Below are 57,469 nucleotides of genomic sequence, written 5' to 3'. Positions count from 1 at the left end.
CTCGATGCAGTCCTCTCGTGTGTGGTGCCGCCGCTTACCGAGGCGTGGTCGGCAGCGCTTGCCACGGCCTGTCATACGCGCCCCATTGTGGTGGGGCCGGGCCTCAAGACCGGCCTACGCATGCGCTACCGAGACCCCGCCGAGATTGGCCCCGACCGCATAGCCGACGTTGTGGCAGCCAAATCCGCATATGGCTCGCCCGTTGTTGTAGTGGACTTTGGGACAACCGTGAACATCGAGGTAATCGATGCCGAAGGTGTCTTTCTCGGTGGCATCATTGCGCCGGGCCTCGCACTTGGGGCACGGGCGCTCTCCCATGCGGCCGCCCGGCTGCCCGTCATCGAGCTGCAGGCGCCGAAGGAGGCTATCGGGCGCTCCACGCGCGAGGCCATGCAGTCTGGCGTGGTCTTTGGCGAGACTGCCCGCGTGGACGGCCTTCTCAGCCGCGTATTCGAAGAGCTTGGTGGAGAGGCCCGCATCGTTCTTACAGGCAGCAGCGCCAGTCGCGTGGCACCACTCATGGCCCATGCCGCCGAGGTGGACGAGACGCTCACGTTGCGCGGGCTTCACCAGCTGCGGCTTGGAGCGAACCGGCGCGGCTAGCGCCGCGCAGCGCAAGCCTTTCGGCTGCGCCATACACAACGACGGCCCGGGCGGGGTTTCCGCCCAGGCCGTCGCGAGCCTCCCATGCGCTTGGTGCCAGCGCTCTCGCCTGCGCTTCTCGCCGGCGCCTAGAAGTGCGGATAGAGCATGGTTGGGTAGGTGGTCACATTCTCCTGCGGGCCACGCTGGCCACGAACCTTGTTCACGATTGCCTGCGCCGTTGCCGCTGCGAGCACGGTACCAAAGAGCAGCGCAAGCATGATGAGGAACACGGTTAGGATGATGAGCGGGCTGGATGTGGAAATGATGGGCATATGCCGTCACCTGCGACTTTCTTGAGCGGCCTTCAACTTTGCACCTCTTTTGTAACACGTCGGCAATATTGTTTCAAGTATGTTACGAGAAGTACGGGCAATGGTCTCTCCTGCCGGCTTGCCGGTGGCTCTGGCCGATGCAAAGACCACGTGAACCGCGCGCATAATGCTAGTCGGGTGAGCGAATGGGGTACGATTTGGCTGCGGCGCATCTGCGCGCCCGAAGGGAAGGTTCTCATGATCATGATTATGTTGCTTCTCGCATCAGCCCTTGCCGTTGTCTTGGCGCCGGTCATGCTCGCCGTGCTGGCGGTCTGGCTGGTCTTTGCCCTTGTTGTGGGCATCTTCCGTGCCCTGGGATGGGTGATTGGCGCGGGGCTTCGGGCGTTTTGGTGGCTCTTCGCCGCGTCGCTCGTTCTTGGGCTCATTGGATTTGCGCCTGCCATTCTCCTGGCAATTGTTGTCGCCGTTGCGGCTTGCGCGCACCCCACGCGTGTAGGATGAGGGCATGATTATCATTTGGATTTTGATGGGGGCGTGCGCGTGAACGGTACGATGCTCCAAGGCTTCTCCTGGTACCTAGACGCAGATGGCAGGCACTGGCGTCGGCTGGCAGAAGACGCCCGGCTCTTTGCCGACAACGGAATAACTGCCGTATGGCTGCCGCCTGCCTACAAGGGGATGGCTGGGGTAGACGATGTTGGCTATGGCGTGTATGACACGTACGATCTAGGAGAGTTTGACCAGAAGGGCTCCGTGCGCACGAAGTATGGTACGAAGGAAGAGTACCTTGCCGCGATAGACGCCCTGCACGCGGCGGGCATGGAGGTTCTCGCCGACGTGGTTCTCGACCACCGCATGGGCGCCGATGGCACTGAGCGCGTGCGCGCAACAGAGATGGCATCGTACAACCGCGAGCAGCCCACATCGGCCCCGCGTGACATTACCGCTTGGACGCGCTTTGACTTTCCGGGGCGCGGTGACACGTATTCTGGCTTCAAGTGGAACTGGACCTGCTTTCACGGGGTCGACTATGACGAGGCCACCCACACAAATGCGATTTACCTCTTTGACGGCAAACACTGGAGCGAGCAGGTCGATCATCACGACAACGGCAACTATGACTATCTCATGGGCTGCGATGTGGACGAGATGTACCAGCCTGTCTATGACGAGCTCCTGCGCTGGGGCGAATGGTACCTCTCAACCTGCAACCTTGACGGCTTCAGGCTCGACGCGCTCAAGCATATGGGCCGGCAGTTCTTTCTCCGCTGGCTTCCTGCGCTTAGGCAGGAGTTTGGCAAGGAGCTTTTCACGGTGGGGGAGTACTGGTCGCCCGACCTGGGAGAACTCAAGGCCTACCTAGGTGCTGAGCGTGCCATGAGCCTCTTTGACGTGCCCCTTCACTACCACCTCTACGAGGCGTCCTGCTCCTTTGGTAACGTTGACCTGCGCCATCTCTTCGATGGGACCCTTGTGGGGTCAGACCCAATGCGCGCCGTTACCTTTGTTGAAAATCATGACACCCAGCCTGGCCAGGCGCTTCAGTCCTTTGTCCAGAGCTGGTTTAAGCCCTCGGCGTACGCGCTCATCCTGCTGCGCGAGGCGGGCTACCCTTGCGTCTTTTACGGTGACCTCTTTGGCATGCCTAATGACGGCAACATCCCCGCCGTTCGCGAGCTGCCTCTCCTCATGGAGCTTCGCCGTCGCTTTGCCTACGGCCCACAGCACGACTACCTGGACGACCCGGACGTTATTGGTTGGGCACGCGAGGGTGACGGGCGCCATGGCGGCTCTGGTGTTGCCTGCGTGCTTACCGATCGCGAGGGCGGCTCAAAGCGCATGTACGTGGGCGCTCGCCATGCCGGCGAGCGGTGGGTTTCCGTTCTTGGCGGAGAGTCTGATACCTGCGTGGGCGACGATGGCTGCGCAGAGTTCGTCTGCAACGGGGGGAGCCTCTCGGCATATCTGCCCGAGGATACGGCTGGCGTTCTCGAGAACGACATCGTGCGGTACGGCCAGGATGCCCCCACAGACTTGAGCTCGCATCTGCCGGTTCCGAGTGCAGGGGAGAAGCGCGAGGCAGACCGCATCAAGCGGGATGCCGATCGCTACGCGTCCAACCAGGCAAGCAGGTAGTCCACCACCAGGCCGTATGAGCGAGCCCCATCCTTTCCGCCAAAGCTTCTGAGGTAGGTGTCGTTGGCCGTGGTGCCCACGTCTTCAAAGGGGCCCTTGTAGGCCTGGTAGTGCTGCCGTGCGGCTGTTCGGTCTTGCAGTACAAGCTCAACGCCTGAGCCGTCCTCGCCCGCGGGAGCCTCTGAGACCACCCGCTGGGCACGCTTGGGGTTCTCTGCCAGCAGGGCGTTTACGCAGTGGTTGAAAGCGGAGTAGCAGCCAGAGTACGAGAGGCGCACGTCATCGCTACAAGAGCAGGCGAGAAAGGCCGAGAGGTTCGCCTCCCCTTCGCCGGCAGTGCCCAGGCGGTGGGCTGCCTCGTGGCACATCGTGAAGGGCAGCTCGGCGGTCGCGGTTTTGAGCGGCACGCTGGATTCTGCAGTGTCAAGAAGATACCCGTGTGGCCGCTGTAGAGCAGGGGCTCGTCAAAAAGCAGGTGCGACTTTATGGGTGCAGTGCTTCCCGAGAAGACCTCATAGCGCTGGGCGAGCGGGATATACGACACTCCGGCAATGCTTGCGAGCTCGTAGAAGTCCTGTTGGGGGAGCACCGTCCTCCTCGCGCGGAACCAGTGACGCGCGGCTGGCGGCTTGGCCCAGATAGTACGCGGTGACGCTTGCCAGCTGGCCCTCGCTGTGCTGAGCTTTCAAGGCCAAGGTCTCGGGAGAGTTCCGGCGCGTAGTGGTTGAGCGCCCATCCGGCGGTGCCGAGAAACGCGGTTGCTGCTATGGTCAGAGCTACCATCGAGAGCCAGGGGAGAAAGCGCTTGCGGTGGCGTATGCGATGAACCAGCGTGGCGATTGCCGCCACCACGAGGCCAACGGTGTCCAGTCCCATATGGCGAAGGGGGCTATGCTTGCGGCCGTTGCCAGGGCAGCCATGAGAGACTTTGAGAACTGGCAGTAGCCGGGGAAGAGCGTTGCCTGCAAGTCTGGTCGAGAGAAAAGCGAGGCGAGTGCTGGGCTGGAAGACACCGGCGGAGGCCATCGCCGAGGTGCTCGCCGAGGCGAACGGAAATCCGCAATGGCCGCGTTAATCCGCTGCCGGTTGTTGTCATTTTGCCAGCTCCGGCGTCGGCTTGACGCCGGAGCCTGCGTTTGCGCAGCCATCACAAGACCCCTTCGACGCCGAAATGACGTTGCGGAGTTCGTTCCCGCAGCAACTACGTACAAAAGCGCCCCTCCGTCATCAACGGTGCGCATCGCGCAGCTCTACCTGCAGCCGAACTCAATATCCAAGCGTAGTAAACTTAGAAAACCTTAGATTGCTTGTATAAAGAAACCATAGTGGGGAACATACAAGAATGGACCCAAAGAAGCCCAAAGAAGGGGCTTCCACCACATAGAAGGAGTGGTAACGATGGCTGGCATGATTCCTTATAGTGATTACGAGAAGGCACTTCGCAGGGCATGGCCGTTTGGAGCCTTCGACGACTTCTTCGCTCCTCTCGCAGCGATTAACGCCGATGATGCCTTCAAGATGAACGTCGAGGACGCGGGTGACAAGTACGTTGTGACTGCGGAGCTCCCGGGTGTTAAGAAGGATGAGGTAGACGTCGAGCTCAACGAGGGCAGGCTTTCCATTAGCGTGGACAAGAAAGAGTCCGACGAGGAGGAGAACAAGAACTACCTGCAGAAGGAAACCTCTGAGTGGCAGGCAAGCCGTGGCGTGTATCTGAAGGATGCCGCGACTGAGGGTCTCACGGCCAAGATGGATGGCGGCGTCCTCACCATCAATGTTCCCAAGCAGGCCGAGAAGGCCAACGTCACGAAGGTTGCCATCGACTAACAGCGATGCGTTTGCCCCTTACAACACGCAACGTGTAAGGTGCCCCGGTTTCGGCCGGGACACCTCCTTTTGTGCATCGCTGTGCCATCGCGGCTGCCACTCACCTACTAGATTTGAACGTATTTCAAAAAGCGGACTCATCTCGCACGGCTTAGGGGATGATACTCTCTATGCGATGGGAACCACGGCTTCATGCGGCGTCAGACATTCCGATAGTTGCCTTGAGGTGGTTGCCCGTAGAACCCGCAGGAGAAGGAGAGGCCCATGTCCGCGTTCACCTCCATCAAGGCCAAGGCCATCGGTGTTGCCGTCGACCAGGGAGTCAACATGCTCTACGATGACTTCGACGGCAACCTACCCAAGGTAGAGTCTCTCATCAACAAGTTTGCCGGCTCTGGTGACTCCATCAACGATGCCCAGCTCAAGCTCTTCAACATGGTCATGGGTTACATGAAAGATCCCACTAACAACTGGCGTCATCTGGTCGACAACATCATCAACAATGTTGACAGGGACGTTGTCAAAACCTTTGCGCATAACTTCTTCGTGAACTCCGTGACCATTGGCGGCGCACGCCAGCGCGAGGTCAACGACACCGAGGGCTGCAACTGCCCGTGGGCCATCCTCATGGACCCCACTACCCGCTGCAACCTGCACTGCAATGGCTGCTGGGCAGCCAACTACACTAGCGCCAACCACAAGGACCTCACGTTTGAGGAGCTCGACTCCATCATCACGCAGGGCAAAGCGCTGGGCACCTACATCTACCTCTTCACTGGCGGCGAGCCCATGGTGCGCAAGCACGACCTCATCCGCCTGTGCGAGAACCATCCGGATTGCTTCTTCTCGGCGTTTACCAACGGAACGCTCGTGGATGAGGCGTTTGCCGACGAGATGCTGCGCGTAAAGAACTTCATGCCCGCGTTTTCCATCGAGGGCTTTGAGGAGGCCACCGACTCCCGGCGCGGCAAAGGTACGTTCGAGAAGGTCACGCGTGCCATGGACATTCTCCGCGAGCGCAAGCTCCCCTTTGGCGCCTCCATGTGCTACACCAGCGAGAACTACGACTCCATTACCAGCGACGAGTACATCCAGCTCCTTGTCGACAAGGGCGTGCTGTTCGCATGGATCTTCACGTACATGCCTGTGGGCCTGGGCGCTCCGGTGGAGCTTCTCGCCACGGCGGAACAGCGCGCGGGGATGTATGACAAGGTGCGCAAGAACTGGCGCAACAATGTGCCCATCTTCTTCGCCGACTTCTGGAACGACGGCGAGTACACGGGCGGCTGCATCGCGGGCGCCCGCCGCTACATGCACATCAACGCTGCGGGTGACGTTGAGCCCTGCGCGTTCATCCACTACTCCGACTCCAACATCCGCGAGAAGAGCCTGCTCGAGTGCTACAAGAGCCCGCTCTTCAAGAGTTACCAGGCGCACCAGCCGTTTAGCTCCAACATGCTGAGGCCGTGTCCTCTGCTGGACAACCCCGGCAAGCTCTCCGAGATGGTGCACGAGACCGGAGCCAAGTCCACGGATTACGTGCATCCCGAGGACGTGGAAGAACTCGAGAGCAAGACGCAGGCGGCAGCTGCGGCATGGGCTGAGAAGTCCGCGCCCATGTGGGCCAACAGCCCTAAGGGCCGCCTGTCCGACCGCCTGGCCAAGGAAACCGGCGACCCAAACGCCTGGGTCAAGTACTGAGACAAGGGGGCAGTCCCTTTGTCTCATCCACGCGCGGCGCTAAGATATGGTCTGCTTGAAAACAGCGCCCTGCAAACGGGTGGCCCTTCCGAAAGGAACGTACATGATTCGCGAGCTCTGCAAGGACAACGCCATTCTCTCCAAGAAGTGCCAGCGCGCCACACCCGAGGACGCATCCCTGGCGCAGGATCTCATCGACACGCTGCACTCCATTGAGGATGGTGCCTGCTTGGCGGCCAATCAGATTGGCGTCACGAAGGCCGTCGCAGTCTACCTTGACGACAGCGGCGAGGCGCACGTGCTCTACAACCCGCGCGTCATGATGGGCCTCAACGCCACGCGTACGGCCGAGGGCTGCCTCTCGCATGACGAGCCTGCCAAGGTCACGCGCTACGGCAAGGTCAAGGTCTCCTACGACGAGCTTGTCGACGGCCAGTTCGTGCAGCGCCGCCGCGACCTCACGGGCTGGGAGGCCCAGATGGTGCAGCACATGGTTGACCATTGCAACGGCAAGCTGGTCTAGGGGGTGCCCGTGGCTAACGAGGACGAGAAGGTCATCGATCTTGATCTTGCGGCAGGAGAGCTCTTCTCGAGCTATCCCGACCTCCCCGCGCTTCTTGAGGAGATGGGAATCGAGAACGTCGACACGGGCAAGACCATCCCCCAGATTGCCTCTGAGCTGGGCGTGGAGACAAGCGTTATCGCCTTGGCGCTCGAGGCGTCTGGTTTTGTCGTGCATGGCTTGAAGCCCTCGGCGGATGGCTACAAGAGCCCGCTTGACGATGTGGTGAGCGTGCTCTTCGACAATTCCTATCACGGCGAGCCGCTGCCAGACACCCCATCGTCCGGCCCCATGCTGGCTCACATGGAGATGGCCATTCGCCGCGCGCAGGACGAGGGCAAGCTTCCCAAGTGAGACAGAGGAACCCCCCTTGTCTCACTTCGTAAAGAGGGCGGTGAGGCGGTCGAGGAACGACTGGCTCTGCTGGCTGTCATCGGTTGCCTGCGAGGTTTGGCCGTCTGTGCTAGAGGAGTCAGACGAGCTGCTCACACCGTCTACCACGTAGACAAACTGCACCTCACGAACATTGGTGTTGGCGGGGTCGACAAAGGAGTGCAGCTGATAGCCACGCCCGAGCTCCTCGTCAATCGTGTCCTGAAGCTCGTCGAGGACCCTCTCGTCCATGCCGTCAACAGATCCTTGTAGTTCGTCGAGACCGTCGGACAAAGTGTGGCTGCCGCCTGCTGCCTGAGAGGTGCCATCGGCAAGCGTGCCTAGACCGTCGTCCAGCTCGTGGGCGCCCGCGGCAAGGCCCTTCGCCCCTGCGTCGAGCTTGGTGGAGCCGCTGCTCAGCGTGTCGAGTCCCGCGGCCAGCCGCCCAGCCCCATCCTTTGCCGAGGAGGCCCCGGCAGCAAGCGTGCCGAGCCCGGCGTCAAGGCCAGATGCGCCGGAAGCAAGCACATCAACCCCGCCCTTGAGCCCGCCGCCCGTCTGCATCGACCCGGCCAGCGCGTCTACACCGGCAGACACCTGGTGCGCACCGTCGTTGAGCCTCTGGAGGCTCGTGACGTCGATACTGCCGAGCTGCTGCTGAGCGGCACCCACTATCTCCTGCGAGTTCTTTACGAGCTCGTCAGACTGCGTGAGTACGGCCTGAGACTGCGCGAGCATGCCCTGGATGCCCGTGCCATCGCCGGCACTGCCCTCAAGGGAGGAAAGCGTGCTGCTCAGTGCCTGCGAGTCTGTCTGGAGCTGTTGCGCTGCTGTGCTTACGCCCTGTATGCCCTGCGCAAGTGCTCGGATGGTGTCCGCCGCACTCTTTGCATCGCCGCTAGCGCTACCTGCAGCGCTGGCTGAGGTGGTGCCGGCGTCAGCTGCATTCTTCGCGGATGCCATGGTGCTCTCGACGGCGGACCTCTGGTCGTCAGTGAGCGTTGTGTCTTTATCGAGTGCAGCAAGCGTGCCGTAGGCATCCGAAGCGCTGCTCGCCGCCTGAGTTGCTGCGTCCTGCGCTGCTGCAGCCTCGCCGGCGGCGGCGCCTGCCTTCGTGGCTGCAGAGCCAAGCGCCTCTCCCATGCCTGAGGTGGCCTCCGAAAGATCCTCAAGGTCAGCCTTCACAGCCTCAGCCTGGGTCACGGCGGCCTGCCCCTCCTCGTCCATGCCCTGGGCGGAGGTCTGTATTGTCGCAAGCTCCTTCTGGATGCCATCTACAGATGTCTTAGCGGTGTTGAGCTTGGCGTTCATGCCTGCAAGCTGCTGTGGGAGCGTGCTAGATAGTGCGTCATAGAGCTGCTGCGTACCATCGGCAACCTGCGATGCCCCATCTTTCAGCGCCGTTAGCGAGCCGTCTTTCGCCTCGAGTGCTGCCCTGAGCTGTTCGGCACCGCTCGCAAGCTGAGAAGACCCCGCCTTCGCGCTCTGGGCTCCGGCGTCAAGCTGTGCGGTGCCGCCTGCGAGTTCGTGCCCGCCATCTGCAAGCTGCGACGTCCCGCTTGCGGCCTCCGCAGCTCCCGCCGCAAGCCCATCCGCACCACTTGCCAGCGAGCCAGACCCACTCGCTGCACTTCCGGCCCCGGCATTGATGAGGTCCAGCGTGCCTGCAAGCTCGCGCCCGCCAGAGTCAAGCTGGTCCACACCGTCTGTGAGCCTTGACGTGGCATCTGTGAGCTTTGACGTGTCGGCATCTCGTACGCTCACGTCCATGGAAAGCGGCATGGCGCTTATCTGCCAACCGGAGTACGTGAAGTCTTTGGCGTCACCCGTGATGTGCCAGTCTCCATTGGTACCAGGCAATAGCAGGTAAGTGACAAGGGTGTTGCTGCCTACCACGGCCACGGTGCCATCGTCGGAGTCGTCGAGGTCAAAGTTGTCGTTGGGGAAGGTGCCTTGCGCCTGCAGCATGAAGCTCTTGGCAAAGTCCGACTCCGGCGAGTTGCCATCCACGCCTGTGACCTTGAGCTCGATGTCGAGCTTGCCGCTCTTTCCAGAAAGCTCGTCAGGCGAGACAGGCTTCCCATCAAGGTGATACGTTACCTGTATGTCCCAGGGCAACTGCGTGGAGGCGTCAAGGTCTCCCTGGTAGTAGGTGGGCTCACCCGCCTGTGTGGTAAGGCTTACCGAGCCGTTCGCGTTGTCAAGCGCCTCCGTGGTCGAGAGGTTCTGCACCTTGGTATAGGTGCCTGGGTCTTTTATGGTCTCTGCGGTGGCCGTCTGGAAATCGTTCACCACGTAGATGCCGCTCTTCTTTCCCGTTGCGTCCGTGCGTGCGTAGACAATCTCCGTCTTCGCGCTTTGGGGCTCGCCACTCTGGGTGTTGGTGTCGGGCTCGCTCGGCTGGTCGTTCATTTCGTCGGCAATCGCTTGGGTAGCGCCAAACGGAATGCTCATCGAGACGCCCATCAGCGCGCCCATGGTACCCGCAAGCGCCTTGCGACCAAGGGAGGCTACGCCCTTCTTGCTGCTGTATTTCATGGTCCTGCTCATTGTCCTCACTCCAAACGTGTGTGGTGGATGCTAGGCTGCCGTTGAGTCCGGTAGCGTCTGGTTCGAACCCTTGCCGGACTCCTGGTAGAAGCCAATCTTGTAGCTGGTGTGGCACACAAAGCCATCGAGCAGCTGGAAGAGGAGCGGCAGTATGAAGAAGATTTCGATGACGGAGATGAGCGCACCACGGGCGATAAGCTCGCCCACCTGCTGAATCATGGGGCTTGAGACGGCAACCGTGATGCCCGCGCACGCAAGGATCAAGATGGAGCTCGACGTGATGATGGGCTGGGCGGTCTTCTCGACAGACTGGGACGCTGCATCCTTCTTGACCATGCGCTTGCGCCGTGCGAGATACTCCTCGGTGAAGATGATTGCGTAGTCCACGGCTGCGCCAAGCTGGACAGCGTCTATCACAAGGAATGCCACAAAGTTGATTGTGTCGCCCGCAAAGTAGGGTACGGCTTCGTTGATCCAGATGGAGACCTCAATGGCGCTCACCAGGATGATGGGAATCGAGATGCTCCTGAACATGACGAGCAGCACGGCACTAATGGCGAGAATGGAAGCCATCTTGACGGTGGTGCTGTCTGTTGTGGTGACAGACTTGATGTCTGCGTAACTCACGGCGTTGCCCACGAGCCTGTAGTTGTCGCCATAGTGGCTCTGGCAAAGACTGCGCACGGTATCCACCAGGTTAAAGGCGCCCTTGGACTCGTCGGGGATATTCGAGGTGAGCACGATGCGGCTCCAACCATTGTTGAGGAGCTGCTTAACCTGGCTCTCATCGGCAAGCTCGGAGGGGAGGGCAGAACCCGCAACGGTGGAGTACGAGAGCACGCTCTTGGTGGTTGGCAGTGTCTTTAGGTCATCGACCAGGCTATCCTCTTCTGCCCAGTTGCCCTCGGGTATCATGATGGCCCACGTCTGGGACTCGCCAAACGCATTGTTGATGATGTCGCCATCGATCTTGATTTGGGAGCTTTGGGCAATGTTTGCGGCCGAGCCATACGTGAAACTAACGGCGCTTGACGCCTTGAACGCAGGGACGGCAATCACCAAAGCGATGATGAGTGCAGGTACGGCTCCGGCACGGCATACCCTGGCCAAGCGGTTGAAAGATGAGAAGAACGGCTTGTGCGAGGTCTTCTCGACGGCTTTCCTCATGTTGTAGAGGATGCAAGGCATGAGTAGCGTAATTGAGAAGAACGAGCACACGATTCCCTTTGCCAGCGCGATGCCCATGTCGGCGCCAATGAGGAACTGCATGGCAGCAAGCGAGAGGAACCCAAAGAACGTGACGGCTGCCGAGGAGAGAATTACGGGGAAGGATTTGGTCATGGCCTTCACCATGGCCTCGAATTGGTCATCGGTATGCTGGCTGTAGCGACCAAAGTTCGTGAGTAGCACAATCGAGTAGTCCATCGAGACTGCCAGCTGCAGCACGCTTGCCACAAGCTGCGTGATCGAGGAGATGGTGCCGCGAAAGATGTTGGTGCCCATGTTGAGGGCGATGGCCACGCCAATGGTGAGAAGCATCACAATGGGGTGCAGGTAGCTCGTGGTGTTGAGCATGACCATCACGAAGACCACTATCACGGCGATGGTCAAAATCTTGGCCATGTCGGTATTGATGGTAGCGAGGTTTGCCGCATCGCTTACGGCCGAGCCATCGATTGCCACGGTCTGCGCGCCGGGGATTGCCTGCGCCATGGAGCGGATGGAACCTATCTCAGACTGGTCCACGCTACTGGTGAAGACGCACTGATAGAGGTACCCCTTGCCGTCGTACCACTCTTTGACGGTGTCTGCGCCAGCAACTTCGAGCGGCTCGTCTAGGTCGACCTCGTCGCCGAGCCAGGTAACGGAGGTAACGCCAGGCTGGCCCTTGAGCTGCTCGTCAAACGAGGCCGCATCCACTTGGGAGATTCCCGTCACATAGACTCGTGCGTTTGTGATGTCGTTGCCGTAGATCTGCTTCATGGCATCGAGGTCTTGCGATGACTTTGCATTGAGTGGCAGGTAGTCACTCATGTTGGCATCGATTTTCACCTGGGGGATGCACGCCAGGCACAGGCAGGTGAGTATCACAAAGACCGTGATGACCAGTCTCCTGTGGCGAAGCACTCCGCGAAACAGCCGCTCCATCTCATTTCTTCTCTCTTTTATATTGGCCATCTGTATGTTGTAAAACACATGGCTGTTTTCTACCCAGGTTCAATTATCATGAATGTTACAGAGAGACTTCGGGTCACCGCAGCATTCACTTCGTCCGGACTTGTACACTAGCTTCGTCATCTGTTGTACTTTGGAGGGGGCACGAATGGCAGAGAGGGCCATGAACAGAAATGCGCAACGCTCCATACGCCTGCTCAAGGAGGCGTTCATGGAACTGCTCGCCGAGAAGTCCTACCAAAGCATCACGGTCTCCGACGTGGCTCGCAAGGCAGACCTTAACCGTGGCACGTTCTATGCGCACTTTGACAACGTGGATGACCTCATGAGGTCTGTAATGGCAGACGCAGCAGACAGGATCTCGGAGTTTCTCTCGAAGGCGGTGGAGACCGGTTTTCTCGAGGACCCCATGCCCGTGCTCACGCAGGTGGGCGACTACCTCGACCAGAACAGGGAGCTCACGCGCAAGCTCGTAGAGTCGAGAAGCGTAGAGCCATTTGTCTTTGCGCTTGAGGCCCGCTTTCGCGAGTGGGTGCAGCGGCGCATCCCCGTGCGTACGCCGCAGGAGAAGAGCGCCAGCGCCGTGCTCACCGACTACGTGGCCGGAGGCGTGCTGCAGACCTACCGGTCATGGATCGTGGGAGACTGCCCTGGCGTAGAGATTGGGGAGATAAACAAGTACCTCTGCGAGTTTGTGCGCTCGACAGGCGCGGGGCTTCAGGGGCTGCGCCTGGGATGAAGCTCTAATCTTGCTGCCCGCTTGCGAGGTCTTCTCGCACGCTCTTCGCTCGGCTGTACCGATGCGGGTTGCAATGGCGCACAATAGACGCATTGGGCACACGAGACGGAGGCAACATGGAGACCAAGGACTTCACCCTGCATCACGACGGTGTGGACGGGGACTTTGATGTGACGCTGTACGGCACCGCTGGGCGGCCGATCATTGTGTTCCCCGAGGGGGACTCCTCATGTGCAAGCTGGGAGGAAGGCGGCATGGTCGATGCCTTGGCCAGTCTCATCGACGCTGGCCGCGTGCGTCTCTTCTGCGTCGATTCGGCCGATGGCTCCAGCTGGTATGCAGGTTGTGCTCCCGTGGACTACCGCCTGGCGAGCCTTGGTGGGTACTTCGACCTTGTCGAGAACGAGCTTCGCAGGCTGGTGCGCGACGAGGCGCCCAACACCGAGGCGCCCATCGTTACTGGCGCGGGCATAGGTGCGCTCAACGCGACCATAGCCATGCTGCGTCGGCCGGATCTTTACGGCGGGCTGCTTGCGCTCTCGGGCACCTACGATGCCGCATGGGTCGTGGGAGATGCCATGAGCGATGGCTGGCGTGCCTTCTCGCCCGTTGATGTTGTGCGCGGCCTGGGAGACAATCCGCTGCTGGTGGAGGCTCTGTCTGAGAAGCTGCTGACGTTTGTGTGCGGTACGGGCGCTGGCGAGGAGGGCGGAGAGACCCAGCGCACGCTCCAGGGCGAGCTTGCCTCCGCGGGCGTGGACGCGACCTTCGAGTACTGGGGCACAGATGTCGACCACAGCTGGGGCTGGTGGCAGGAAGAGGCCCGGCAGCTTCTCCCATGCCTGCTCGACGAGGGCGGGTTGCAGCGCAGGCATGCAGCTTCGGTTGTGGGAGATGCTCGTGCGGCTGCAAAGGCTGCGGGCGTGGACCTTGCCGGTGCCGGTGAGAGGCTTGAGCAGGCAAGGCATCACCTCGACGAGACGCGTGGCGCGCTGACCGCGGCAGAGGAGCGCAGCAAGGTAGAGCGGCAGTCTGTCTTGGGGCGCAAGAAGGAGGCGGAGCGCCTCGCCACTGTTGCGCGTGATGCGTGGGCTGAGAAGGACCGTCTTGCCGCACTGCTCGAGGATGCCATTAGGAAGGGAAACGAAGCCCAGGCAGAGGCCGATAGGGCCGCGGCAGAGCTCTCTTCTGCGGAGTGGATTGCGGGCGAGGCCGAGGCTGCCGTCGCGGGCGCGAAGTCCGGACTTGCTGCGGCGAGCGGCGAGGCCGAGCGGGCCAAGGAAGCCGTCAAGGCAGCGCGTGCGCGCGAGGCCGAGGCAAAGGCCAAGCTGCAGGCCGTGCTCGACGAGGCGGGCGCGGCGAAGCCGGCCACGGTGCCAGCCGAGAAGAAGCCTGCCGCCAAGCCGGCCGCCGCGCCGGCAAAGAAGCCCGCTACGAGGAAGAGGCCTGCCGCCGAGAAGAAGCCTGCGACCAGCACCAGGCGGTCCTCTCGCACGCGCAAGGCCCCTGGCAGCGAGGGCAAGGCCAACTAGGTCGCGCGCAATACACACGAGCAAGGCCATCCGCCGTCACACATTCGTGTGCGAATGTGTGACGCACGCAGGTCGTCACAGAAACGTCGACGATTGTGTTGCGGTCTGCAACACAATCGTCGAGTCACGGCCGGCCAGGACACTCCCTAGAGCAGCGGGTCAAACGCACGCGCGTACTGTGCGAACAGTCGGTCGAAGAAGTACGTGACCCCAAAGGTCGCATAGATCCGGTGGAGCGACGAACCCTCGCTTGCGTCTCTGCCTATCGCCAGCACGTCGTCGAAGATGGCGTGCAGCTTTGGGTCCTCGCTTGCCGTAACGATGACCTTGTAGGCGCGACAGCGCTCGATTGCCGCACGCTGCCTGCGGGCAAAGCCATTCGAGGTTGTCACAACAATGAGCAGGTCACTGGGAGTGAGCGTGTCGATGAGGCCCACGCTTGGCGAGTCTTCGGACACAAGGTGGACGATTTTGTCCTCAACGAGCATGGCCTGCTGGAACTCGCGCAGCGCCAGTGTCGACGACTCCGTTGAGAAGACCACGATGCGCTCGCACGTGTTGAGCGAGTTCACGATGGGCAGAAGGCCGCCTCGAGTGACGAGCCCGTCTATCTCGGTGTATATGGTGTCAAGGTCTTTGTGCAGGTTGCGGTGCTCATCCCTCTCGGCCCAGGCATAGACAAGGTAGTGGCGGCGCAAGGCGTTGAACTCATCATCGGAAAGTTTGCCCGCCTCCCTGATGTGGAAGCCAATCTCGCTCATGCTGCCTCCTGGGTCACTGGGTCGACAATCTGTGCAGACAAGAACAGTTTACGCATCGCGTGCGATGTTCGTGCCCGCTTGCCCGAACGACCCCGCAAACGTGATATAGACCGGCAGGCGTAGGTGCTAACAGGGCCTTGGTTTCGTTGATTCCCAAGCCGCCCGCAACAAATCATTGCGCGTTCTCTTACCATACCTACGATATCATGCCAGTTGGCTCTTAATAGCTGAGAATGAGCGCGCAATACTTGTCGGCGGAGAGGCCCTATCGGCACCACGGGCACAGCCGGTGTCGCGGGCCTTCTCGCGCGGCTGCAGGCACTGCCTGCCGCCACTTCCCACGGCGCACCTGCCTCCCTACAGGACCATCTCCGCCTCGATAACCGTTGGGTTCTTGAGCCTTTGGAACTCTGCCTGCTCTCGTCCAGGACCTCGTTCAAGCAGTCCGCGCGCGTAGCGGCGTCCCTTCTCCCAGGCGAGAAGGGACCAGATAAGAGCCTGCCTCCTTCTGCAAACGGTTCGCGAGGCAAGTGCGAGGCGGCTCTCAGACATGCCCCATCCAGAGAAAGGCTCGATCGCTCGGAACACCTCGGGTATCAGAGCGTCGAGGCCGTGCCTCTCGTAGAGGTCTTCGCTTGTTGCCGGGGGCACCGCAAGCCCCTGAGCAGTCAGTTCCCGGTTGCGACGCAGGTCACTATGACCTTCTCGCGCACCGAGCCCTGCGTCTCCCTGAGGGCTTCAGCCGCCCTGGCATCCCCTGGCGCCAGCGCGTAGGACATGGCTGTCTTGGCCACACCATCCAGGCCAAGGTGGCGGAGGCTGTCGTAATTGATGCCAACGCAGGTCTCGGGAACGAGAATGTCTGGCACGCGAGATGCCCGCGCTCCGGCGCGTGCAGGCTCGTCTGGCGCCACCTGCCTCTCGTTGAGAATGAGCCGTCCCATTCCGTATCCAAGGTACTCAAACGGAAGGGTCATGAGAGCTGCGGCCACCGCTTCTGCGGGAGACCAGGCGTTGTCGGCAACGTACTGGAGCATGCGTTTTGATTGCGCAATGCCGGGAAGGCCCTCGCATTGCGAGAGGGACCGCTCGATCTCCTCGACGGTCGTTGCTGGTGGCGTGCCAAAGGCTGCGGCTCCACCACGAGGATCCAGGGGGTTTCTCGAAAAACTGCCCGTGAGCTCGTAGCCGAGAAGTACCTGCACCTCCGGCTGCATGACGGCGCCCATCTCAACAAAGACGAGCTTGGGGGAGGCAATGCGAAAACCATTCCCCACGTCGAGGAATGCCTGTGCAGGGAGAGGGGCTTGGTGGATGACAGACGAGAAGGCCTTGGACCGGATGCGCTCACCTGCGCTTCTGTGCTTGCCACGGCAACACTAGACGAGCGCTTGCCCCACGCCTCGCGCGAAAGCCCCAGGCTAGAAAGGTCGACGCAGCTTGCGCTCCAGCGGCACCGTTTCTCTGGTGGCTTTGGCGCGGCGGTGCTCGTCCTTTTTAGTGAGGAAAGACCGTGTGCACGTCAGGTACCGTGCCACTTCTGATTGACCTGATTACAGCAAGCACACTGAGGCAATCAGGCGTGAGGTTCATGGGACCTCCCAAGCGTGCTCCGAGCTTCCCCAAAAACTATTGCGCACTATTTTACGGTAACGGTGATGTCTCACCAGTTGAGATCGAGAACTGTGAATCAGCGCACAATAACTGCCGTCAGCGGGACCCGGAGTCGGCTGGGCGACCAAGAATCTGCTGCCGAGACGCGCTACCATAGGGCCATCGCGGGCGCCTGCGGACTGGCGCACACAGGTACGAGAAGGGAAGCAGCATGTACGACTTCACGTTCCACGTTCCCACCACCATCCACTTTGGCAAGGGCCAGATCTCTCACCTCTCCGAACTTGCCCAGTACGGCAAGAAGGCCCTGCTCTGCTATGGCGGCGGCTCCATCAAGCGCAACGGCATCTACGACGAGGCCCTGCGCATCCTCGGCCAGGCGGGCGTCGAGGTCGAGGAACTCTCCGGCGTAGAGCCCAACCCCCGCATCGAGACCGTCCGTCGTGGCGTCGAGACGTGCAAGGCCAAGGGCGTTGACATGGTGCTGGCCATTGGCGGCGGCTCCACAATCGATTGCGCCAAGGTGGTCGCGGCAGGTGCCCGCTACGACGGTGACCCTTGGGACCTGGTGATTCATCCTGATAAGATCGCCGCCGCGCTCCCCATCTTCTCGGTGCTCACGCTCTCTGCCACCGGCTCCGAGATGGACGCGTTCGCCGTGATTTCGGACATGAGCAAAAACGAGAAGTGGGGCACTGCTGCCGAGTGCCTCAAGCCCACGATGTCCGTGCTTGACCCCACCTACACCTTTACCGTCTCGCGCCGCCAGACGGCAGCGGGCACGGCGGACATGATGAGCCACACGTTCGAGAACTACTTCACCATGGAGCTAGGTGCCTATGTCCAGCAGCGCATGGCCGAGGGGCTTCTTCGCACGATGGTTCACTACGGCCCTGTGGCGCTTGAGGAGCCGGACAACTACGAGGCCCGCGCCAACCTCATGTGGGCGGCCTCGCATGCCATTAACGGCCTGGTAAACGCTGGCGCGGCCAACGCATGGTGCGTGCACCCCATGGAGCACGAACTCTCCGCGTTCTACGACATCACCCACGGCGAGGGCCTGGCCATCCTCACACCCGCGTGGATGGAGCACGTGCTCTCCGTCAAGACCGCGCCCATGTTTGCGACGTACGGTCGCAACGTCTGGGGCCTTCAGGGCACAGATGACATGTCCGTCGCACGTGATGCCATCGCAAAGACCCGCGAGTTCTTCTTTGCCACTATGGGCATGCCGGCCGACCTGCGTGCTGTTGGCATTGATGACGAGAAGAACTTCCGCGTGATGGCCGAGAAGGCCGCCGCTGGCAGCAAGGGTAGCTTCGTTCCCCTCACGGCCGATGACATCGTGGAGATCTATCGCGCGGCGCTCTAACATCAGCGCGGAAGGCGTTCGCAGCAAGCGCCCCTCCCGGCACTGGCCGAGAGGGGCGCGTTGCATTGGGCGGACTAAGGCAGACCAGGGCCCTGCAGCACTGCTCCCTACAGTACGGCGCCCTTGTAGTTGGCCTCGTAGGCGCCAGAGAACCCCAGCTCGAAGGCAGCTCCGTCGTAGGTCTGGAGGTTGGGGTTTCTCCCCGCGCCCCAGCACCCAAAGGCCCAGGTGCCGTACTCGTCTATGGTGCGCTGCGAGTAGGACATGAGTTCTGCCCTCAGGCGAGACTCGTACGATGGCGAGCCAGGCCGGTCCTCCTCGGATATGAGGGCCCCCAGGCGAGAGGTGAAGCGTGGGACGGTCTCCCGCGCGCGAACCTCCCAGATGAGCGAGAGCTTGGCGACGAGGTCGACCCGCTCGCAGAACTCGTAGGGCTTGGGCGGCAGCATGAGATGGGCGTCGGGACGGTATGAGGTGCCAAAGAGATAGGCAGCCCGCTCCAGCACGATGGACTTCTCGCATGCACGGGCGTTCTCGAGGTCCTGTAGGTATGCCTCTAGGAGAGGCTCCGGCCACAAGGCAAGCTGAGACGAGCGAAAGCGGTTGAGCACCAGTCCCAGCGACTCGGCATTGCACGGTGGGCTAGGCTCCTGGAGCGCGCGCTCGAAATCCTCGTCCTCCCGGCTGAGCACGGTCTCGACAAGCTCGGAAACAGACATGAGCCTCGCCTCCTTAAAGGGTGACGTGTTCGCAGTGAGAGAAAGGGGCGCCAGCCGAGCTGGCGCCCCGTGGGGGAGTGTCACGTTTTGTGCGGGGTGGCCCCTACTCGCCCTCGACCTTGCCGGGGAGCAGCAGTGCCGAGATGGTCGATACCACGTACGCGCCGATGCCAAAGTAGAGCGCGGGCACGTAGGACTGGAAGGTGTCGAACAGGAAGGCGCCCATGAAGGTGCCGAACGACGGGCCGATGCCCATGATGATGAGCGTGGCGAGGCCCCAGATCTTGCCGAGGGAGGCGCCACCGAAGACGGTGCCGGCGTAGCCCGCAGCGCCGCCGGGCTCGATGCCCCAGTACACGGCGAGAAGGACCATGCCGATGACGACGACGGGCAGGCTGCCAGAGAGGGCGAGGAGCACGCCCGCGATGCCGAAGAGCGGGGAGATGACGAGCATCATGCGGCGGGCCGGGCGCTCGACGCCCATCTTCTTGACGAGCGCATCGGACGCCTTGCCGGTGAGCGGCATGGTGAAGATGCCCGCGAGACCGATGACCATGTAGATTACGTTGGCGAGGGGCATCCCCAGGAGCGACGGCTGCGTCCAGCCGAGGTCCACGGTGAAGTAGCGCACGATCTGCGACCAGATGAGGAACTCGCCCATCACGGCGAACATGAAAGCGAAGATGTCGCACCAGAGGGCGCGGGTCCTGAAGGCCTCGCCGAGAGTCCAGACCTTGGCGGGCTTGGCCTTGGTGCCCTTCTTGGGGAGGGAGTCCAGGCCGAAGGGCTTCGCGCCGACCTTGTCCGGCATGGGCTTGGCGACGGAGGCGGCGATGAGGAGCATGACCGCCATGATCACGGAGAGGACCTTCATGCCCATCGACCAGCCGGCGGTCTTGAGGACCGGGGAGACAACGATGGTGAGTAGCAGCTGCGCCATCGGGGCGCCCATGAAGGCGAGGCCCCACTTGGTACCGTACTCGGTTCCCACGTACCACTTGCGGCAGGAGATTGTGGACGAGACCCACAGCATGCCCGTGCCCACGCCGGCGAAGATGCCATAGGTCACGAGGTACACCGGGAACGACCAGCTCGCGCCCTCGGGGATGAAGGACGTGAGGAAGAAGCCGAGGAAGCAGCAGGCCGCGCCTATCGTGTAGGCGGGCTTGGTGCCCCTCTTGTCGATGAGGCCGCCCGAGAAGTAGGCGGTGATGGCGTAGAAGGTCATCATGAAGCAGTAGCCGAGCGAGGCCTGCGTCGAGGTCCAGCTCATGCCCTCCATGAGGGAGGACTGCATGATCGAGAACGAGGAGCGGTAGCCGAAGAGGCAGAAGACCGCGAGCCAGGCGGCGATGACGGTGCAGGTGCCGTACTTCTTCGCCGTCTCCTTGGTGATTTGCTCGGTCGTTGGCTCCTTGCCGGTCTCGCCGGACGTCACTGTTTGAGCAGCAGACATGGAAGCCACCAATCTGTTGAGAGGTATTGAGTCCGAGAAAAAACGTCCCGGGGAGCCATGGTTCCCCGGGACAAGATCCAATCCCTAGGGTTGGAGCATATGGGTGGTGCAGGTGAAGCTACGCTTCGACCTTCTCGGCCGCACCGCACTCGAACTTCTCGCAGTTCTTGGCGCCGTTGTCGGCAAATGCCCAGAACTTGTCCTCAAAGCCCGTGCAGGTTCCCATGTTCTGTTCGCCGGCCTGGTAGTGGCTGCAGAACTTGCACTTGAAGCCGGGGGTGAACTTGGGGCAGGTGGGCGTGTCGATCTGGACGGTGATGTCACCGTTGGCGTGGCAGATGCCCTTGGCCACGTCGATGGGGACGTAGTTTGCGCAATCAGAGTGCTTGCACATTGTGGAATTCCTTTCTCGAGAAGGTCGTGGGAGTGCGTAGCTGGACTAGATGGACTCGTACTCGGTACGGGCGATGACCTCGTCCTGGATGGGCTTGCCGATCTCGACCCAGTACTGAGTGAAGCCAGCGACGCGGATGAGCAGGGTGCGGTAGTTCTCGGGGTGAGCCTGGGCCTTCTTGAGCACGCGGGAGTCCACGATGTTGTACTGAATGTGGAAGCCGCCCTTGCGCATGTAGGCGCGGGTGAGGTCCAGGAGCTTGCGGGAGCCCTCAATGCCCTTGGTGGCGCTGGGGTGAATCTTGAGGTTCATCTGGGAGTTCTGCGACATGGCGTGATCCCAGCCCGTCGCGGACTCGAAGAGGGCGTACTGGCCATGGGTGTCGGTGCCGGGGTAGGCGGACATCGAGGCGTCGGCGAACGTTGTGCCCTCGAGACGGCCATCTGCGGTAGCGCCGGTGACGGCGCCCTCGGGGCCGTGCGTGGAGACGGACATCTGGCACACGTAGAGGGGCTCGGCGTACAGGGACTCGAACTTATGCGGCATCTCCTCGCAGAACCAGTGCTCCCAGTCGTAGAGCATGTCGTCGACATAGGGCTTGTCGTTGCCGTACTTGGGCGCACGCAGGCAGTCCGCGTGAATCTCGTCGTAACGGCCGTCATCGTCGTCGCGCTTCTCCTGGTCCTTCAGGGACTCGGAGCCGACCTCCTTGGACGTCTTGTAGCCAAAGTTGTGGTCGAGAGCGTCCTTGAGCTGGTCGAGCGTGTAATTCTTGTCGTCGTAGACAAGCTTCTTGATGGCTGCGAACGAGTTGATCTGGTTGCACATGCCGCAGCACTCGATGTTGAACGTGGCGTTGTAGCGATACCCCTTCTGGGCGATGCCAAGGCCGCGCTCGAGGCAGTTGGGCTTGAGCAGCGAGTTGACCATCGACGGCGTGAACTTGCGCCAGACGTCGTGCTGGATGTTCATGCACTTGTTGAGGACCTCGACGGACTTCTCGTAGTACTTCTTGTACTGGTCGACGAGTTCGTCGAACGTGTCGAAGGTGCGGTTGTGCGGCTCGAAGACCTGGAGGCCGGTACGATGGTCAAAGCCGTTGTTGAGCGTGAGCTCGAGGATCTTCGGGTTGTTCAGGAAGTGGACGCCAACGGAGGTGGGCTGGCCGGAGCCGCCGGGGATCCAGTAGAGCTTGCCACCGTGGCGCAGGGGCATCCAGGTGCCGGGCGAGGTCTCGAGGCAGCCGCCCACAGACCAGGCGCGGGACTCGCGGACGGTCATGCCCTCGTGCTGATACTGGTTCTGGATGAACTCCATGCCGATGCGGTTGTTCATGACGGCGGGGTAGCCGGCGCCGGTCTTGATGCACTCCATGCACTTGAGGAGGAACTCCTCGGGCGTGGCCTCGTCGTAGAGCAGCGAGAGCGTGGGCTGGGTGGTCTGGCACTTGATGCCGGCCTCGAGGATGAGCATCTCAAGACGGTTAGCGGCGGACTTGCCGTCGCGGTCGAGGCCGCCGATGCACACGTTGTTGAAGGTGTTGCCCGAGAGGACGCCGCCCACGACGCCGGTGCACGCGAAGGCGTCGATGCAGGTCATCTTGACGCGGTAGAGTTCGTTCCACTCCTCGGCCTCGGCCTCGGTGAGGCGACCGGCCTCGATGTCCTGCTCGAAGTACGGGTAGAGGACCTGACCGATGCGGCCGGGGGACAGGCCGGACATGGCGTCCTCGTTGAGTTCGGCGAGGTGCAGCAGATAGATCGTCTGGAAGGCATCCTTGAACGTCTTGGGCTTCTCATGGGCGAGAAGGTGCATGCGCTCGGCGATCTCCTGGAGCTCGGCACGCTCGGTCTCGTCCTCGGTGCAGGTGAGCAGGCGATCGGCCTCGCGACCGTAGTTATCGAACCAGGTGGACAGGCCACGGCAAAGCTCGGCCATGGACTTGTAGTAGTACAGGCGGTCCATGCCGGAGATGCCGTCTCCGCCAGCGTCGCCGGCGACCTCGCCCGCGCGCTTCTCGCAGTAATCGATGAGGCCGTCAAAGCCGTACTCGAGGACGTAGTAATAGTTCATGACCTCGCGGCCCTGCGGGATGGTGAAACCCGAGTCGAAGTTGCAGACCACGGACTTCATGATGTTTTCCTTGGTCTTGTACTCGGGGACCATCTGCTCGTACTTGCGGCCCACGTCCTCGACGGACTTGCCGGCCCAGGTGTAGGCCAGACGGTGCATGGCCGGGACGATCTCGCGGCGGACGCCATACTTGCCGCCTACGGAGACCACGTTGCCGAAGCTCTTTGTGACGTTGCCGCCGCCGGCGCCGAAGCGGGAGACCTCGGCGCTGGACTCGGCACCCGTGGCAAGGGCGGCCTTGTAGAGGTCGGAGTCCTTGTCCATGAAGAAGCTCTCGGTGAGCCAGGGCAGCGGTGCGGAGCCGCGATAGAAGCCGGCCTTGGCGCCAACGAGCAGCTCGTGCGGCCAGATGGGGGTGTCGAGGTGCTGGAACACGCTCTTCAGGCCGTAGGCGCGGCGCATGATGGGGACTTCGCCATCATGCTCCATAGCGGCGCGCGTGTACCAATAGGACTCCTGCATGTCGAGCGACGAAAGCGTGTCAAAGTAGATATTGCGCAGATAGTTGGCGCGCTTCGTGGGCTCCTTCTTGATCTCGCGGTCCTGGATTTCCTTCGGGGCCTCTCCGTTGGCCTGGCTCTCGAGCGACAGTCCTCTCTCTGCCAGGACCTCGGTCAGCTTCATCGGATGGAGTTGTGCCATTCTGACCTCCTCGATAGAAAACCATGACGGCTCTGTGCCGCCTCTTACCAACCGTCATTGTGCGTGGCCAATAGCAATTTGAGATGGGTCCAGGCTCGTGTTTGGCGGTCGTATCTTCTCGGCGTCCACTAGCGCCAAAGGTCGCATCTAGGACCAAAGTCGTATGTCCGTCTCCCGAATTCCGCCCGCCGACGGGACCTTGGCACTACGGACGAGATTCGCCCATCGCCAATAATCAAGGCCAAACGGACAGTTTCCAGGCTGTGATGTTTGCCAACGCGAGAGGAGACAGACGATGAGGAGAAGTCTTTCCGCACCATTGAGCGACAGGGACCGAGAGCTCAAGGGAAGGGTCTTCGACATACAGTCCTACAGCGTTCACGATGGCCCTGGCTGCAGGACGCTCATCTTCATGTCTGGCTGCCCCTTTCGCTGCAGGTGGTGCTGCAACCCCGAGAGCTTCTACAACCGGCAGGGCAAGCTCTATCGCGCCTCCAAGTGCGTGAACCGTGCCGACAAGCGCTGCACGCGCTGTATGGACGCCTGCCCCTACGGTGCCGTGAGCGACAACTCGCAGAGCCCGGACCACCCCATGAAGTTCGACTGGGAGAAGTGCCACGTCTGCACGACGTTCGAGTGCGTGAAGGCCTGCTTCGACGATGCCCTGGCCACGATATCCGAGGAATACACGGTCGAACAGATCATGCACATCCTCGAGCGTGACCGCCACTACTGGTCCGGCAACGGCGGCGTGACCTTCTCGGGCGGCGACCCCATGTTCCAGCCCGAGTTCCTTCTCGCCGTGCTGGAGCGCTGCGACGAGGCATACATCCACAAGGCCATCGAGACGGAGGCCTTTGCCGCGACGGACGTCTACCTCAGCGTGATGCGCCACATCGACTTTGCCTTCAACGACCTCAAGAGCATGGACACCGAGAAGCACCGCGAGTACACGGACATGGGCAACGAGCAGGTGCTGAAGAACATCCGTGCCTTCGCGAACTCCAACTGCGCCGCTCGCCTCATCCTGCGCACACCGGTCATTCGGGGCTTCAACGACACCGAGGAGGACTTCGACAAGATTGGCGCCTTCATGAGGGAGGTGGGCCTGGACGAACTCAACATCCTCCCGTTCCACCGTCTTGGCGTGAGCAAGTGGGAGGAGCTCTCGATGACGTACGCCTTTGCGGACGACAAGCCCACCGCGCCCGAGAAGCTCGAGAGCCTCCGTAAGGTGGTTCAGGGCCATGGCGTTAAGTGCTACGTGGGGAGCGAGACTCCGTTCTGATGTCGCTGCCGCGGGATGCGACGTGTCTCTCGCCGCATCCCGCGCGCGTTCTAGCCAAAGATGTTCGATATGAAGTCGTCCGCGACGAGGACGCGGCGCAGCGACTCGACCTCGTCGCGGTTCACGGAGCCGTCTGCGGCAATGCGGTCGAGCGCCTCCGAGGGGGCGTATCCGTCAAGAATCTCCTCGCAGAACATGAGTATGAGGGCGCATGCGCCGTCCGTCGTGGCATGGTCGACGTCGAGCGAGTAGCGCTTGCCCTCGTTCCCAAATACGCAGTCGAGTTCTATCCGGGCGTTCGTGCCCTCCCAGAGGTCGTCGAGGTAGGAGAGGACTTTCTCGATGGAGCCGTAACGCGGCACCAGGTCGAGCGTGAGGTTGACCATCTCGTGGACGATGGCCTGGGACTGTTGCGCGAGACCCACGTTCTGCGTGAGGACGTCGGTCCAGCGCAGCGCGTCGGACTTCAAGAGCGTGCCGTTGGAGCCAACGATCTCTGTGGGCGGTTCGGTGGCGTTGGTGGCCTGCTTGTCGGCCACTCGGAGCATCTGCTCGAGCGGCATCGATCGCTGCATCATGCGCTTGCCGCGCACGAGAAGCATCACCACGTAGTACAGCCGGTCGAAGAGTATCGGCTCGAAGGTGAAGATGTTGGCGCCGGCGCGGAATGCGGCGAGGCGCTCCTCGGGGGAGTCGTGCGTGGAGTAGATGACGACGGGCTGCTCGACGATGTTGTAGAGCTCGCGAAGGCGTCGGCAGGCCTCATACCCGCTCATGTCCTGCAGCTCCACGGAGAAGATCACAACGTCGATGCGATAGGTGCGAACGATGCGGAACGCCTCCTCGGCACGGTAGCAGAGGACGACGTTGCAGCCATATGCGCCGAGGCCATCCTTGAAACGTCGGCGCGCTTCTTCGTTGGAGCACACAAAGAGGAGCTTGGGAGGCCGCATGGCATCACACCGCCATGGTCTGGCGCTTGTCCGTGTCGAACGAATCCGAGTACTCGCAGATGAGCTGCACGCGGTTCTTCACCTCGAGCTTGGCGAGGATGCTGCTCATGTGGGTCTTCACGGTCTTCTCGCTGAGGAACAGGCGGTCGGCTATCTGGGAGTTGCTCAGCCCGTCGCACACCAGGATGGCAATCTCGTTCTCGCGCGGGGTGAGGACGGGCGAGAGGACGCGAGTGGGTGCGGGATTGCTGGAACCTGCCGTGGCGTCGAGGTGAATGTCGAGGAGACGGCAGATGCACTCGAGCCATGAGGTGGCGTTCTTGAACTCCCCGCGGCTGATGACGGGGATGTCGAACTTGGCGCTAAGCTGCTCGGAATGGGGGGTGTCGTCGAACACGAAGCCGTCGCAGCGCCACAGGGCGACGAGGCGTGCGTTGAAGAAGACGGGAACGGCAAAGGTAGTTATGCCAAAGTTGCAGGTCCTAAGCAGAGGGTCGAAGACCCGCCTGCTTTCAAAGTAGCGAACGACGTCTGCTGCGTCATACCCTGCAACGCCCGAGCAGTCATGGGGGACGCCCGATTGCACAAAGTCGCAGAAGTCGACTTTAAGCGAGGGGACGAGCAGGGGCTTGCCCTGTGTGTCGACGAGAAGAAGCGGTATCCGATAGTCTCGGACGAAGCAATCCTGGTAATCCTGGAGTGCACCCTTGCCGACCATGGAGACCCATCGGTCTGCGCTAATCTCCATGGGCTTCCGTCTTCCATTCCTTATGCTTCTCAGCATTGCACAAACCTCCCCCAGATGCCTATTTTGCACAATGCGACTGTCACCGTTCTGCGAATCCCCTCCTTGTGCGAGTAGCCCCCACCACTCGTCTGCGGAAGACAACATGCCTCCGCACTTTGCTTCCATTATGCCCTCTTCGCCGCTAGGCAGAGCTAATTGTTCGGCAAACGTGGCAATTGCGCCACGGCAGGCCCAGCGTAACGGTGTAGTTGGTGAGGGTTCGCCTCGGGATTCGTCACGGAATCGTCCTCGTCATCATTCTCTAGCGGTTTCCATGAGCCGAGGGTCGCGTTTATCCAGTTGCCGAGAAGGTCGAGTCACGGATTCCGCTAGAGAAGGGAGGTGGGGGGCCGGCGTTGCCCCGCCTGGCTCGCTGCCCGACCCCGGGAGCCCTCCCCGCTACACATTCGCATCCGAATGCGTGATCCGTGCAGGTCGATACACGTTCGGGTGACGAATGTGTATCGACCCCGGCCCTGCCCCGGAATGGAATCCCGCTGCCAGGCAACGGGATTCCATTGCCCGGCAACAAAATCCCGCGATGCCCCGCTCTTCGGGTAGCCCCGGTCACTACGCCAGCGGCGCCACGTGTGCCGGTACGCCACCCACGAACGAGAGCGACGGCTCGCCAGTGACAAGCGGACGTGCATAGCGCAAGAACTCCTCCGTTACGCCCATCCCGTCCTTGCTCACCATCTCTGCCGGCACACCCTTCACGGCATTTGCCACGCGATTCACGTCAACCAGGTTGTAGTGCACCTCGTAGGGGCTGTCGGACACGCGCTCGAGTGCGCTCATGACCCCAGACGCACCCCCAAGGGCAGCGTTGGTGCCGTACGCGCCAAGGCCCGCGGCCTCCGTGAGGTCCGTTTGGCTCGCAAGGTGCGCCGCGCAGCGCTGGGTGGTGCAGAGTTCGACCGCGCGCGTCTTGCACCCCAGCTCTTGGTGCACGAGGTCTGCAAGGTAGCGGCTCGTGCCCGAGAGCGCGGCTGCATGCCCAAAGGCGTCGAGGTGCGCCGTGGCGCCGCTCGCCTCGCACACGAGCGTGCCCTCTGGCGTGCGTACGCCCTCGCTTACCGCCACGACCACGGTGTTCTTTCTGACCATAAGGTCGGAGATGCGCTCGAGCAGCGTCTGCTCCACAAGGGGCACCTCAGGAAGGAGCACGAGGTCGGGCGCGTGGCCGCCAGCTTCTCCTGCAAGGGCGGCAGAGGCGGCAAGCCATCCGGCGTCGCGCCCCATGATCTCGACGAACGTGACGCTCCCAAGGTCGTAGACGTCTGCGTCGCATGCCAGCTCGTCCATCGTGGCGGCAATGAACTTGGCCGCGCTGCCGTAGCCGGGCGTGTGGTCGGTGAGGATGAGGTCGTTGTCTATCGTCTTGGGCACGCCCACAAAGCGAATGCCGGAGCCCATGGCCCTGCCGTAGCGGGAGAGCTTCGCGATGGTGTCCATGGAATCGTTGCCGCCAATGTAGAGAACCGCGCAGGCCCCAAGCTCGTCGAAGCGCTCGAAGAGCCTGCGATAGGGCGCCTCGTCCGTTGTCGGGTCCGGCAGCTTGTAGCGGCAACTGCCCAAGTAGCTCGAAGGCGTGTGGGAGAGAAGCTCGAGCTCTGCCGGGCTGCCCAGCCGCTCGTCAAGGTCAACCGTGCGTCCGTCGAGAAGCCCCTGGATGCCGTAGCGCATGCCTACCGCGTCAAGGCCGGCCGCGTGCGTGGCGCTCACGACCCCTGCGAGGCTTGCGTTTATCGCGGCGGTGGGGCCTCCGGACTGCCCGACCAGAACGGTAGTGCCAACAGCTGCCATGCCAAGCTCCTCTCGCGAACGTGCACTTCACCGAACGAGGATACCGCAGGCAGCGTGGACGCTGCGCCTCTCGGCGCGACTCTTGTAAGTGAGACGTCATGCATGGGCCCTCGCGTGGTAAGGTAACACGGTCCCAATGTCACCTGAAAATCCGGGAGTCACACACAATGTTCGAGGCTCTAGCGAACTTCTTCTCGCTTATCGTACAGCCGGCCTACGACCTCACCGGCAGTTGGTGGGCGGCAATCTTTATCTTCACCCTGTTCTCCAAGGTCATCCTGATGCCGCTTTCGGTGTGGTGCCAGAAGAACAGCATCGTGATGGTGCAGCTCATGCCGGAACTCTTCCGCATCAAGTGCCGCTACTACGGCGACCGCGAGACCATCGAGGAGAAGCAGAACGAGCTCTATCACGAGAGGCACTACCATGCCCTGCTCTCGCTCATCCCCCTCGCCATCCAGGTGATCATCCTCTTTGGCCTGGTGGACGTCATCCACTCCATCACAGATTCCGGCGCACCCGGCACCGAGTTCCTGGGCCTTGTCCCCATCGAGAACGGTGGTGCGTCGCTCATCATGCCGCTCCTCGCGGGTCTCTCGGCAGTCATCATGGGCTGGGCGTCTAACCACATCAACCCCCTCCAGCGCGAGCAGTCTCGTGCCGAGAAGAACACGACTAACGGCCTCTCCATTGCGCTCTCGCTCTTCCTGGGCTTCTACGTGGTGTGCGGCATGGCGTTCTACTGGGTGTGCTCCAACCTGCTCTCCATTGCGGTACAGGCGCTGTGCAACGTGATTGTTAAGCCGCGCAAGTACATCGACTACGAGGACCTCAACAGGGCGCGCGACGAGTTCAACGCCATCGAGGAGGCCACCAAGAGCGACCGCAAGTGGTACCAGCCGGATCCGCTTGCCCGCCGCGCCAAGGCAGACTACAAGCGCTTCTTCAAGATCGATGGCAAGCACCTGGCGTTCTACTCCGAGAGCTCGGGCTTCTACAAGTACTTTCAGGGTGCCATCGAGTGGCTGCTCAACAATTCCGACGTGCGTATCCACTACCTGACGAGTGACCCAGACGACCAGGTCTTTGACATCGCCAAGCGAGAGCCGCGCCTCATTCCGTACTTCCTCGACCAGAAGCGCCTCATCACCCTCATGATGAAGATGGACGCGGACGTCGTGGTGACCTCCCTCGGCGCACTCGACGTGTACTACATCAAGCGCTCCTACATCCGCAAGGACATCGAGTACATCTACATGTGCCACCACATGACCTCGATGCACATGACTGGCACCAAGCAGGAGTACGACAACTACGACACCATCATGTGCGTCGGCCCCCACCAGAAGGCAGAGATCCGTGCCATGGAGAAGGCCTACCACACGCAGAAGAAGAAGGTCCCCAAGATCGGCTACGACCTTCTCGACCGCGAGATGGCGGACTACGAGAAGATGCCGCACGAGAGGTACGAGCGCCCCATCATCCTCATCGCCCCCTCGTGGAACACGGACAACATCCTCGACACCTGCATCGACGACATGCTCGGCCGCCTGCTGGGCCACGGCTATCACGTGATCCTTCGTCCCCACCCCGAGTACGTGAAGCGCTACCGCCCGCGCTGGGAGGCGCTCGTCGAGCGCTACTCCAAGGTGAGTTCCGACGAGCTGACCATCGAGGCGGACTTCTCCGGCCACGGCTCCATCCTCGAGTCCGACGTGCTGATTACCGACTGGTCGACGATCGCCGAGGAATTCTCGTTCACCACACTGAAGCCGTCGCTCTTCATTGACACCCCCATGAAGGTCATCAACCCGGACTACGAGCAGGTTGGCATCACGCCCACCGACATCACGCTGCGCAACCAGATTGGCCGCTCGCTTGATCCCAAGGATCTCTCCGAGCTCGAGGGCGTCATCGATGACATGGTCACGAACTCCTCCGCTTGGAACGACAAGATCCGCCAGATTCGCGACGGCTTCATCTACAACCTCGGCCACGGCGGCGAGACGGCAGGCAAGTACATCCTCGGCGAGGTCCTCGCAAAGCAGGACGGCAAGGACATCACCGCGGCTGGCGCGTTTGGGACGGGGGATCAGGGCAGCGATGATGAGTAGCCGCTCCCTGAGGGGTGCGAACCGCACTGCTGGGCACCTGCTGGTCCTTGTGTGGGACGTCCTTGGCCTTGCTGCAATAAGCGCCTGCCTGCTCACGGCGATGGCCACCCCGGCCCTCGCGTACGTGGACCCCTCGGTCATGACCTACACCATCCAGGCGCTGGCCGCAGTGGCGGTGGCGCTCTCGGCGGTGCTCGGCGTGGCCTTCAGGCGCACCCGCAAGGCGCTCGTGAGGCTCCTCCGCATAGACGAGGGCGCGGGCCGCGTGGCGGAGCCCGCGGTCTCCCGCATCGACCCGGCCAGCAAGCCGGCCGCCGACGCCGCCGCCCGCGAGGCGCTCGCCTCGGTCGGCGTGTCCGCGCGCGGGGCCAGCGCACGCCGCCCGGCGGGCCTGCCCTGGCGTCGCCGCATCGTGCTCGCGCTTCTCGCCTGCGTGTTTCTCGCCCTCACGATGTTCGTGGTGGCACCGCTTGAGCTTGTTGCCGGCAGCTCCGACAGCCTCCTCTTTGGCGTAAAGCAAGTGTGGCAGGTTGTGGTGGTGGCTGGCCTCGCTATCGCAGCTGTTTCCGGCCTTGCCATCTCGGCAATTCGTGGGCGCGTCTTTGACGTGGTCATTGCCATTGCCGTGGCACTTGGCGTTGGCGCCTATGTGCAGGTGCTCTTCATGAATTCAAGCCTGCCAGTCGCCGATGGCAACCTTGTGGACTGGACCCAGTTTGCGTCCATCACTGGTATCAGCCTGCTTGTGTGGGCGGCGATCGTCGTCGTCCTTGTTGCTCTTGCGGTCAAGCGTCCGCGCGTGGGGAGGGCCGCTGCCGCAGCGTTGAGCGCTGCTCTGATCGTCGTGCAGGTTGCCGGCGTTGTTGACATTGTGTCTAAGGCGGCATCCGAGCCAGAGTCCATCACCATTACCGAGAAGGGCCTCTTTGACGTCTCGGGCAAGAAGAACGTGGTGTGCTTTGTGCTGGACATGACAGACACTGCGGATGCCAAGAAAGCATATGCCGACAACCCAAACATGCTTGACGGTTTGGATGGCTTTACCTGGTACCAGAACAGCACGGGTTCTATGATTCCCACACGCTATGGCATCCCTTCTCTGCTTACGGGCGTGCGGCCACAAAAGGGCGAGGATGCGGCGGATTTCCTCTCGTCCATGTACTCAGACAGCCACTTCTTGGATGATGTAGCGGCTCAGGGCTACACCACGGACATCTACTCTGACTCTGCGGATTGGATCGATGGCTGGAGAGAGTATCTAGGACAGCATGCCGAGAACTTCGAGAGTAACTCGGATGTTGCAAGGAGCGCCCTTGATTGGCAGAGTACCCTCCGCATTCTGTATCAGTGCGCGCTTTATCGCGACATGCCATGGATTGCCAAGCCATTCTTCTGGTTCTATACCGACCAGCTCAACCAGGGCATGGTCTCGAGCGAGGGCGCCTCGTCTCCCGACACCACGCCCTACGCCATCGATGATCCCGCATACTTCCAGAAGCTCAAGGAGAGCGGCCTAACCGTCAACGGCGAGAATGCCTCGTTCCGCTTCATCCACCTTGAGGGGACCCACTATCCCTTCATCATGGATGCCGAGGGCAACAGGGTCGCGGAGTCGAATGACTGGGAGTCCCAGATGGTGGGCGCGTTCAAGATCGTGCGCACGTATCTGGGCGAGCTCAAGCGCTTGGGGCTCTATGACAGCACCACGGTGGTCATCACGGCAGACCACGGCACCTGGTATCTCACGCCCGATGACCTCGATGGCGTCTCGACGCCCATCATCTTCGTGAAGCCCGCCCAGTCTGCCGAGGCGGATTCTGTGCCCTGCCAGATTTCCCAGCAGCCCGCGAGCCACTACGACCTTCAGGCAACGATGCTCAAGGGCATGGGTGCCTCGCAGGATGTGCTTGACCACTACGGTGAGTTCAACCAGGCAATCGAGGATCGCAGCGATTCCGCGGATCGCCTGCGCTACTACCTCATGACGACGAGCAACGGGAAACTGGACACCAGCTGGCGCGAGTACGAGATCTCGGGCGATTCCCAGGACTTCGCGAACTGGCGCCTTGATGGCAACGAATGGATCATCACCGACGAGGATGCGGAGCGCATCTGGCACTGACGTCGGTTCGAGCAGGAAAGGAATGAGACCTTGAGAAGCACGAGAAGGAAGTCGACGGCGGCGCTCGCACTGCACGATGCGCTCTACGCCGCCGCACTCGCGGCGGTGTGGGTGCTGGTCCCCGCCACCCCGGCGCTGGCCTACGTGGACCCCTCGGTCATGACCTACACGATCCAGGCGCTGGCGGCGGTGGCCGTGGCGCTCTCGGCGGTGCTGGGCGTGGCCTTCAGGCGCACGCGCAAGGCGCTGGCGAGGATGCTCCACATCGATGAGGACGCCGGCCGCGTGGCCGAGCCCGCGGTCTCCCGCATCGACCCCTCCGGGAAGCCTGCGGCCGACTCTGCGGCCCGCGAGGCGCTCGCCTCGGCCGGCGCGGCCGCACGCGGGGCTGGCGGAAAAAGGCCCGAGAACGGCTACTCACCCAGCTGGCCGAGGCGTCTGGTCTCCGGCCTCCTGGTCGGGGCGCTCTTCTCGTTGACGCTTATGATTTCCGCCCCGTACGAGCTCATCGCCGGTAACAGCGCAAGTCTCATTTTCTCCCTCTCGCAGACATGGCAGGTGTTCGTGCTGCCGGCGGTTGCCGTGGCGGTTGCCATCGCCTCCGTTCTCGTGCTCCTTCGCGGGCGTGCCTTCAATGTGGCGCTGATGCTCGCCTTTGGCTTCGTGCTTGCCTCCTACGTTCAAGCCATCTTCCTTAACGGCAATCTTCCGAGCGCGGATGGCTCTGTGGTCGACTGGACCCAGTATGCGAGGACGGCGGTGTGGACCACCCTGGTCTGGGCAGCGATACTCCTTGCGCCACTCGAGTTGAGCCGTATCAACCGCTCCGTTGCGCAGAGCGTCGTCTCTTTTGTGGCTGCGGCGTTGATTGTGATTCAGGGTGTCGGCGTGGCGAGCCTGTTCTCCTCAGACTCGGCAATCACGACCAAAGAAGCTTCAGAATACATGATGACGGAGCGTGGGCTGTTTACGGTCTCTCCCAAGAAGAACATCATTGTCTTCGTACTCGACATGTATGACACCTCGATGGACCTCATGCCTGCGGTTAAGGAGAATCCAGCCCTTCTCGACGAGATGACGGGGTTCACGTGGTATCAGAACTCGAGTGCCGTCGTCACGCCAACCCGAAACGCCATTCCCACGATGCTCGTAGGGCAGCAACGCGCCAATAGTGCGGTGCCTGACTACACGGAGGGACATCAGTACTTGACCGACCTTGCCAGCGCCGGATATGACGTAGGCCTCTACAGCGATATCCTCCCGACGGACAACCCTTACTACCGGGACAATGCGTTCAACATTGTTCCCACTGACGGGCGGCCCACCGATGCGGCCCTCGACGAGGAGGGAACGCTGCGGGTGCTCTACAAGTGCACCCTGTTCCGCGACCTTCCCTGGCCGTTCAAGCCGTTCTTCTGGTTCTACACGGACGACATCAACCAGGCGATGGTAGAGGCTAGCGAGCAGCCGACAGGCGAGGCCGACCCCAATCGCGGCTCGGAGGGTCCCTACACGACGAACGACATCGGATATGCGAGCGACTTGGAGTCGATTGGGCTTGCTGCGGTGGACGAGGGCGAGACAGGCGCCTTTAGGTTCATCCACCTCAACGGGGCGCATTACCCCTACACCATGGATGAGAACGGTCAGCCTGGGACCGACCTATCTCGTGCGCAGCAGGCAGCCGGTAGCATGAACACGGTAAGCGAGTACCTGAGGCAGCTCAAGGCTCTTGGGCTCTACGATGATGCGACAATTATCATTACTGCTGACCACGGCTACTTCGCGTCATCCGATCCGTTTGCTCTCACTGACTTTGCCGCGAACCCAATCATGCTCGTGAAGCCTCCCGAGACGCACGAGCTGGCAAGCCAGCCCTATACCGTTTCCCAGCAGCCCGTGAGCAACGCCGATGTTCTGCCCACCGCATTGGCAGGGCTTGATTGCGACAAGTCAGAGTATGGCGTCGACATGCTTACGGAGGATGACCCCAGCCGCGTGAGGTACTTCAGTCTCTTGAGCAAAGACAGCGAGGGTGTCGAGCATGGGCTTGTCGAGTATGAGATCGCCGGCGATGCCAATGACATAAAAAACTGGCATCCAACTGGCTGGATTCAGGATTTCTCCACCGGCTCGTGGGTCCAACGGGGTCAATAGGAGAATGAGGTGGCTTGCTCATTCGAGATAGCCCAATAATGGAAAGCGCAGTGATTTCGAGAAGAGTGATGGCGAGCGACTTCGACGGGACGCTCTTCTTTGGCATTGGCAGCCGTGTCCATCCGCTCCGCCGCTTCCTTCCTCGTGACCTAGACGCCATTCGCGAGTTTCGTGCGAGAGGCGGCCTGTTTGGCGTGTGCACGGGCCGTCCGCTCGGTGCCGTTCTCGACGATGCGGGGGATGCGCTCGGCTTTGACTTTGCCATCACGAGCAGCGGCGCGTGCGTGAGCGATGCCGAGGGGAACACGCTCTTCTCGCGTGAGATACCCAGCGACGACGTGCGGGCGGTGTTGGACGTCGCACGTGGGCAGACGTCGCGGCCGTCATTTCTGGCCGTGAAATCGGGCTATCTGGTTCTGGGGGAGAGCAGCATCCCTGGGCTGCCTGAGGCGTTTCTCAAGCGGCTGAGGGTTGTGAGCTCCGTCGATGAGGCGCTCTCGGTTGAGCCAGGGGAGCGTGGTGAATCGGTTCAGGTTGTCTCGCTGGGCTTTGCCAGCCAAGAGAGGGCTGCGCGCTTTGTTGCCGAGGTGGGAGAGCTGCTTGGCGGAAGGGTCGCGGCGTATCAGAACCTCGACTCCGTGGACGTTGTCCCAGCGGGATGCTCCAAAGGCGCTGGACTCGCGATTGCGCGCGAGCGTCTGGGGCTGGGCTTGGTTGGTGGCATCGGTGATTCCTTCAACGACCTGCCGCTTCTTGACGAGGCAGATGTGGCGTATACGTTCAACCGCGCTCCGGAGGCCGTTCGGGCGGGTGCCGATGTGCTGGTGGACGATGTCGCTGAGGCACTCGCGGACCTTGGGCGACGGTAAGGTAGTGAGACAAAGGGACAGTCCCTTTGTCTCATGGTCGACTTAATCGGAAACCTCGCTTCTGGAGATTGAGCAGATAGGTACCTCAGTGATGGAAGACCATCAGAGTATTTTGGCCGCTCATCTCAGATGGCGAACTCGGATTCACTGCCGGCTTAAGTACTGCTCGTACAAAACGAGGGGCAATCTTCGGTTTGTTAGAGCCCTTTTCCTGAGCTTCCAGAAGAGCTGGCGTCGCTGCCTGTTGCCTTGAACTCGAAGCGATCACCAGGGAATCTCTTTATGAAGACGCCAAAGGGCTTGCCGTCCATAAGATACCCCACCTCTTCGACCTCGAGGAGTGGTGTCCCATATTCAAGCTTTAATCTGGCTCTTTCGTCGTTGGCTGACAGTACCGAACGTACGGTCTTCTCGAAGCTCCCTACGGGCACCCCAGTGTTCTTCGTAACCTCTGTGGTGATGTCTCCGCCGACAGCTGCCATAGAGAGGCTGCCGACAGACTCAATAGGAAGATAGATGTATTCCATGCAAGTAGGTAGCGATCCATTGTGGTGCAAGCGAGTCACAAAGTACAAGAATGACTGCCCGCTGATTCCCAGCAAACGGTAAATTCGGGATTCTGGTCTAATGACATTGAAGTCAATGACGTCGACGGAGTCATTGCTTGGCATCTTCGCTGCTCTCGGAGCAATTTGAACAACTTGGTTCGGAGCCTTCCAGCCTATCGAGCTTGTCTCAATTGCCTTGACATATATCCCCGACCCCTGCCTACGCGATATTAAGCCCTCGTCAGACAGGGTTTGGAGCACCTGATTGATGGTGCTTTTGCTGACTCCGTATGCGGAGCAGAGCTCTGTAACGGGAGGAAGCTTTGTATACGGCTTAAGAGTGCCATCTGCGATGCATCCCTCGATGTCTCGAACGATCTCCTCGTACTTGTACATAATTCCTCATCGATAGCTAAGCGCGGATATAGCAAGCGGCTCTTCCACACACTTTAGTATTCTTCCTTTCCTTCTCCCGTTTCGATACCGCTTGCAGTCTCGAAACGACCGTTAAACACAATCGAGATACATAAGAATTGTATCGGGACAATAATATGCACTGTTCCGGGTGAGTGCTATGACTTGGCCTCAGTGAAGGGAGAAGTCAACGTGAAAACGGTAACCATAAAGAGCGGAATGCTCCTCTCGCCAGCTAACGGCCTTATGGGTGCACGCGGAGACGTGATTCTCAGAGATGGCAGAATTGCCGAAGTTGGAGAGAACCTTCCTGAGGAAGGCGAGGTAATTGACGCGACTTCGCTATACGTTACCCCTGGATTCATCGACATTCACACTCACGTCTATCCAAAGTCATTCTTGGGGTTGGAGCCCGATGTGCTTGGGCTTGAGCGGGGGGCAACAACGGTTCTCGATGCGGGCAGCAGCGGATCGGATACTTACGATGACTTCAAGACGAACTATATTGATAAGGCTCAGACGAAAGTCTTTACCCTTCTCAACATCTCCAAGGAGGGAATTCTTCGCGGCCACGAGCTTAATGACCCCTCAAAGATTGATGTCGAAGCTTGCGAGCGAGTTGCGCGTGAGCATGCCGACAATATTGTCGGCATCAAGGCACGTGCATCCTCGAGTGTTGTGGGGGAAGAGGGTCTGCGTCCCATAGTCGTCGCCGCACGAACTGCCCATGAGCTGGGTCTCCCGCTCTTCGTCCATGTAGGAAACTTTCCACCTGCCCTCTATGACGTTCTTGACCTTCTTGAGAAAGGCGATGGAATCACTCACGCCTACCACGGTAAGCCCGGTGGCATTGTTACGGAAGAGGGCAACATTCTTTCCCAGGCGCTGCATGCACGTGCCCGTGGAGTTCAGTTCGACGTTGGTCATGGAATCGAGAGCTTCAGCTTCAAGACGTATGAGAAGGCACTTGCCCTCGGCTTCGGCTGCGACACGATTTCTACCGATCTCCATGTTGAGAATTACGAGGGTCCCGTTTACAGCATCGCCGCCGTTATGAGCAAGCTTGTAAGCCTTGGAGAGTCTTTCCCTGATGCCGTAAGGAAGGTTACAAGCGTCCCCGCAGCACAATTCCATCTCAAGGGGCTGGGCCAGCTCAAGCCAGGCATGATTGGCGACGTCAACCTTGTCTCCCTCACTGATTCAGATGATGTGGTCGCCGATTCGACTGGAGACACCATCTCTCTTAAGAAAAAGGCCGAGGTTATCGAGAGTGTTTATTCAAAGGGGGAGAACATTGAAAGATATCGCCACTAAACCCGCTCCTACGGCCTCCTCTGAAACGTTTGATTTGTCCCCGACGGTTAATCGCGTCGAAAGCTTCCTATCGTCTCAGGGCATTGTCCTCGATGACACACAGGAGCCCATGTTCCGCAACCACATTGATGCCCTAAAGCGTCGTATGGAAACGGGCAAGTTTATAGAGGGCCTCGAGGACGCCTTTGGAGAGGTGTCTTCCCATGCGTTTGAACTTGCCCGTGAGGTTGCTCAAATCGCCTACGGAGACGGCTCAAAGGGGATTAGCGAGTCGGAGTTTTTCCTCCTTGCTACTCATATTGAAGTTGCCTTGAGAAAGGAAGAGAAGTAATGAGCGAAGTAAAGCGTCCTCTGGTTGTAATTGGGCACAGGCTTGGAAAGGGCCAGGCCGTCGCCCGCGGGGTCGAAAAGGCTGGTGGAACTGCCTACGTTATCCCCGGCATGGCCGCGGACATGAAGCTCGGCGATGTGATGAACGAGAAGGGTGCCGACCTCGGGGTTAGCTTCTGCGGGTCTGGTGGCGCTGGTGCTCTTACCGCTCACACCAAGTATGGATGGCCTGCCGTTTCCGAGCTTCGAAGCGCTGATGCTGCTTATACGGCCGTAAAGGAAGGCAACAAGGCCATCGGCCTAGGCTTTCTGGATGTCGAGGAGCTTGGCGAGAAGATAGTCCAGGCATGGCGTGAGACCCATGGCGAGTAGGGGAGATGCGGTTCGGACTGCCGGCAAAGTCATGGATGCCGTGTTCGAGAAGGGCGTTGATGAGGAACTGTGCTCACTTGAGGGAGAAGAGCTCCTGGCAGAAGACGTTCGCACGATACGGGTTCATGCCCAGGGAGAGACCCTCGTCGATGCCTCTAACGATTTGTTCAAGGCACTGCGAAGCAAGGTCTTTTCGGAGATCGAGGCTCCGATAGTCCAGATGACCGCGGAAAGCGTGGTGTTCGACCGAGTCGTCAAGAATGAGTTCACTGAGCACTTCCTGGGCGTGTTTATGCCCAGAGAGAGAACGCGTTATGACGTCACGGCAAGCATAAAGGTGAACGTAAAGTACTTGGAGTTCGAGAGGGGCGAGGTCTAATGGTTGAAATCATTGTCTATTCAATCATCATCGGAGCCATTGGTGGCGCTTGTATCGCAGCGGGTGCTTCCCGCATGTTCCATGCTCCAGAGGTTCAGTCAATGGGTTCGTTTAGAACTCTCGGCGAGATGAACGCATGCGGTGGAGACCCCGTTGCGCACTTCTCATTTGGCCTGGGATTTCTCTTCTCCTCTGCAGCTTCTGCTGTTGCAGCGGGTGCGCTTACCCAAGACGTCATGCACCGCATCATTCCTAACTGGGCAGCCGGTATCCTCCTGACGAGGAACAAGAATGTCGAAGCGACCGTTCAAGATCCCGGCAAGATGGCAATCGCAGGCGCGGGCGTTGGCGCGGTTCTCGTTACCTTCCTGAACTCCCTGTCTTCGATTATTCCTCAGAAGCTTTCCGACGTTGCCTCCGGAGTTCTTGTGCCGGCGACCACATGGCTGATTAACCCTGTCATGCCTGCGGTGTTCTGGCTTGCAGCGCTTGATGGTGGTAAGAAAACCGGCATCTGGGGAACTGTCCTCGGCGGCATCTCTGCACTCGTGAGCGGTAACGCTATCCCGGGAATTGTCCTCGGCATTCTGATTGGTAAGACTGCAGATGAGAACGGCTACAAGAGCAATGTAGTAAAGGTCCTCATCGCAATCGTTGTCGTGATGTTTATCGCAATTGCCTACTTCCGCGGCTTCTTCAACAACTTCTAGAGACGGAGGATCTTACTATGGCAAACGAAGCAAACGACCAGGTGGTCACTGAGGCGCCAAAGATGTCTGCTTTTAGCAAGTTTATGATAAAAGATTCGACCTTCATTCTGCTGGTTACGGGTGCTGCCGCAGCGATTTTCGCTGGCACCTTTATGTATCTCAAGTTCCACACCGGAGCTTTCAATGAGGTTTCTATCGTTGCAATGCTCCAGGGCGGCATCGACACCGGTGACTTCACAGCCGCTGCGGGCTTTGCCGCAGGATTTCTGATTGCTCGTATCCTTGAGGGGCCACTGGTCGGTCTGATGGATATCGGTGGCTCGCTCATGACCGGTGTTGGCATCGGTCTTCCCGGTCTCTTCCTCTCTATGGGATGGGAACTTCCGTTCTCGAACTTCTTCGTTGCTCTTATTATTGGAGCGCTCATCGGCGCTGCGATTGGTGCCGTGGTCATCTTGATTCGCAAGTTCATGCCTGAGGGAGTTGCGGTTGGTGGAACCGGAATCATGATGGGCGCAGGCAACACAACTGGTCGTTACCTCGCTCCCCTCATCATGATTTCTGCTGCTTTTTACAACGTGTATGCCGGCATTGGCGCAATTATTGGCGCTGCAATCTTCTACAAGATGGGCAAGGAAATGACCGGTGGAGCCATTCTCGGAGCCATGATTCTGGGCGCCCTGCTCGGTTAGGAGGTTCGGTTTGGGAATCTACCAGGATCTCGGCCTCAAGCGCGTGGTCAACGCGTCCGGCAGGGTGACGGTGCTCGGGGTCTCGGCCTTCAGCGACCGGGTCGCAGAGGCCGCGAAGGAGGGCGGCCAGTCCTACGTGGTCGTCGAGGACCTCATGAATCGTGCTGGCGAGCTTATCTCCCGGCACACCGGCGCGGAGGACTCCTGCCCCACGTCGTGCGCGTCGGCCGCGATAGCGCTAACGGTCGCGGCGCTCGTGACGCGGGGCCGGTGGTCGGACATGATGCGCCTGCCCGACTCGTCCGGCCTGCCGAACGAGGTCGTCCTCCAGAAGGGGCACTCGATCAACTACGGCGCCCCCATGGCTACGATGATCAGGCTCGGCGGCGGCGTGCCTGTGGAGGCCGGCCAGGCCAACGAGGTGAGGCCGGAGGACATAGAGGAGGCCATCTGCGACAGGACCGTGGCACTCCTTTACGTGAAGAGCCACCACTGCGTGCAGAAGGGAATGGCGACCCCTGAGGTCATGTGCGACATCGCGCACGCGCACGGGCTCCCCTTCGTGATGGACTGCGCCGCCGAGGAGGACCTCCGGAAGTACATCGCGCTCGGGGCGGACGCCGTGACGTACAGCGGGGCCAAGGCCATCGAGGCGACGACGTCCGGGTTCGTGACCGGGCGGGCGGACATCGTGGCCAACGTCCGGAGGCAGTACGCGGGCATCGGCCGCGCGATGAAGGTCGGCAAGGAGCAGATCGTCGGCCTCCTCGCCGCCCTCGACCAGTACGACGCCCGCGACCACGAGGCCGAGGCCGCGGCCAACGAGGCGAAGGTCGACTGGCTCGTCGGCGCGGTCAACGGGATTCACGGCCTAAGGGCCGAAAAGGTCCGGGACGAGGCGGGCCGCGCGATCTACCGCTGCCGCGTGTCCCTCAGAGAGGGGGCTCCCGCCGGAATCACCATGCAGGGGGTCAACGAGAGGCTGCGCGCGGGAGACCCGATCGTCTGGGCGCGTGCCGAGTTCCTCAGCCTCGGGCTCTTGGACCTCGACCCACGTCCGATGCTCGACGGCGACAAGGAGCTCGTCGCGGAGCGACTGAGAGAGATCATGGAGGCATAGACCATGGCAATCGACTACTACAACGACCGCGTCTGCCTGAACGTCTTGGGCGGGAACCTGGAGAACGCGCGAGAGATATACGAGGCCGCCGAGCACCACGTCGAGGTCGGCGTGCTCACCGCGGACTACCCGGACGTCCCCACGTGCGTCGGGGACATGGAGCGCTACATGGAGGTTCTCGACGGCAACCTCTCGGTCGGCCTGGGGGGCGGCAACCCCAAGCAGTGCTACATGGTCGCCGAGGTCGCGAGGAGCGTCAAGGCGAACCACTTCAACCAGGCGTTCTGCGAGGTCAGCGCGACGCGCGCGAACGCCGGGAACGACGAGTGCCACATCAACGCTATGTGTGCGCCGTCCGGCGTGCCCGGCCTCGTGAAGGTGTCGACGGGCCCCGTCTCCAAGGGCTCCAAGGCGCCGGCGCTCGTGCCAGCCGACACGGCCATCGACATCGTGCGTGAGATGGGCGGCGACTCCATCAAGTTCTTCCCGATGGGGGGACTTCGCTGCGAGGACGAGCTGAGGGCGCTCGCGGAGGCCTGCGCGCGCAAGGACTTCGTGCTCGAGCCCACGGGCGGCATCACCCTCGACAACTTCGACGAGGTCATGCGCGTCGTGCTGGACGCCGGCGTGAGGAGGGTCATCCCCCACGTCTACAGCTCGATCATCGACAAGGAGACCGGTCTCACGAGGATCGATGACGTTCGCACCCTGCTCGCGAAGGTTAAGACGCTGGTGTAGGTAACTCTTGATTTCATCAGGAGCACAATATTGCGGTGGCACTCGCAGACCTTGGGCGACGGTAAGGTAGTGAGACAAAGGGACAGTCCCTTTGTCTCATGGTCGACTGGCGAGTGAAAAGCGGGGGCGAGGCCATGGCCTCGCCCCCAACCTTACTCTGGACCCTTGGAGGACGCCCGTCCTACTCGCTGCCGGCCTCAAGCTCATCGCGGATAGCGAGGATGAAGTCACGCGTGTTGAGCGTGGTGGGGTTATTGAGCGTGGTGATGTGGGCGAGGTCACCGGTCATGCGCCCGTCCTCGATGGTCTTCACGGTCGCGCGCTCTAGGCGCCTTGCGAAGTCCACAAGATCGGGCGTACCGTCGAACTCGCCGCGCTTGGCAAGCGCCCCGGTCCACGCGAAGATGGTGGCAACCGAGTTGGTCGACGTCTCCTCCCCGCGCAGGTACTTGTAGTAGTGACGCTGGACCGTGCCGTGAGCGGCCTCGTACTCGTACTGCCCGTGGGGCGAGACGAGCACCGAGGTCATCATGGCGAGAGACCCAAACGCCGAGGACAGCATGTCGCTCATCACGTCGCCATCGTAGTTCTTGCATGCCCAGATAAAGCCGCCTTCGCTCTTCATGATGCGTGCCACGGCGTCGTCGATGAGGGTGTAGAAGTACGTGATGCCGGCAGTCTCGAAGCGCCCGCGGTATTCGGCCTCGTACATGTCCGCAAAGATGTCCTTGAAGCGGTGGTCGTAAATCTTCGAGATGGTGTCCTTTGAGGCAAACCACAGGTCCTGGTGGGTGGAGAGGGCGTATTCAAAGCAGCTGCGCGCAAATCCCTCGATGGAGGAGTCCACGTTGTGCATGCCCTGGATAACGCCGGGCTGGTCAAAGTCGTGGATCAGGCGACGCTCCTCGTGGCCTCCGGCGTCGGTGAAGACCAGCTCTGCCTTCCCTGCGCCAGGCACGCGATACTCGACGTTTTTATAGATGTCACCGTAGCCATGGCGGGCAATGGTGATGGGGCGCTTCCAGCACTTCACCACGGGCTCGATGCCCTTGACCACGATGGGGGCACGGAAGATGGTCCCGTCGAGCATCGAGCGGATGGTGCCGTTGGGGCTCTTCCACATCTGGTGCAGGTGGTACTCCTCCACGCGCTGGGCGTTGGGGGTGATGGTTGCGCACTTGACGGCCACGCCAAGGCGCTTGGTTGCCTCGGCGGAGTCGGCGGTCACCTGGTCGCCTGTCTCGTCTCTGTGCTCGAGGCCCAGGTCATAGTACTCGGTCCTGAGGTCGACGTAGGGGCAGATGAGCTCATCTTTGATGAGCTGCCAGATGATGCGAGTCATCTCGTCGCCGTCCATCTCGACAAGGGGGGTCTTCATTGCGATCTTCGACATGCATTCCTCCAGCGTGGTTGTGTTGCGGCCCAATGTCACCCGTACGGCTCAAGTCTAGCCGACAAAGGCTACAAAACGGTTTCGGGCGAGAGCCATGCGGGCTGGTCGCGGCTTACGACGCGCGCACAGGCATAGGCTCGTGGCAGCGAGAGGATCGCAGCCCCTCGGTACGCGCCCGAGGGCATGAGTTCGAGCGACACGGCACAGTCTGCCACGCCATCGTCTACCAGGCACAGCGGCAAAAGGAGACGCATGGTTTCGGTGGCAGGGTCGTATGCGGGGGCTGCCGTGCGGTAGCTTACCTGTGCGAGGTGTAGCGAGAGGGACGCCGCGTCCTGAAGTGCCTGGCCCATGCGCCGGTAGAGGCCAGGATCGGCCTTGATTGCGCGCGCCAGCTCCCTGCAGGTGCTGCGGCTTAGATGACCGTTTCCGGTGTCGATACCGTCGCGTAGCAGGAGTGAGGCCCCATCGCTTCCGGACAGCTGCTCCTCGAGGAAGGCCTGTGGCAGGCGTCCGACCTGCCTGCCGAGAAGCGCCTCGGTGTCCAGGACGAGCATGTGGCCCCGCTGGCAAGCCACGTCCTCAATGCGCCCCAGGTAGCTCGCCGGCTGCGGGAGCTCGGATAGCGTTGCCACAAGACGGGCGCCAGGCTCCCCCGAGCCTGCGGTGGCAAAGCCGTCCAGCTTCCAGGGGATGTCACCGGCATTGGGCGAGAAGACCGCGTAGATGTCCTCGGCAAGGGGCGTGAGCAGCCCCGTGTCGAATGCCGCGAGCGAGCCGTCTGCTGCAGTGGCAACGCGCCCCTGCTCAACGGCACGATGGAAGGTCACGGTGAGGTACTCGCGCAGGATGCCGTAGCGAGAGGGACCTCCCACGCCCTCGCCAGGGAAGTTCCAGCGCTCCGGCGCCGCCATGGTGGAAAGCGTCCCCAGCGTGCGCTCCCAGGAGCCGATGAGCGCGAACTGCGCAAACTCGCGAAGCGGACTCACGGCAGACGCACCCGCCGCCCGCTGTGACGTGCTTGCGAGGTCGCTCCATGCGCCCTCGTCTGCCGCAGGCAGGCCCTCGAGGCCAACCTGCTCATGAACCGCGCTGGTCCCATCGTCACCGTCAACCAGCGAGAGGCTCCACTGCTTGCCGGACGAGGGTCGCGATGTGCGGCGGATTGTGACCTCGACCGGACCGGAGCCGTCCTCGTGGAGGTAGCGGAGCGGGAAGGTGATGCGACTTCTCGTGCCCGAGAGGGTGCCCGTCGAGCGGGCCACGCGCCAGTCCTCGTCGAGCGTGCGCGTGACATCGGCATCGATGGGAAGCTTCTGGTAGAGCACGCGGAGAAGCTCGTCCTTGCAGTGGACCTCTGCCGAGAAGCGCTCGGGGAGGTTCTGATGGGGGAGCGGCTGCGCGCTTGGCGCTGGCGCGGAGACGGGTACGGGCGCCGGAGCATGCATGGGCGCTGCGACAGGAGCTGGCGCCTCGGGCTGCGGCTGAGTCGCTGCCGCGAGATCCGCCTCCATGTCTTCATAGGGGTCGTAGGTGATGGTGAGGCTGATGCCAGGGCCAGCTGGCGTCTCAGGTGCTGTATCCCCGGGTGTCTCAGGTTCTACCTGCGGCTTGTTTGTCTCCTCGGGTGTCTCGGTGGCCGGTGTGGTTTGTGCCTCGGGCGCGGGCTCTGGTGTGGCTTCTGGCTCGGGCTCCGGCTCTGGTACGGGCTCGGGCTCCTGTGCAGATTCCGGCACCGCTGCGGGCTGCTCCACGTGGCGCGGCTTTGTCGGCTTGGGGTCATGCGAGCCCTTGCGCCGCTTCCATGGCTTGCCCTTGCCGCCCTTCTCGGTGCCACTGCCGGAACCAGCCTGTCCCGAGCGGTCGAGGTAGCCGTCGTACTCCTCGTTGGGCACAATCGTGGCGTAGACGCGTCCCTTCTTGAACACGGTGAGTCGCACGAACTCGGGGAGCGCCTCCATAAGAGATTGAATGTCGTTCTGTCCAACGTCCTGCGGCGCAATGCCGTCCTCCTGGAGCACCTCCTCGACGCGCGAGAGCAGCGCCTGACGGTTGGTCCCGAGGGTGGATGAGAGAAGCCTGTACAGGTAAAGCCTGTTTCCTGGTGTAATTCTGGGCATCGTTTGTGGCCTTTCTTTAAGAGCCGCCCGCAGTGGGGGCTGAGTTTGCAAGTTTCTACAGTAGCACCCGCAAGTGTTGGCGCACAGGGATTTCGGCGCGGATGGAGATGGGGAGTCGGGCCTCCGGATGGCACGTTTTTACGGTTGGTGGCAGTTTTTCGGGGATATCCCGAGTATCAAGAGGTTTGAGCCTTGATGAACCCCAGGTCAGTGATGTGCTACTCTCGATATCTCATATCAAAGATCTTCCCAAAACTGCCACCAACCGTCATTTTGCGAATTGGGATGGCCCGGGGAGCCCCGTACGAGTTTCGTGTTCGCCTTTTTGGCTGGACCTCGAGGGCCGACTCGTGAAATTTCTCCGGTTAGCCATGCGTAAACGTTCGCAACTTCCGGTATCGCGGGCGTCTCGTGGAAATTCGTCGGTTAGGCCATCGTAACCGCCCGGGATTTATGAGTTCAGGAGCCCCGCTCCCTGAAGCTGGCGGCACCGCCTGCCAGACCGTCGGCGGCCGACGGTGCCCCCTGCGTGCGCACCCGACTAGCATCAAAGATGCACGGCAGCTCCGGCGCAAGGAGAAACCTCGTGAAACTCAACGTCCGCAGGACCGTTCTCATCGGCTTCGCGTTCTTCTCCATCTGTGTGTTCTGGCAGATGTACAACAGCGTCATCCCTCTCATGCTCACGAACACGTTCCGCCTGGACGAGACCTTCTCGGGCATGATCATGGCCGCCGACAACGTCCTTGCACTCTTCCTCCTGCCGTTCTTTGGCTCGCTCTCCGACCGCTGCCACAGCCGTCTTGGCCGTCGCATGCCCTTCATCCTCGTGGGCACCGCGCTCGCCGTGGTGGGCATGGTCTTCCTGCCCGTCATCGACAACGCATACTACGCGGACGGCTCGGGAGCCCTTCTTGCCGCCTTCATCGGCATGCTGCTCTTTGTGCTTGTGGCCATGGGCACCTACCGCAGTCCGGTCGTCGCGCTCATGCCGGACTGCACCCCAAAGCCGCTGCGCTCGCCCGCAAACGCGATCATCAACCTGATGGGTGCCGTCGGTGGCATCATCTACCTGGGGATTGCCTCTGTCCTCTATAACAGCAGCAGAACCGCCGGACTCGACCACGTGGACTACCTGCCGCTCTTTGCGATTGTGGCGGCCATCATGGTGGTCTCGGTGGCAATCGTGTTCCTCACCGTGAAGGAGCCCAAGCTCGAGGCTGAGGTCGCGGCCTACGAGGCCAGGCATCCCGAGGAGAACCTCGTCGAGAAAGATGCCGCGACGGGTAAGGAGGTGCTTCCCGCACCGGTCAAGCGCTCGCTGGGCTTCCTTCTCGCCTCCATTGCCCTTTGGTTTATTGGCTACAACGCCATGGAGACCTGGTTCACGACATATGCGCAGGCAGAGTGGGGTATGGCACTGGGTGAGGCGTCGCGCTGCCTCATTGTGGCAAACGTGGGCGCCATCGTCTCGTACATTCCCGTGGGAGCCATTGCCAGCCGCATGGGCCGCAAGCGCACCATCCTGGGTGGCATCGTGCTTCTCGGCGGGGGCTTTGCCTTCTGCGCTGCCTGGACCTTTGCGGGCATGGGCTTCTCGCCTGCACTCTACGTGGTGATGGTGGTCCTGGGCATGGGCTGGGCGGGTATCAACGTGAACTCGCTGCCCATGGTGGTCGAGATGTGCAAGGGCTCCGACACCGGCAAGTTCACCGGTCTCTACTACACGTTCTCGATGGCTGCGCAGACGGTGACGCCCATCGCTGCGGGCTGGCTCATGCACCACGTGAGCTATCGCTTGCTCTTCATCTATGCCACGGTGTTTGTCGCCGCGAGCTTCGTGACCATGCTCTTTGTGCATCACGGCGATTCTAAGCTGGTCGAGAAGCGCGGACTCGAGGCATTTGATACGGACTAGCGATATCCTAGGGGCATCGCGTTTGGTCCCACTGGTTTTGAGGAGGATTGTCGATGGTACGCTGCATGATTCGCAAGCACCCGGTGCTTTTCGCCGCCGGCATGGCCGTGGGCCTGGGGGCGGCTGCCGTGTGCGGCCTGGCGCCTCGTACGGGTAACAAGACGGTGGACGAGCGCTGGGACGAGTTTGCCCGCTACCGCTATGCGCATCGCGGTCTGCACGACGATTCCCTAGGCGCCCCAGAGAACTCGCTTGCTGCCTTTAGGCGCGCCCGCGAGTATGGCTTTGGCGTGGAGCTTGACGTGCATCTCACGGCGGACGACCGTCTGGTTGTGATCCACGACTCAGACCTCAAGCGCATGACGGGCAGGGAGGGCATCGTCGAGGAACTCACGCGCCCGCAGCTCGAGGAGTACCGTCTCAACGGAACCGACCAGGGCATCCCCACGCTCGGCGAGGTCCTGAGGATCTTCGAGTGGGATGGCAGGGGAACCATGCCCGCGCCGCTCATCATCGAGATCAAGACCTACTGCGAGAACGCTGACCTTCTCACCAGCCGCGTCATGGAGTGCCTGGACACTTTCGACGTGCGCTACTGCATCGAGAGCTTCGACCCGGCGGTGCTGGTGTGGCTGCGCCGCAACCGTCCCGAGGTCATTCGCGGCCAGCTCTCGATGGACTTCCTCGCCAGCGATGCCGGTGCAAGCGCCAAGGCACTGCCGCTGCCGCTGCGCGTGGGGGCAACTGCCCTTCTCGGCAACGTGGCCGCCAAGCCGGACTTCATTGCGTACAAGTTTGATGACCGCGAGCAGCCTGCGGTGCGCCTGGTGTGCGGGCTTCTCGGCGGCAAGCTGATCACGTGGACCATACGAAGCGAGCGAGACATGCTCGCCTCCGAGGCCGAGGGTGCGCCGGTGATCTTCGAAGGTTTCCTGCCTGCTCCGCAGTCCTGCGTGAACGCGCATTGGAAGGGCGCTACGGCGTAAGCTCGTGAGAAAGCTGCCAACTGGGTCGCCGCCTTGCTCATGCAGGGCGGCGCACTTCTCGCTAGCTGGTCTTCTCGCTATTGTTGGCGCGCTTCTCGTCCCTGTGGCCCTTTGCCCAGAGCTTGGCCTCGCGGTTGCGCATGTTCCACACCGTGGCCTCCATGCCCAGCGGGACGTAGTCGAGCTTCTCGAGGTCCTGGGGGAGGTACTCCACCAGGCCGCGCTGTGGCGTGGGCGAGAAGTGCGGGGGTTCCGGTCCGGGCGCGGCCTCCAGGGCAAAGACCTTTGCACCGTTGGCCGCAAGGCGCTCCTCGTAGCCGCTCGTGGGTTCGTTGGGGAAGTCTGCCCGTGCGTCCTCGCTGGTCCAGAGTACCTCGTACCCGGTAGCGGCAAGCTCCTCGAGCGTGAAGAGGTAGAGGGGTCGGCTGTCGGTCTTGAGGCGAAGTGCGCCACTTGGCGCGAGGATGCGGCGGTAGTCCATAAGGTATGTGGCGTCGGTAAGGCGCAGGCGCGCCTGGCGTTTGCGCGGAAACGGAGTGGGGAAGTTGAGGTAGATGCGCGAGAGCTCGCCAGGGGCGAAGGCCTCGGTCACGCGGTGGCCGTCCCAGGCGAGAAAGACCACGTTCTCAAGGCCGCTCTTCGCGGCGATGCCGCCGGCGTAGGCCATACAGAGCGGCTCGCCGTCCATACCGAGGAAGAGCACGTCCGGCTCGCGGCGGGCGGACTCCACCGTGAAGGCACCCTTGCCGCAGCCAAGGTCGAGACGGACCTCGCGGAAGCGCCTCGGCTGCGCTGCGCCTTTTTCGAGGGCTGTGCTGCCAACGGGGAAGCATGCCTCGGCCCAACGGCCAGCGTAGTCCTGCGGCGCAGGCTCGATGAAGTCCGCGTAGCGCTCGAGGCGCTCCTCGAGGACGAAGTGCTTGGGAGTTCGTGCGTGCATGGGACCTCGGCTATTCTGTGCTCGTCTCGGCGCTGGATGCGGACGCGGCGTTCGCGCTTCTCCCGCCGCCCAGCGTGAACGTGGTGGCGGCATGCAGCATGTTGACCTCCGCCAGCTCGAGCTTGCCGTCGATGTAGGGCTTGTACATGGCGTCGATAGAGCCAACGCCCATCGAGCAGCCGCTGCACTGCTCGCACGAGCCGTCGCCGCAGAAGCTGAGCCCGCGGCGCACGATCTCCTCGCGCTCTTCTCTCGTGGTGTCCTTGATGAGGATGCTCTGTGTCATGCGCGGGCGCTCCCTAGAGCTTGCCATGGAGCTTGAGCTCCTCAATGAGCATACGGTCACGGTATTCGGCAAGGGTCTCCGGAGTGTTGCCTGTCTCGGGGGTACGGTGAGAGAGTTCCTCGTCCACGCCCCTTTGTGCGATGTCAGACCACTCGGCGGGGAACTCTTTCCAGTCTGCCATGTCCTTGAGCCAGAGCGTCGTGGAGTCGTGCAGGTGGTTCATGAGGCCGGCGACGCCTCCCTTGCCGCCGCCAAGCTCGAACACGAGGGACGGTCCCATGATGCCCCAGCGGATTCCAGGTCCAAAGGTCACTGCCTTGTCCGCGTCCTCTACCGAACACACGCCACTCATCACGAGGTCTGCCACCTCGCGGTAGAGCGCCATCTGAAGTCGGTTGCAGATGAAACCTAGGGCTTCCTTCTTGAGAACAACAGGCTCCATGCCGATGCGCTGGTAGAAGTCCTTTGCGCACGCGACGGCTTCCTCCGTGGTCTTCTCGCTGCGCGTTATCTCGACGAGGGGGATGAGGTGGGGCGGATTGTAGGGGTGCCCGCCGCAGAAGCGCTCGGGGTGCTTGGCGTTCTTTGCAATCTCGGTCACGAGGAGACCAGAGGTGGAGCTTGCGACGATTGCGTCGGGGGCGGCTGCGGCCTCGATCTGCTCAACGATCTCCCACTTGACCTCATAGTGCTCCGCAGAGCTCTCCTGAATGAACTGCGCGTTCTTCACGGCCTCGGCGACGGAATTGGTGTAGTGGATGCGGGACGCGATTTCCTGCGCCTGTCCCTCCGTGTAGACGCTGTTCCTGACGAGGGAGTCCAAGCTCGCCTGTACGCGCTGTCGCGCAAGCGAGCTGGACTCCGGCGTGCGGTTTTGAGCCCAGACCTCAAGGCCCGCCATTGCGAACTTGAGCGCATAGCTGTAACCGATGACCCCCGCGCAGATAGATGCGGCTACCTTGATATCGTTTGCCTTCATGCCAATCCTTCCGATGCGTGCCTGCCAAGAAGTATAGGCCAGGTAACGTGCCCGACTTTGTTTTTTCGATACCGATATGGTGCCTATATGCGCAAATGCTCGACTAGGAACAAGGAAGGATTACATGACGTATGTCTTATATAGAGAGAAGAATAATTCAGTCAGTTGATATAGGTTTTCCTCGTCGGCAAACCAAGAGACGTCACCTATTCTTATATAATTTGACCTAATATAAATACGTGAACTAGTCCCATTCTGGTAGCATATCTCAAACATATCGGTGTACCAACCATCCTCAGGAATATTGAATATCGTGGCAAGCGGCGGTCCATTTACATCAAGATTGCTAAGCATGCCGACTACTGCTTCCGAGCCGCCATCACTACCAATAATCAGCACGCGATTAACCTTACTAAAATCCGGGTAGCCAAAAAACTGTGGAGGAGCAGACACGGTAAACAGGGTGATGACGATAAGCATAGGGGCAATAAAACGAACTAATCTTTTGCAGCGTCGCTTCATCGTCATCGCCCCACTTGTTGTTGCCAACTCATCCGCTCAGCCCGACTCCTTCATCTTGATAAGTACGGGGTATATGGTGATTAGTTTCACATCACTTCGGGCAAGTGATGTGAAATCGGCAGACGGATGAATAAGCCCTACGAGTTCTCATTGTGCTCGAGGAATCGTTCGATGACTTAAGATAGAAATGTCGTGTGAATGTCCTCGAATGTCGAAGGAGCCAAGATGGCTGATGATGCAAAGCAGCGCGCGCTCGACGCGCACAGGGAATGGCATGGCAAGATCGAGGTCGTGAGCAGGGCAAAGATTGGCACGCCGGAGGAGCTTGCCGTGGCGTATACGCCGGGCGTCGCCGTCCCCTGCCTTGAGATCCAGAAGGACCCGAGCCTGTCGTACGAGTACACCCGTCGCTGGAACCTCGTCGCCGTGGTGACAGATGGCTCCGCGGTTCTCGGCCTTGGCAACATTGGCCCCGAGGCAGGCATGCCGGTCATGGAGGGCAAGTGTGCCCTCTTCAAGACCTTCGCCGACGTGGACGCCTTCCCCCTGTGCATCCGCTCCAACGATGTGGACGAGATCGTCCGCACCGTGCAGCTGCTCGCCGGCAGCTTTGGCGGCGTGAACCTCGAGGACATCTCCGCACCGCGCTGCTTCGAGATCGAGCGTCGCCTCAAGGAGACCTGCGACATCCCCGTCTTCCACGACGATCAGCACGGTACCGCCGTCGTGACGTGCGCCGCGCTCATCAACGCGTGCCGTCTCACCGGGCGCGAGTTTGCCGACGTCAAGGTGGTCTTCTCGGGCGCCGGTGCCGCGGGCATCTCCATCGCACGCCTCATGAAGCGCATGGGCGTGCGCGACGTGATCATCTGCGACCGTCGTGGTGCCATCTACGAGGGCCGCGAGGGGCTGAACTCCGTGAAGGAGGAGGTCGCCACCTGGACCAACCGAGAGGGCGTGCACGGAAGCCTTGCCGACGCAGTCAAGGGCACCGACGTCTTTGTGGGCGTCTCCGCCCCCGGCGCGCTCACCCAGGACATGGTGCGCACCATGGCGAAGGACCCCATCGTCTTTGCCTGCGCGAACCCCGTGCCCGAGATCATGCCCGACGAGGCGCTCGCCGCTGGTGCCGCCGTGGCGGCGACCGGCCGCTCGGACTTCCCCAACCAAATCAACAACGTGCTGGCGTTCCCCGGCATCTTCCGCGGTGCGCTTGACGTGCGCGCGAGCGACATCAACGACGACATGATGGAGGCCGCTGCCTACGCCATCGCCGGCCTGGTGGACGACGAGCACCGCGCGGCGGACTGCATCATCCCCGGTGCCTTCGACAAGCGCGTCGCGCCCGCCGTGGCTGCGGCTGTGGCCGACGCCGCACGCAAGAGCGGGGTTGCGAGGATCTAGCGTTCGAGCATTCGAATGGGCTTAAGAGGGCGGGCCTTTGGTCCGCCCTCTTTTTTCGCGACAACTGAAGGACTGCGTTACTCAATCCTTCGATTGCTACGGCTACGGATGATTCCCTAGGAAAATGTGGGAGACTCGCACATTTTTCCAACGAATAATGTGCGAGCTGTGTCGGCGAGACTCATGGTGATTGCTCCATGTCCGTTATGGTGCCTGCAAAGAGTGGCGTTGGTGTCATGTTGTCAAGGATGAAGTAGACGAAGGGCCGGTCTAGGATGACCTCCCGGACCTCGGGCTCATCCGGCGTTGCCGTTGAGCCAACCATGTTTATTACGGTGACCGCTGCCGCCCTTGTTCCGGTCTCGTTTACGTCGATGAAGGTCTTTTGAAGCATGGTGCTTATGGCAAGGTTACCCTCCTTGAGGGTAGCCATGTGCGAGAAGACGGTGAGCATGGTGTCTAAGGCATTGCGTGCCCATGCCTGACAGCTGGTCGTTGAGCTGTGCATCTGCGGCGATGCGGTCTCTAGCTGGGAGAGCATATCTCCTACGGCCCCGGCTGCTGTCAAGGCCAGGGCAAGGGGTACCGAGAGAGGAGAGGCAAGCACGTTTTGCCTGCCGGTTTGTGAGATAGGCGACTTGAAGAAGACGAACAGTGAAGTCAAACAGCGCGTGCGTTGCCATTGGTCTGCAAGGGCGTTAGCGATGGGTTCTTGCTCGCGTGAAGCGTTGCACTGCGGGCAAATCGAGGAGGGAAAGAGCGGTTTGGCGTCCAACGGGGCGTTCCATGGGTACTCCCTGCTTGTAGCGTAACGCAATTATTCACTATGGAATCTTCAGGAATTGCTGTGAACCGACAAGAGGAAGGCTTCGCGCGAGCTGAGTGGCCAAAATTACGTTCGGAAGTCAACATATGTGGATTATTTTTACTAGCACAAGCCGTATGAGACTGTGTCGGATGCCCCGGTGCGGAGTTCGGCGAGTACATGCGGACGCCCTCGCTAGCGTTTTCCCTGTTGGAGATAACGTCGGGTGGAAGGGGCGTGCGCTAGCGAGGGCTACCCATGCCCCTCGCGGCTCTGGACTTACACACAACCTTACTTTTGAACGTAAATCAGGACTGTTCGCCAGTGCGGTGATGTCTGTGAACACGGGACAGTGCTGAAGTAACCGTGCGGAGCGAAGCTACAACACAGTGGGCGGGCTTATTTCTGCTAGAGCTCAGTCAGAACGAACAGGTCGGGTGGCTGGCTGCAGATGTATTGAATGCGCTCTTGTGCAGCGGAATAGTCGCCTGCATGATCTGGGTCATCACGGTAGCAACTGATGGTTGCCGTGGGCTCGACCTGAGAGTCCAGCCATTCATCCAAAATGTTGTCAAAACCCTCGCGTAGCGAAATTGAATACGCGTGACTCTGCACGCCGCCCTCTCGGAGATGCGCTGTCATGGTGAGAGTGGTTGACGCCAACAGATCCGCACTGCGCCTTTCGAGGAGCCTATGCAACGCGATGCCGGCCTCGACTTGTTGGACGGCCTCTTCCCAGGTTGGGGTTCCAGAAAGGCCCTTCTCGGATAGTTGCTGGGAAAGCGCCTTTGCCGCGTCGAGAGCGCCGTCTGTTGGAAACTCTGTATACAGAGTTCTGTTAAATGCGCGCTCGTCTTCGTCCTGCACATCGTAAGCCACTACGTAGCTCGTGGCGGTACCGTTGTCCTCTGGAAGAGGCTCGTTCTCGCCCGTTTCCCCGTTATACAGTGCATCGAACCTTACGATAGTTTGCCCTGTCGCATTTTGACCAGCCGCAAGACTTGTATTTGGCCCAGAGAGCGAATATTCAATTGATTCGATTCCATCCCCCATGCAGGTAAGATCGATATCTCTCGAGGCATACCACGTTCCGGCATCCGTGGTGCCTGAGGAGCCAAGTGTGCTAATGAATCTCGTGGTAAGCACACTTCCGTCCTCTTGGGGTATGCCTTCGGCGTATGCACGCAGCACAAAGGGATTACTTGGACTCTCTGTAATCGAATCCTGGTCGTTCCGCTGATTTCTGCCGAGAATCGCCAAACCCAATAGAGAAGCGGCGACACCTACTGACACAGCGCCTCCCCACAGGAGATGCCGTCTTGTGACGGAGCGTCCTGTTCTAGTCCAAACGATTGCGTCGCCGCCCATTTGGCGAGCCTTGCATTCAACCCTTTCTCGTACCTTATTGGGAAGCCGTACCTCCTTGGCTAGTGCTTTGAGTTCCCTCTCCAGCAGCTCGTCACTCATTATTGCCCTCCATTCCCATAGATTCGAGATATCTCTTCATCTGTAACCTTGCTCTATGGAGTCTTGTACGTACGGTGGCTGGTGGACAGCCCACTATCGCGGCGATTGTTTCGGTTGGGTATTCCTCAACATAGTGAAGAAGGGCGACCACACGCAGCTTCTCGGGCAGTGCCTTGAGCGCCGCCCAGACGGGATTTTGCTCAAGAGCGCTTACCGCCGCTTCCGCAGGATCGAGATCTGTAGAAGGGATCGCGGCAATCATCTCGTCGGACGGGGCAATGCGCTTGTGCCAAGGGGATCTATACAGCTCGTGGCATCGATTAATGGTTACTCGCAATAGCCAGGCGTGGAGGTGTTCTTCATCAGCAAACTCCGTTTTGCTCGTAAGAAGGCGCAGGAATACGTCTTGAGAGACATCTTGGGCATCAATCTGAGAGCGAGTCTGGCTTAGGGCAACAAGGTAGACGGCGTCTCCATGGAGGTCCATTGCACGACGGATGAAGCTTTCTCTCCCACTGCAGGGCGCATGGTGTTCGCTGTCCCGCATGTATGTCCTCCGCTTCATCTTGTGACTGTTACCATTTACATGCGCTAGCGGGGTCGAATGTTCCCGCTGAACAGAAAAAATTGTGCAATGCGCGCGAGAGTAGTGCGGTGGTATTTGTTTCGGAGTGACAGCCCTGCGTCTATGAAGGCTGCAGACTTCCCGTGCAAGACGGATAGCTCAAATTGCGTACGGAAGCCAAGATATGTAGGTTATTTTCCTGTGTGGAGGAGCGCTTTGAGTCCTAGGCGGTGGGTGCAGTACCAGCCGGATGGCATTTTCCCTGTTGGCGATTTCTGTAGGCCTTCACGAATGTTGCCCAACGATGGTCAATAGCCCCCGGTGCGGTCACCTACTTACACAATACCTCGCATCCGTACGTAATTCGGGACCGTCTGCTAGCGCAGTTCGCTTCCGGAGGCGCCCACCGTGCTACCAGGCTTCGCGCTCACGTGGTTGACCACCACAATACCTGCGCTCACCAGCGCTAGCGCGCAGACGGACCGCACGGGGTCAACCTGCTGGTACTCACCGAGAAGTACCGCAGAAAGCACGAAGCCAAACACGGGGTTCATAAAGCCGTAGACCGAGATGCGCGAGACCGAGTTCACGGAGAGTAAGAGCGACCACACACTGTACGCTGCCGCCGAGATGAAGCCCATGTACGCGAGAAGCGCAATGGCGCTCGGCCCGACGGGCGAGAAAGCCCCACCGCCAGCCACGCCCATCGCCATGAGTCCGAGTCCGCCCACCACAAACTGCCACCCGCTGAGAAGCACCGGGTCATGACGCGCGGAGAGCCTCTGGATGAGGCAGGAGGACGTGGCCGAGCACAGCGTGCTCAGAAGAATCATCCCCTCGCCCATCGGCGAGAAGGAAAGCGAGAGGCTCCCCAGGCTGCCTCCGAGGTTGATGAGGACCACGCCAGAAAACCCCAGCAAGCAGCCCGCGACCTTCCTGCCGGTGAGTCGCTCTTGCCGGAACGCCAGCGCTGAGAGCAGAATGGCAAAGAAGTTGGCGCTTGCCTCGATGACCGAACTCGTGGTTCCCGCGGCATGAGCAAGTCCCAGGTAGAAGAAGGCGTACTGCCCAAAGGTCTGGAAGAGCGCCAAAAGGGCAATGGGGCCAATATCGGTGTGTCGGGGTACAAGAGACTTTCGCCAAGCGATGCTCACGAAGAGGATGACCATGAAGCCGGCAATGACGAACCTTGTGCCAGCAAAGAGCATTTGCGATGCCGTGTCGGTGCTGGCAATGCCAAAGAGTGCGTAGCCAACCTTGATGCAGGGGAAGGCTGATCCCCAGAGGAGGCAGCAAAGCGCTGCAACGAGAAGAGCGCCCCACGTGCTTGTGAGGAAGCGCTCCTTTTGCGCGTTCATATGGAACTCTGCGTCTGCCCCCTGTGTCATGCGTCCCCTCTCGTTTCCGGCGATTTAGTATACGCGGTTGCCGGGCCTTACAACCACCCCGCCCTGGCCCGGCTGCCGCTGCATAAAAAGGCTCTAGCGCGGGGTTTTCGAGACCTCCGTGCACAAAAAAGCTCTATCGCGGGGCCTATAGACAAGCTAATATCAAAAATGCAATTACATATGCAATTACTCGTATAGTTTATGAAAAATTTACATAAATACGCATACGATAGTTCAATAGTTGATAAAAGATCACGGAAGGTCCCCGCGATAGGCTGTTTTTGTGCACGAGCTTCGAAACTTCCCATCGATAGCCCGTTTTTGGGCTCTTCCGCGTTTCTAGTGGGTAGCACGGGCAAGTGAGGTCTGCGCCGAGAA

Annotated in this window: 52 protein-coding genes (1 of these 52 cut by a window edge); 27 read left to right on the top strand and 25 right to left on the bottom strand. The window is 60.8% G+C overall.

Annotated features, from left to right (window positions below; genetic code table 11):
- Positions 1–603, top strand: the 3' portion of a protein-coding gene (locus ACO59D_RS06710; protein ID WP_485126318.1) for a type III pantothenate kinase. 279 nt of this gene lie to the left of the window's left edge; only the last 603 of its 882 coding nucleotides appear in the window; its start codon lies off the left edge, out of view; it ends in the stop codon at positions 601–603.
- 128 nt (positions 604–731) lie between these two features.
- Here the strand turns inward: ACO59D_RS06710 and ACO59D_RS06705 are convergent, their stop codons facing one another.
- Positions 732–917, bottom strand: a complete 186-nt coding sequence (locus ACO59D_RS06705) for a hypothetical protein (protein ID WP_485126317.1) — start codon at positions 915–917, stop codon at positions 732–734.
- Positions 918–1,154: 237 nt separating this feature from the next.
- On the opposite strand from ACO59D_RS06705, the gene ACO59D_RS06700 reads away from it, so the two are divergent.
- Positions 1,155–1,421 (top strand): hypothetical protein, encoded by a 267-nt coding sequence (locus tag ACO59D_RS06700; RefSeq protein WP_485126316.1) that lies wholly within the window; start codon positions 1,155–1,157, stop codon positions 1,419–1,421.
- Between the two features lie 15 nt (positions 1,422–1,436).
- Complete coding sequence (locus ACO59D_RS06695) at positions 1,437–3,056, top strand: alpha-amylase (RefSeq protein ID WP_485126315.1); 1,620 nt, start codon at positions 1,437–1,439, stop codon at positions 3,054–3,056.
- Here ACO59D_RS06695 and ACO59D_RS06690 read toward each other — a convergent pair.
- Positions 3,029–3,463 (bottom strand): DUF3810 family protein, encoded by a 435-nt coding sequence (locus ACO59D_RS06690; protein ID WP_485126314.1) that lies wholly within the window; start codon positions 3,461–3,463, stop codon positions 3,029–3,031. The two genes, ACO59D_RS06695 and ACO59D_RS06690, sit on opposite strands and share 28 nt — an antisense overlap.
- A gap of 313 nt (positions 3,464–3,776) precedes the next feature.
- Here ACO59D_RS06690 and ACO59D_RS06685 point away from each other — a divergent pair, with 313 nt between their 5' ends.
- The 5 genes from ACO59D_RS06685 (at position 3,777) to ACO59D_RS06665 (ending at position 7,500) form a co-directional block, all read left to right on the top strand.
- Entirely contained in the window at positions 3,777–4,001 is a 225-nt protein-coding gene (locus ACO59D_RS06685; RefSeq protein ID WP_485126313.1) for a hypothetical protein, read from the top strand.
- Between the two features lie 453 nt (positions 4,002–4,454).
- Entirely contained in the window at positions 4,455–4,883 is a 429-nt protein-coding gene (locus ACO59D_RS06680) for an Hsp20/alpha crystallin family protein (RefSeq protein WP_485126312.1), read from the top strand.
- Between the two features lie 264 nt (positions 4,884–5,147).
- The gene (locus ACO59D_RS06675; RefSeq protein WP_485126311.1) at positions 5,148–6,584 is read left to right on the top strand and encodes a radical SAM/SPASM domain-containing protein; all 1,437 of its coding nucleotides are present in this window, start codon (positions 5,148–5,150) and stop codon (positions 6,582–6,584) included.
- 103 nt (positions 6,585–6,687) lie between these two features.
- Positions 6,688–7,107 (top strand): peptide deformylase, encoded by a 420-nt coding sequence (locus tag ACO59D_RS06670; RefSeq protein ID WP_485126310.1) that lies wholly within the window; start codon positions 6,688–6,690, stop codon positions 7,105–7,107.
- Between the two features lie 9 nt (positions 7,108–7,116).
- Positions 7,117–7,500, top strand: coding sequence for a hypothetical protein (locus ACO59D_RS06665; RefSeq protein ID WP_485126309.1), 384 nt, complete (start codon positions 7,117–7,119; stop codon positions 7,498–7,500).
- A 21-nt stretch (positions 7,501–7,521) separates the two neighbouring features.
- Here ACO59D_RS06665 and ACO59D_RS06660 read toward each other — a convergent pair whose 3' ends face one another.
- Positions 7,522–10,056 (bottom strand): hypothetical protein, encoded by a 2,535-nt coding sequence (locus ACO59D_RS06660; protein WP_485126308.1) that lies wholly within the window; start codon positions 10,054–10,056, stop codon positions 7,522–7,524.
- Between the two features lie 42 nt (positions 10,057–10,098).
- Positions 10,099–12,216 carry an efflux RND transporter permease subunit gene (locus ACO59D_RS06655; RefSeq protein ID WP_485126307.1) on the bottom strand — a complete coding sequence of 706 codons (2,118 nt, stop codon included), beginning with the start codon at positions 12,214–12,216 and terminating at the stop codon, positions 10,099–10,101.
- Between the two features lie 175 nt (positions 12,217–12,391).
- Here ACO59D_RS06655 and ACO59D_RS06650 point away from each other — a divergent pair, with 175 nt between their 5' ends.
- Complete coding sequence (locus ACO59D_RS06650) at positions 12,392–12,982, top strand: TetR/AcrR family transcriptional regulator (protein ID WP_165443517.1); 591 nt, start codon at positions 12,392–12,394, stop codon at positions 12,980–12,982.
- 116 nt (positions 12,983–13,098) lie between these two features.
- Positions 13,099–14,514: a hypothetical protein gene (locus tag ACO59D_RS06645; RefSeq protein WP_485126306.1), complete on the top strand. Its 1,416-nt coding sequence runs from the start codon at positions 13,099–13,101 to the stop codon at positions 14,512–14,514.
- Positions 14,515–14,660: 146 nt separating this feature from the next.
- Here ACO59D_RS06645 and ACO59D_RS06640 read toward each other — a convergent pair whose 3' ends face one another.
- From ACO59D_RS06640 to ACO59D_RS06630, 3 genes are all read right to left on the bottom strand, one after another.
- Complete coding sequence (locus ACO59D_RS06640) at positions 14,661–15,275, bottom strand: phosphoheptose isomerase family protein (protein ID WP_485126305.1); 615 nt, start codon at positions 15,273–15,275, stop codon at positions 14,661–14,663.
- Positions 15,276–15,632: 357 nt separating this feature from the next.
- Complete coding sequence (locus tag ACO59D_RS06635) at positions 15,633–15,827, bottom strand: hypothetical protein (RefSeq protein ID WP_485126304.1); 195 nt, start codon at positions 15,825–15,827, stop codon at positions 15,633–15,635.
- 116 nt (positions 15,828–15,943) lie between these two features.
- Positions 15,944–16,552 (bottom strand): hypothetical protein, encoded by a 609-nt coding sequence (locus ACO59D_RS06630; protein WP_485126303.1) that lies wholly within the window; start codon positions 16,550–16,552, stop codon positions 15,944–15,946.
- Between the two features lie 548 nt (positions 16,553–17,100).
- Between ACO59D_RS06630 and ACO59D_RS06625 the strand changes: the two genes are divergently transcribed.
- Positions 17,101–18,261: an iron-containing alcohol dehydrogenase gene (locus ACO59D_RS06625; RefSeq protein WP_485126302.1), complete on the top strand. Its 1,161-nt coding sequence runs from the start codon at positions 17,101–17,103 to the stop codon at positions 18,259–18,261.
- Between the two features lie 107 nt (positions 18,262–18,368).
- Here ACO59D_RS06625 and ACO59D_RS06620 read toward each other — a convergent pair whose 3' ends face one another.
- The 4 genes from ACO59D_RS06620 to hpdB form a co-directional block, all read right to left on the bottom strand.
- Positions 18,369–18,980: a DUF4125 family protein gene (locus ACO59D_RS06620; protein WP_130811013.1), complete on the bottom strand. Its 612-nt coding sequence runs from the start codon at positions 18,978–18,980 to the stop codon at positions 18,369–18,371.
- A gap of 103 nt (positions 18,981–19,083) precedes the next feature.
- Positions 19,084–20,436: an MFS transporter gene (locus tag ACO59D_RS06615; protein ID WP_485126301.1), complete on the bottom strand. Its 1,353-nt coding sequence runs from the start codon at positions 20,434–20,436 to the stop codon at positions 19,084–19,086.
- Positions 20,437–20,554: 118 nt separating this feature from the next.
- Positions 20,555–20,830, bottom strand: a complete 276-nt coding sequence (gene hpdC, locus ACO59D_RS06610; protein WP_130811011.1) for a 4-hydroxyphenylacetate decarboxylase small subunit — start codon at positions 20,828–20,830, stop codon at positions 20,555–20,557.
- Positions 20,831–20,875: 45 nt separating this feature from the next.
- Positions 20,876–23,605, bottom strand: a complete 2,730-nt coding sequence (hpdB, locus tag ACO59D_RS06605; protein ID WP_485126300.1) for a 4-hydroxyphenylacetate decarboxylase large subunit — start codon at positions 23,603–23,605, stop codon at positions 20,876–20,878.
- 295 nt (positions 23,606–23,900) lie between these two features.
- Here hpdB and hpdA point away from each other — a divergent pair, with 295 nt between their 5' ends.
- Complete coding sequence (gene hpdA / locus ACO59D_RS06600) at positions 23,901–24,893, top strand: 4-hydroxyphenylacetate decarboxylase activase (protein ID WP_485126299.1); 993 nt, start codon at positions 23,901–23,903, stop codon at positions 24,891–24,893.
- 50 nt (positions 24,894–24,943) lie between these two features.
- Here hpdA and ACO59D_RS06595 read toward each other — a convergent pair whose 3' ends face one another.
- The 3 genes from ACO59D_RS06595 to ACO59D_RS06585 all read right to left on the bottom strand — a co-directional run bounded on the left by ACO59D_RS06595 (position 24,944) and on the right by ACO59D_RS06585 (position 28,439).
- Positions 24,944–25,846, bottom strand: a complete 903-nt coding sequence (locus ACO59D_RS06595; RefSeq protein ID WP_130811008.1) for a response regulator — start codon at positions 25,844–25,846, stop codon at positions 24,944–24,946.
- Positions 25,847–25,850: 4 nt separating this feature from the next.
- Positions 25,851–26,594, bottom strand: a complete 744-nt coding sequence (locus ACO59D_RS06590) for a LuxR C-terminal-related transcriptional regulator (protein ID WP_485126298.1) — start codon at positions 26,592–26,594, stop codon at positions 25,851–25,853.
- A gap of 609 nt (positions 26,595–27,203) precedes the next feature.
- Positions 27,204–28,439 carry a diphosphate--fructose-6-phosphate 1-phosphotransferase gene (locus ACO59D_RS06585; protein ID WP_485126297.1) on the bottom strand — a complete coding sequence of 412 codons (1,236 nt, stop codon included), beginning with the start codon at positions 28,437–28,439 and terminating at the stop codon, positions 27,204–27,206.
- A 167-nt stretch (positions 28,440–28,606) separates the two neighbouring features.
- Between ACO59D_RS06585 and ACO59D_RS06580 the strand changes: the two genes are divergently transcribed.
- Genes ACO59D_RS06580 through ACO59D_RS06565 form a run of 4 tightly spaced genes read left to right on the top strand, consistent with a single transcriptional unit; the run spans position 28,607 to position 35,701 of the window.
- Positions 28,607–30,553, top strand: coding sequence for a YidC/Oxa1 family membrane protein insertase (locus ACO59D_RS06580; protein WP_485126296.1), 1,947 nt, complete (start codon positions 28,607–28,609; stop codon positions 30,551–30,553).
- Positions 30,546–32,675 (top strand): alkaline phosphatase family protein, encoded by a 2,130-nt coding sequence (locus ACO59D_RS06575; RefSeq protein WP_485126295.1) that lies wholly within the window; start codon positions 30,546–30,548, stop codon positions 32,673–32,675. The genes ACO59D_RS06580 and ACO59D_RS06575 overlap by 8 nt, the downstream gene beginning before the upstream one ends.
- A gap of 30 nt (positions 32,676–32,705) precedes the next feature.
- The gene (locus ACO59D_RS06570) at positions 32,706–34,832 is read left to right on the top strand and encodes an alkaline phosphatase family protein (protein WP_485126294.1); all 2,127 of its coding nucleotides are present in this window, start codon (positions 32,706–32,708) and stop codon (positions 34,830–34,832) included.
- A 50-nt stretch (positions 34,833–34,882) separates the two neighbouring features.
- Entirely contained in the window at positions 34,883–35,701 is an 819-nt protein-coding gene (locus tag ACO59D_RS06565; RefSeq protein WP_485126293.1) for an HAD family hydrolase, read from the top strand.
- 197 nt (positions 35,702–35,898) lie between these two features.
- On the opposite strand, the gene ACO59D_RS06560 is transcribed toward ACO59D_RS06565, so the two are convergent.
- Positions 35,899–36,645, bottom strand: a complete 747-nt coding sequence (locus ACO59D_RS06560; protein WP_485126292.1) for a GntR family transcriptional regulator — start codon at positions 36,643–36,645, stop codon at positions 35,899–35,901.
- Between the two features lie 192 nt (positions 36,646–36,837).
- Between ACO59D_RS06560 and ACO59D_RS06555 the strand changes: the two genes are divergently transcribed.
- The 8 genes from ACO59D_RS06555 to dagF all read left to right on the top strand — a co-directional run bounded on the left by ACO59D_RS06555 (position 36,838) and on the right by dagF (position 42,318).
- Positions 36,838–37,977 (top strand): amidohydrolase/deacetylase family metallohydrolase, encoded by a 1,140-nt coding sequence (locus ACO59D_RS06555; RefSeq protein WP_485126320.1) that lies wholly within the window; start codon positions 36,838–36,840, stop codon positions 37,975–37,977.
- Between the two features lie 145 nt (positions 37,978–38,122).
- The gene (locus ACO59D_RS06550; protein ID WP_485126291.1) at positions 38,123–38,308 is read left to right on the top strand and encodes a hypothetical protein; all 186 of its coding nucleotides are present in this window, start codon (positions 38,123–38,125) and stop codon (positions 38,306–38,308) included.
- Positions 38,308–38,679, top strand: coding sequence for an SFCGS family glycine-rich protein (locus tag ACO59D_RS06545; protein WP_485126290.1), 372 nt, complete (start codon positions 38,308–38,310; stop codon positions 38,677–38,679). The genes ACO59D_RS06550 and ACO59D_RS06545 overlap by 1 nt, the downstream gene beginning before the upstream one ends.
- The gene (locus ACO59D_RS06540) at positions 38,669–39,058 is read left to right on the top strand and encodes a DUF4312 family protein (protein WP_485126289.1); all 390 of its coding nucleotides are present in this window, start codon (positions 38,669–38,671) and stop codon (positions 39,056–39,058) included. Before ACO59D_RS06545 ends, ACO59D_RS06540 begins: the two co-directional genes overlap by 11 nt.
- Complete coding sequence (locus ACO59D_RS06535) at positions 39,058–39,768, top strand: DUF4311 domain-containing protein (protein WP_485126288.1); 711 nt, start codon at positions 39,058–39,060, stop codon at positions 39,766–39,768. The genes ACO59D_RS06540 and ACO59D_RS06535 overlap by 1 nt, the downstream gene beginning before the upstream one ends.
- A 17-nt stretch (positions 39,769–39,785) precedes the next feature.
- Positions 39,786–40,460: a DUF4310 family protein gene (locus ACO59D_RS06530; protein WP_485126287.1), complete on the top strand. Its 675-nt coding sequence runs from the start codon at positions 39,786–39,788 to the stop codon at positions 40,458–40,460.
- 10 nt (positions 40,461–40,470) lie between these two features.
- On the top strand, positions 40,471–41,580 hold the full coding sequence (locus ACO59D_RS06525; RefSeq protein WP_485126286.1) for a DgaE family pyridoxal phosphate-dependent ammonia lyase: 1,110 nt from the start codon (positions 40,471–40,473) through the stop codon (positions 41,578–41,580).
- A 3-nt stretch (positions 41,581–41,583) separates the two neighbouring features.
- Positions 41,584–42,318, top strand: coding sequence for a 2-dehydro-3-deoxy-phosphogluconate aldolase (dagF, locus tag ACO59D_RS06520; protein ID WP_485126285.1), 735 nt, complete (start codon positions 41,584–41,586; stop codon positions 42,316–42,318).
- 181 nt (positions 42,319–42,499) lie between these two features.
- Here dagF and ACO59D_RS06515 read toward each other — a convergent pair whose 3' ends face one another.
- Positions 42,500–43,711, bottom strand: coding sequence for an NADP-dependent isocitrate dehydrogenase (locus ACO59D_RS06515; protein ID WP_485126284.1), 1,212 nt, complete (start codon positions 43,709–43,711; stop codon positions 42,500–42,502).
- 68 nt (positions 43,712–43,779) lie between these two features.
- The gene (locus ACO59D_RS06510) at positions 43,780–45,831 is read right to left on the bottom strand and encodes a DUF3825 domain-containing protein (RefSeq protein WP_485126283.1); all 2,052 of its coding nucleotides are present in this window, start codon (positions 45,829–45,831) and stop codon (positions 43,780–43,782) included.
- Between the two features lie 586 nt (positions 45,832–46,417).
- Here ACO59D_RS06510 and ACO59D_RS06505 point away from each other — a divergent pair.
- Together ACO59D_RS06505 and ACO59D_RS06500 are read left to right on the top strand one after the other, a co-directional pair.
- A complete protein-coding gene (locus tag ACO59D_RS06505; protein ID WP_485126282.1) occupies positions 46,418–47,749 on the top strand; it encodes an MFS transporter in 1,332 nt (443 codons plus the stop codon).
- Between the two features lie 53 nt (positions 47,750–47,802).
- Positions 47,803–48,735, top strand: a complete 933-nt coding sequence (locus tag ACO59D_RS06500) for a glycerophosphodiester phosphodiesterase family protein (RefSeq protein ID WP_485126281.1) — start codon at positions 47,803–47,805, stop codon at positions 48,733–48,735.
- Positions 48,736–48,796: 61 nt separating this feature from the next.
- Here the strand turns inward: ACO59D_RS06500 and trmB are convergent, their stop codons facing one another.
- From trmB to ACO59D_RS06480, 4 genes are all read right to left on the bottom strand, one after another.
- Positions 48,797–49,675: a tRNA (guanine(46)-N(7))-methyltransferase TrmB gene (gene trmB, locus ACO59D_RS06495; protein ID WP_485126280.1), complete on the bottom strand. Its 879-nt coding sequence runs from the start codon at positions 49,673–49,675 to the stop codon at positions 48,797–48,799.
- A 10-nt stretch (positions 49,676–49,685) separates the two neighbouring features.
- Positions 49,686–49,988: an NADH-ubiquinone oxidoreductase-F iron-sulfur binding region domain-containing protein gene (locus tag ACO59D_RS06490; RefSeq protein WP_485126279.1), complete on the bottom strand. Its 303-nt coding sequence runs from the start codon at positions 49,986–49,988 to the stop codon at positions 49,686–49,688.
- The gene (locus ACO59D_RS06485) at positions 49,975–50,940 is read right to left on the bottom strand and encodes a 3-hydroxyacyl-CoA dehydrogenase family protein (RefSeq protein WP_485126278.1); all 966 of its coding nucleotides are present in this window, start codon (positions 50,938–50,940) and stop codon (positions 49,975–49,977) included. The genes ACO59D_RS06490 and ACO59D_RS06485 overlap by 14 nt, the downstream gene beginning before the upstream one ends.
- Before the next feature lie 120 nt (positions 50,941–51,060).
- Complete coding sequence (locus ACO59D_RS06480) at positions 51,061–51,420, bottom strand: hypothetical protein (protein ID WP_485126277.1); 360 nt, start codon at positions 51,418–51,420, stop codon at positions 51,061–51,063.
- Positions 51,421–51,687: 267 nt separating this feature from the next.
- Between ACO59D_RS06480 and ACO59D_RS06475 the strand changes: the two genes are divergently transcribed.
- Positions 51,688–52,866, top strand: a complete 1,179-nt coding sequence (locus tag ACO59D_RS06475) for an NAD(P)-dependent malic enzyme (RefSeq protein WP_485126276.1) — start codon at positions 51,688–51,690, stop codon at positions 52,864–52,866.
- Between the two features lie 181 nt (positions 52,867–53,047).
- Here ACO59D_RS06475 and ACO59D_RS06470 read toward each other — a convergent pair whose 3' ends face one another.
- The 4 genes from ACO59D_RS06470 to ACO59D_RS06455 form a co-directional block, all read right to left on the bottom strand.
- Positions 53,048–53,530, bottom strand: coding sequence for a serpin family protein (locus ACO59D_RS06470; RefSeq protein WP_485126275.1), 483 nt, complete (start codon positions 53,528–53,530; stop codon positions 53,048–53,050).
- Between the two features lie 549 nt (positions 53,531–54,079).
- Positions 54,080–55,138: a hypothetical protein gene (locus tag ACO59D_RS06465; RefSeq protein ID WP_485126274.1), complete on the bottom strand. Its 1,059-nt coding sequence runs from the start codon at positions 55,136–55,138 to the stop codon at positions 54,080–54,082.
- Complete coding sequence (locus tag ACO59D_RS06460) at positions 55,131–55,625, bottom strand: RNA polymerase sigma factor (protein ID WP_485126273.1); 495 nt, start codon at positions 55,623–55,625, stop codon at positions 55,131–55,133. Before ACO59D_RS06460 ends, ACO59D_RS06465 begins: the two co-directional genes overlap by 8 nt.
- 455 nt (positions 55,626–56,080) lie before the next feature.
- Positions 56,081–57,091: a DMT family transporter gene (locus ACO59D_RS06455; RefSeq protein WP_485126272.1), complete on the bottom strand. Its 1,011-nt coding sequence runs from the start codon at positions 57,089–57,091 to the stop codon at positions 56,081–56,083.
- Between the last annotated feature and the right edge of the window lie 378 nt (positions 57,092–57,469).

The sequence above is a fragment of the Tractidigestivibacter sp. genome, assembly GCF_057241865.1.
Note: the sequence above shows the minus strand (reverse complement) of the source record. Positions and strands in the feature narration are given on the sequence as shown.

Coding starts and splice junctions, on each gene's coding strand:
- ACO59D_RS06705 (WP_485126317.1), bottom strand. CDS start 917: ATGCCCATCATTTCCACATCCAGCCCGCTCATCATCCTAACCGTGTTC.
- ACO59D_RS06700 (WP_485126316.1), top strand. CDS start 1,155: ATGATCATGATTATGTTGCTTCTCGCATCAGCCCTTGCCGTTGTCTTG.
- ACO59D_RS06680 (WP_485126312.1), top strand. CDS start 4,455: ATGGCTGGCATGATTCCTTATAGTGATTACGAGAAGGCACTTCGCAGG.
- ACO59D_RS06675 (WP_485126311.1), top strand. CDS start 5,148: ATGTCCGCGTTCACCTCCATCAAGGCCAAGGCCATCGGTGTTGCCGTC.
- ACO59D_RS06670 (WP_485126310.1), top strand. CDS start 6,688: ATGATTCGCGAGCTCTGCAAGGACAACGCCATTCTCTCCAAGAAGTGC.
- ACO59D_RS06660 (WP_485126308.1), bottom strand. CDS start 10,056: ATGAAATACAGCAGCAAGAAGGGCGTAGCCTCCCTTGGTCGCAAGGCG.
- ACO59D_RS06655 (WP_485126307.1), bottom strand. CDS start 12,216: ATGGAGCGGCTGTTTCGCGGAGTGCTTCGCCACAGGAGACTGGTCATC.
- ACO59D_RS06650 (WP_165443517.1), top strand. CDS start 12,392: ATGGCAGAGAGGGCCATGAACAGAAATGCGCAACGCTCCATACGCCTG.
- ACO59D_RS06645 (WP_485126306.1), top strand. CDS start 13,099: ATGGAGACCAAGGACTTCACCCTGCATCACGACGGTGTGGACGGGGAC.
- ACO59D_RS06640 (WP_485126305.1), bottom strand. CDS start 15,275: ATGAGCGAGATTGGCTTCCACATCAGGGAGGCGGGCAAACTTTCCGAT.
- ACO59D_RS06635 (WP_485126304.1), bottom strand. CDS start 15,827: ATGTCTGAGAGCCGCCTCGCACTTGCCTCGCGAACCGTTTGCAGAAGG.
- ACO59D_RS06625 (WP_485126302.1), top strand. CDS start 17,101: ATGTACGACTTCACGTTCCACGTTCCCACCACCATCCACTTTGGCAAG.
- ACO59D_RS06620 (WP_130811013.1), bottom strand. CDS start 18,980: ATGTCTGTTTCCGAGCTTGTCGAGACCGTGCTCAGCCGGGAGGACGAG.
- ACO59D_RS06615 (WP_485126301.1), bottom strand. CDS start 20,436: ATGTCTGCTGCTCAAACAGTGACGTCCGGCGAGACCGGCAAGGAGCCA.
- hpdC (WP_130811011.1), bottom strand. CDS start 20,830: ATGTGCAAGCACTCTGATTGCGCAAACTACGTCCCCATCGACGTGGCC.
- hpdB (WP_485126300.1), bottom strand. CDS start 23,605: ATGGCACAACTCCATCCGATGAAGCTGACCGAGGTCCTGGCAGAGAGA.
- hpdA (WP_485126299.1), top strand. CDS start 23,901: ATGAGGAGAAGTCTTTCCGCACCATTGAGCGACAGGGACCGAGAGCTC.
- ACO59D_RS06595 (WP_130811008.1), bottom strand. CDS start 25,846: ATGCGGCCTCCCAAGCTCCTCTTTGTGTGCTCCAACGAAGAAGCGCGC.
- ACO59D_RS06590 (WP_485126298.1), bottom strand. CDS start 26,594: ATGGAGATTAGCGCAGACCGATGGGTCTCCATGGTCGGCAAGGGTGCA.
- ACO59D_RS06585 (WP_485126297.1), bottom strand. CDS start 28,439: ATGGCAGCTGTTGGCACTACCGTTCTGGTCGGGCAGTCCGGAGGCCCC.
- ACO59D_RS06580 (WP_485126296.1), top strand. CDS start 28,607: ATGTTCGAGGCTCTAGCGAACTTCTTCTCGCTTATCGTACAGCCGGCC.
- ACO59D_RS06575 (WP_485126295.1), top strand. CDS start 30,546: ATGAGTAGCCGCTCCCTGAGGGGTGCGAACCGCACTGCTGGGCACCTG.
- ACO59D_RS06560 (WP_485126292.1), bottom strand. CDS start 36,645: ATGTACAAGTACGAGGAGATCGTTCGAGACATCGAGGGATGCATCGCA.
- ACO59D_RS06550 (WP_485126291.1), top strand. CDS start 38,123: ATGGAAACGGGCAAGTTTATAGAGGGCCTCGAGGACGCCTTTGGAGAG.
- ACO59D_RS06545 (WP_485126290.1), top strand. CDS start 38,308: ATGAGCGAAGTAAAGCGTCCTCTGGTTGTAATTGGGCACAGGCTTGGA.
- ACO59D_RS06540 (WP_485126289.1), top strand. CDS start 38,669: ATGGCGAGTAGGGGAGATGCGGTTCGGACTGCCGGCAAAGTCATGGAT.
- ACO59D_RS06535 (WP_485126288.1), top strand. CDS start 39,058: ATGGTTGAAATCATTGTCTATTCAATCATCATCGGAGCCATTGGTGGC.
- ACO59D_RS06530 (WP_485126287.1), top strand. CDS start 39,786: ATGGCAAACGAAGCAAACGACCAGGTGGTCACTGAGGCGCCAAAGATG.
- dagF (WP_485126285.1), top strand. CDS start 41,584: ATGGCAATCGACTACTACAACGACCGCGTCTGCCTGAACGTCTTGGGC.
- ACO59D_RS06515 (WP_485126284.1), bottom strand. CDS start 43,711: ATGTCGAAGATCGCAATGAAGACCCCCCTTGTCGAGATGGACGGCGAC.
- ACO59D_RS06510 (WP_485126283.1), bottom strand. CDS start 45,831: ATGCCCAGAATTACACCAGGAAACAGGCTTTACCTGTACAGGCTTCTC.
- ACO59D_RS06500 (WP_485126281.1), top strand. CDS start 47,803: ATGGTACGCTGCATGATTCGCAAGCACCCGGTGCTTTTCGCCGCCGGC.
- trmB (WP_485126280.1), bottom strand. CDS start 49,675: ATGCACGCACGAACTCCCAAGCACTTCGTCCTCGAGGAGCGCCTCGAG.
- ACO59D_RS06490 (WP_485126279.1), bottom strand. CDS start 49,988: ATGGCAAGCTCTAGGGAGCGCCCGCGCATGACACAGAGCATCCTCATC.
- ACO59D_RS06485 (WP_485126278.1), bottom strand. CDS start 50,940: ATGAAGGCAAACGATATCAAGGTAGCCGCATCTATCTGCGCGGGGGTC.
- ACO59D_RS06480 (WP_485126277.1), bottom strand. CDS start 51,420: ATGCTTATCGTCATCACCCTGTTTACCGTGTCTGCTCCTCCACAGTTT.
- ACO59D_RS06475 (WP_485126276.1), top strand. CDS start 51,688: ATGGCTGATGATGCAAAGCAGCGCGCGCTCGACGCGCACAGGGAATGG.
- ACO59D_RS06465 (WP_485126274.1), bottom strand. CDS start 55,138: ATGAGTGACGAGCTGCTGGAGAGGGAACTCAAAGCACTAGCCAAGGAG.
- ACO59D_RS06460 (WP_485126273.1), bottom strand. CDS start 55,625: ATGGACCTCCATGGAGACGCCGTCTACCTTGTTGCCCTAAGCCAGACT.
- ACO59D_RS06455 (WP_485126272.1), bottom strand. CDS start 57,091: ATGACACAGGGGGCAGACGCAGAGTTCCATATGAACGCGCAAAAGGAG.